The 57,671-nt window shown below is 35.2% G+C and carries 56 protein-coding genes, 1 riboswitch and 1 other annotated feature (2 of these 58 cut by a window edge); of the genes, 17 read left to right on the top strand and 39 right to left on the bottom strand.

The window, feature by feature from the left end:
* Positions 1–688, top strand: partial view of a glutaminase A gene (gene glsA / locus ABH957_RS20245; RefSeq protein WP_002151698.1) — the 3' portion only. Its footprint begins 242 nt before the window's first position; 688 of the gene's 930 nt are visible here — the last part of the coding sequence; its start codon lies beyond the left edge, outside the window; the stop codon is at positions 686–688.
* 172 nt (positions 689–860) lie between these two features.
* Positions 861–1,205, top strand: coding sequence for a DUF3969 family protein (locus ABH957_RS20240; RefSeq protein ID WP_002091149.1), 345 nt, complete (start codon positions 861–863; stop codon positions 1,203–1,205).
* Between the two features lie 163 nt (positions 1,206–1,368).
* Here the strand turns inward: ABH957_RS20240 and ytaF are convergent, their stop codons facing one another.
* On the bottom strand, positions 1,369–1,980 hold the full coding sequence (gene ytaF / locus ABH957_RS20235) for a sporulation membrane protein YtaF (protein WP_002091150.1): 612 nt from the start codon (positions 1,978–1,980) through the stop codon (positions 1,369–1,371).
* Positions 1,981–2,117: 137 nt separating this feature from the next.
* On the opposite strand from ytaF, the gene ABH957_RS20230 reads away from it, so the two are divergent.
* Positions 2,118–2,771 (top strand): helix-turn-helix domain-containing protein, encoded by a 654-nt coding sequence (locus ABH957_RS20230; RefSeq protein WP_002091151.1) that lies wholly within the window; start codon positions 2,118–2,120, stop codon positions 2,769–2,771.
* Positions 2,772–2,868: 97 nt separating this feature from the next.
* On the opposite strand, the gene ABH957_RS20225 is transcribed toward ABH957_RS20230, so the two are convergent.
* The 3 genes from ABH957_RS20225 to ABH957_RS20215 form a co-directional block, all read right to left on the bottom strand.
* A complete protein-coding gene (locus ABH957_RS20225) occupies positions 2,869–4,143 on the bottom strand; it encodes an acetylornithine deacetylase (RefSeq protein ID WP_404449280.1) in 1,275 nt (424 codons plus the stop codon).
* Between the two features lie 113 nt (positions 4,144–4,256).
* A complete protein-coding gene (locus tag ABH957_RS20220) occupies positions 4,257–5,678 on the bottom strand; it encodes an amino acid permease (RefSeq protein WP_404457931.1) in 1,422 nt (473 codons plus the stop codon).
* 105 nt (positions 5,679–5,783) lie between these two features.
* A complete protein-coding gene (locus tag ABH957_RS20215; protein ID WP_002010281.1) occupies positions 5,784–6,038 on the bottom strand; it encodes a biotin/lipoyl attachment domain-containing protein in 255 nt (84 codons plus the stop codon).
* A 301-nt stretch (positions 6,039–6,339) separates the two neighbouring features.
* On the opposite strand from ABH957_RS20215, the gene ABH957_RS20210 reads away from it, so the two are divergent.
* The 3 genes from ABH957_RS20210 (at position 6,340) to ABH957_RS20200 (ending at position 8,702) form a co-directional block, all read left to right on the top strand.
* A complete protein-coding gene (locus ABH957_RS20210; RefSeq protein WP_404512104.1) occupies positions 6,340–7,743 on the top strand; it encodes a sigma-54 interaction domain-containing protein in 1,404 nt (467 codons plus the stop codon).
* 84 nt (positions 7,744–7,827) lie between these two features.
* On the top strand, positions 7,828–8,031 hold the full coding sequence (locus tag ABH957_RS20205; protein ID WP_002091158.1) for a hypothetical protein: 204 nt from the start codon (positions 7,828–7,830) through the stop codon (positions 8,029–8,031).
* Positions 8,032–8,357: 326 nt separating this feature from the next.
* Complete coding sequence (locus tag ABH957_RS20200) at positions 8,358–8,702, top strand: DUF4064 domain-containing protein (protein ID WP_002091161.1); 345 nt, start codon at positions 8,358–8,360, stop codon at positions 8,700–8,702.
* A 46-nt stretch (positions 8,703–8,748) separates the two neighbouring features.
* Here the strand turns inward: ABH957_RS20200 and truA are convergent, their stop codons facing one another.
* From truA to ABH957_RS20170, 6 genes are all read right to left on the bottom strand, one after another.
* Positions 8,749–9,486 (bottom strand): tRNA pseudouridine(38-40) synthase TruA, encoded by a 738-nt coding sequence (truA, locus tag ABH957_RS20195; protein WP_404449287.1) that lies wholly within the window; start codon positions 9,484–9,486, stop codon positions 8,749–8,751.
* A gap of 83 nt (positions 9,487–9,569) precedes the next feature.
* Positions 9,570–10,949, bottom strand: a complete 1,380-nt coding sequence (rlmD, locus tag ABH957_RS20190) for a 23S rRNA (uracil(1939)-C(5))-methyltransferase RlmD (protein WP_219300347.1) — start codon at positions 10,947–10,949, stop codon at positions 9,570–9,572.
* A 10-nt stretch (positions 10,950–10,959) separates the two neighbouring features.
* Entirely contained in the window at positions 10,960–11,823 is an 864-nt protein-coding gene (locus ABH957_RS20185) for a DNA-3-methyladenine glycosylase family protein (RefSeq protein WP_404512102.1), read from the bottom strand.
* A gap of 59 nt (positions 11,824–11,882) precedes the next feature.
* Positions 11,883–12,665, bottom strand: a complete 783-nt coding sequence (gene pdaA / locus ABH957_RS20180; RefSeq protein WP_002091167.1) for a delta-lactam-biosynthetic de-N-acetylase — start codon at positions 12,663–12,665, stop codon at positions 11,883–11,885.
* 126 nt (positions 12,666–12,791) lie between these two features.
* A complete protein-coding gene (gene fumA, locus ABH957_RS20175) occupies positions 12,792–14,315 on the bottom strand; it encodes a class I fumarate hydratase (RefSeq protein ID WP_404512100.1) in 1,524 nt (507 codons plus the stop codon).
* Positions 14,316–14,669: 354 nt separating this feature from the next.
* Entirely contained in the window at positions 14,670–14,852 is a 183-nt protein-coding gene (locus ABH957_RS20170; RefSeq protein ID WP_002010264.1) for an SE1561 family protein, read from the bottom strand.
* Between the two features lie 213 nt (positions 14,853–15,065).
* Here ABH957_RS20170 and yfkAB point away from each other — a divergent pair, with 213 nt between their 5' ends.
* Complete coding sequence (gene yfkAB, locus ABH957_RS20165; RefSeq protein WP_002125019.1) at positions 15,066–16,193, top strand: radical SAM/CxCxxxxC motif protein YfkAB; 1,128 nt, start codon at positions 15,066–15,068, stop codon at positions 16,191–16,193.
* 37 nt (positions 16,194–16,230) lie between these two features.
* Here yfkAB and ABH957_RS20160 read toward each other — a convergent pair whose 3' ends face one another.
* Positions 16,231–17,028, bottom strand: a complete 798-nt coding sequence (locus tag ABH957_RS20160) for a YfkD famly protein (RefSeq protein WP_002091172.1) — start codon at positions 17,026–17,028, stop codon at positions 16,231–16,233.
* A gap of 81 nt (positions 17,029–17,109) precedes the next feature.
* Positions 17,110–18,165 (bottom strand): calcium/proton exchanger, encoded by a 1,056-nt coding sequence (cax, locus tag ABH957_RS20155; protein ID WP_113937971.1) that lies wholly within the window; start codon positions 18,163–18,165, stop codon positions 17,110–17,112.
* A 177-nt stretch (positions 18,166–18,342) separates the two neighbouring features.
* Between cax and ABH957_RS20150 the strand changes: the two genes are divergently transcribed.
* The 3 genes from ABH957_RS20150 to ABH957_RS20140 all read left to right on the top strand — a co-directional run bounded on the left by ABH957_RS20150 (position 18,343) and on the right by ABH957_RS20140 (position 19,598).
* The gene (locus ABH957_RS20150; RefSeq protein WP_012260266.1) at positions 18,343–18,759 is read left to right on the top strand and encodes a pyridoxamine 5'-phosphate oxidase family protein; all 417 of its coding nucleotides are present in this window, start codon (positions 18,343–18,345) and stop codon (positions 18,757–18,759) included.
* A gap of 155 nt (positions 18,760–18,914) precedes the next feature.
* The gene (locus ABH957_RS20145; protein WP_000817786.1) at positions 18,915–19,061 is read left to right on the top strand and encodes a BH0509 family protein; all 147 of its coding nucleotides are present in this window, start codon (positions 18,915–18,917) and stop codon (positions 19,059–19,061) included.
* A gap of 108 nt (positions 19,062–19,169) precedes the next feature.
* Positions 19,170–19,598, top strand: coding sequence for an EamA family transporter (locus tag ABH957_RS20140; protein ID WP_002091176.1), 429 nt, complete (start codon positions 19,170–19,172; stop codon positions 19,596–19,598).
* 13 nt (positions 19,599–19,611) lie between these two features.
* On the opposite strand, the gene ABH957_RS20135 is transcribed toward ABH957_RS20140, so the two are convergent.
* On the bottom strand, positions 19,612–20,205 hold the full coding sequence (locus tag ABH957_RS20135; protein ID WP_002091181.1) for a DedA family protein: 594 nt from the start codon (positions 20,203–20,205) through the stop codon (positions 19,612–19,614).
* 478 nt (positions 20,206–20,683) lie between these two features.
* Here ABH957_RS20135 and ABH957_RS20130 point away from each other — a divergent pair, with 478 nt between their 5' ends.
* Positions 20,684–23,467 (top strand): tetratricopeptide repeat protein, encoded by a 2,784-nt coding sequence (locus ABH957_RS20130; protein ID WP_404512098.1) that lies wholly within the window; start codon positions 20,684–20,686, stop codon positions 23,465–23,467.
* A 43-nt stretch (positions 23,468–23,510) separates the two neighbouring features.
* On the opposite strand, the gene lepB is transcribed toward ABH957_RS20130, so the two are convergent.
* The 3 genes from lepB to ABH957_RS20115 form a co-directional block, all read right to left on the bottom strand.
* Complete coding sequence (gene lepB / locus ABH957_RS20125) at positions 23,511–24,047, bottom strand: signal peptidase I (protein WP_002010249.1); 537 nt, start codon at positions 24,045–24,047, stop codon at positions 23,511–23,513.
* 287 nt (positions 24,048–24,334) lie between these two features.
* Entirely contained in the window at positions 24,335–25,015 is a 681-nt protein-coding gene (locus ABH957_RS20120) for a lysoplasmalogenase (RefSeq protein WP_404512096.1), read from the bottom strand.
* 124 nt (positions 25,016–25,139) lie between these two features.
* A complete protein-coding gene (locus ABH957_RS20115; RefSeq protein ID WP_061676181.1) occupies positions 25,140–26,090 on the bottom strand; it encodes a DMT family transporter in 951 nt (316 codons plus the stop codon).
* A 426-nt stretch (positions 26,091–26,516) separates the two neighbouring features.
* On the opposite strand from ABH957_RS20115, the gene ABH957_RS20110 reads away from it, so the two are divergent.
* Positions 26,517–28,442 (top strand): heavy metal translocating P-type ATPase, encoded by a 1,926-nt coding sequence (locus ABH957_RS20110; protein WP_404449297.1) that lies wholly within the window; start codon positions 26,517–26,519, stop codon positions 28,440–28,442.
* 183 nt (positions 28,443–28,625) lie between these two features.
* Here the strand turns inward: ABH957_RS20110 and ABH957_RS20105 are convergent, their stop codons facing one another.
* Genes ABH957_RS20105 through ABH957_RS20095 form a run of 3 tightly spaced genes read right to left on the bottom strand, consistent with a single transcriptional unit; the run spans position 28,626 to position 30,534 of the window.
* Entirely contained in the window at positions 28,626–29,495 is an 870-nt protein-coding gene (locus ABH957_RS20105; RefSeq protein ID WP_002063656.1) for a YihY/virulence factor BrkB family protein, read from the bottom strand.
* A gap of 5 nt (positions 29,496–29,500) precedes the next feature.
* A complete protein-coding gene (locus ABH957_RS20100; protein ID WP_002063654.1) occupies positions 29,501–30,016 on the bottom strand; it encodes a DUF4075 domain-containing protein in 516 nt (171 codons plus the stop codon).
* 53 nt (positions 30,017–30,069) lie between these two features.
* Complete coding sequence (locus tag ABH957_RS20095) at positions 30,070–30,534, bottom strand: low molecular weight protein-tyrosine-phosphatase (RefSeq protein WP_002139513.1); 465 nt, start codon at positions 30,532–30,534, stop codon at positions 30,070–30,072.
* Positions 30,535–30,709: 175 nt separating this feature from the next.
* Here ABH957_RS20095 and ABH957_RS20090 point away from each other — a divergent pair, with 175 nt between their 5' ends.
* Both ABH957_RS20090 and ABH957_RS20085 read left to right on the top strand, forming a co-directional pair.
* A complete protein-coding gene (locus ABH957_RS20090) occupies positions 30,710–30,934 on the top strand; it encodes a DUF1128 domain-containing protein (RefSeq protein ID WP_113937976.1) in 225 nt (74 codons plus the stop codon).
* 192 nt (positions 30,935–31,126) lie between these two features.
* Positions 31,127–33,793 (top strand): cation-translocating P-type ATPase, encoded by a 2,667-nt coding sequence (locus ABH957_RS20085; protein ID WP_404512094.1) that lies wholly within the window; start codon positions 31,127–31,129, stop codon positions 33,791–33,793.
* 34 nt (positions 33,794–33,827) lie between these two features.
* On the opposite strand, the gene ABH957_RS20080 is transcribed toward ABH957_RS20085, so the two are convergent.
* The 7 genes from ABH957_RS20080 to ABH957_RS20050 all read right to left on the bottom strand — a co-directional run bounded on the left by ABH957_RS20080 (position 33,828) and on the right by ABH957_RS20050 (position 40,409).
* Positions 33,828–34,910 (bottom strand): toxic anion resistance protein, encoded by a 1,083-nt coding sequence (locus tag ABH957_RS20080; protein ID WP_002029585.1) that lies wholly within the window; start codon positions 34,908–34,910, stop codon positions 33,828–33,830.
* Positions 34,911–34,928: 18 nt separating this feature from the next.
* Positions 34,929–36,560 (bottom strand): YceG family protein, encoded by a 1,632-nt coding sequence (locus tag ABH957_RS20075; RefSeq protein ID WP_016093408.1) that lies wholly within the window; start codon positions 36,558–36,560, stop codon positions 34,929–34,931.
* A gap of 110 nt (positions 36,561–36,670) precedes the next feature.
* Entirely contained in the window at positions 36,671–37,462 is a 792-nt protein-coding gene (locus tag ABH957_RS20070; protein ID WP_002139507.1) for a TerC family protein, read from the bottom strand.
* Positions 37,463–37,535: 73 nt separating this feature from the next.
* Positions 37,536–38,114, bottom strand: coding sequence for a TerD family protein (locus ABH957_RS20065; RefSeq protein ID WP_002010227.1), 579 nt, complete (start codon positions 38,112–38,114; stop codon positions 37,536–37,538).
* Between the two features lie 80 nt (positions 38,115–38,194).
* Entirely contained in the window at positions 38,195–38,779 is a 585-nt protein-coding gene (locus ABH957_RS20060) for a TerD family protein (RefSeq protein WP_002010225.1), read from the bottom strand.
* Between the two features lie 26 nt (positions 38,780–38,805).
* A complete protein-coding gene (locus ABH957_RS20055) occupies positions 38,806–39,402 on the bottom strand; it encodes a TerD family protein (protein WP_113937980.1) in 597 nt (198 codons plus the stop codon).
* 128 nt (positions 39,403–39,530) lie between these two features.
* Positions 39,531–40,409: an ROK family protein gene (locus ABH957_RS20050; protein ID WP_404512092.1), complete on the bottom strand. Its 879-nt coding sequence runs from the start codon at positions 40,407–40,409 to the stop codon at positions 39,531–39,533.
* 207 nt (positions 40,410–40,616) lie between these two features.
* Here ABH957_RS20050 and ABH957_RS20045 point away from each other — a divergent pair, with 207 nt between their 5' ends.
* Positions 40,617–41,771, top strand: a complete 1,155-nt coding sequence (locus tag ABH957_RS20045) for a cell wall anchor protein (protein WP_404512090.1) — start codon at positions 40,617–40,619, stop codon at positions 41,769–41,771.
* A 269-nt stretch (positions 41,772–42,040) separates the two neighbouring features.
* Here ABH957_RS20045 and proS read toward each other — a convergent pair whose 3' ends face one another.
* On the bottom strand, positions 42,041–43,471 hold the full coding sequence (gene proS / locus ABH957_RS20040; RefSeq protein WP_404512088.1) for a proline--tRNA ligase: 1,431 nt from the start codon (positions 43,469–43,471) through the stop codon (positions 42,041–42,043).
* Between the two features lie 45 nt (positions 43,472–43,516).
* Positions 43,517–43,724: a binding site (T-box leader), on the bottom strand.
* 93 nt (positions 43,725–43,817) lie between these two features.
* On the bottom strand, positions 43,818–44,111 hold the full coding sequence (locus tag ABH957_RS20035) for a YesK-like family protein (protein WP_002124993.1): 294 nt from the start codon (positions 44,109–44,111) through the stop codon (positions 43,818–43,820).
* A gap of 154 nt (positions 44,112–44,265) precedes the next feature.
* Here ABH957_RS20035 and ABH957_RS20030 point away from each other — a divergent pair, with 154 nt between their 5' ends.
* Together ABH957_RS20030 and ABH957_RS20025 are read left to right on the top strand one after the other, a co-directional pair.
* A complete protein-coding gene (locus ABH957_RS20030; protein WP_404457657.1) occupies positions 44,266–45,579 on the top strand; it encodes an alkaline phosphatase family protein in 1,314 nt (437 codons plus the stop codon).
* Between the two features lie 108 nt (positions 45,580–45,687).
* Complete coding sequence (locus ABH957_RS20025; protein ID WP_404512086.1) at positions 45,688–46,971, top strand: MFS transporter; 1,284 nt, start codon at positions 45,688–45,690, stop codon at positions 46,969–46,971.
* Positions 46,972–47,046: 75 nt separating this feature from the next.
* On the opposite strand, the gene ABH957_RS20020 is transcribed toward ABH957_RS20025, so the two are convergent.
* The 11 genes from ABH957_RS20020 to ABH957_RS19970 form a co-directional block, all read right to left on the bottom strand.
* A complete protein-coding gene (locus ABH957_RS20020; protein WP_002010192.1) occupies positions 47,047–47,298 on the bottom strand; it encodes a helix-turn-helix transcriptional regulator in 252 nt (83 codons plus the stop codon).
* Positions 47,299–47,410: 112 nt separating this feature from the next.
* Complete coding sequence (locus ABH957_RS20015) at positions 47,411–47,557, bottom strand: histidine kinase (protein WP_404457651.1); 147 nt, start codon at positions 47,555–47,557, stop codon at positions 47,411–47,413.
* Between the two features lie 112 nt (positions 47,558–47,669).
* Entirely contained in the window at positions 47,670–47,924 is a 255-nt protein-coding gene (locus ABH957_RS20010) for a hypothetical protein (RefSeq protein ID WP_404512084.1), read from the bottom strand.
* A 13-nt stretch (positions 47,925–47,937) separates the two neighbouring features.
* On the bottom strand, positions 47,938–48,252 hold the full coding sequence (locus ABH957_RS20005) for a thioredoxin family protein (RefSeq protein ID WP_404457646.1): 315 nt from the start codon (positions 48,250–48,252) through the stop codon (positions 47,938–47,940).
* An 11-nt stretch (positions 48,253–48,263) separates the two neighbouring features.
* Positions 48,264–48,635, bottom strand: coding sequence for a DnaJ family domain-containing protein (locus ABH957_RS20000; protein WP_404491627.1), 372 nt, complete (start codon positions 48,633–48,635; stop codon positions 48,264–48,266).
* Between the two features lie 617 nt (positions 48,636–49,252).
* The gene (locus ABH957_RS19995) at positions 49,253–50,785 is read right to left on the bottom strand and encodes an ABC-F family ATP-binding cassette domain-containing protein (protein WP_404457640.1); all 1,533 of its coding nucleotides are present in this window, start codon (positions 50,783–50,785) and stop codon (positions 49,253–49,255) included.
* 443 nt (positions 50,786–51,228) lie between these two features.
* A complete protein-coding gene (locus ABH957_RS19990; protein ID WP_404491628.1) occupies positions 51,229–51,978 on the bottom strand; it encodes an ABC transporter ATP-binding protein in 750 nt (249 codons plus the stop codon).
* Positions 51,975–52,973 (bottom strand): ABC transporter substrate-binding protein, encoded by a 999-nt coding sequence (locus tag ABH957_RS19985; protein ID WP_404512082.1) that lies wholly within the window; start codon positions 52,971–52,973, stop codon positions 51,975–51,977. Before ABH957_RS19985 ends, ABH957_RS19990 begins: the two co-directional genes overlap by 4 nt.
* On the bottom strand, positions 52,970–53,743 hold the full coding sequence (locus tag ABH957_RS19980) for an ABC transporter permease (protein ID WP_002091231.1): 774 nt from the start codon (positions 53,741–53,743) through the stop codon (positions 52,970–52,972). Before ABH957_RS19980 ends, ABH957_RS19985 begins: the two co-directional genes overlap by 4 nt.
* Positions 53,715–54,035: an MTH1187 family thiamine-binding protein gene (locus ABH957_RS19975; RefSeq protein ID WP_404512080.1), complete on the bottom strand. Its 321-nt coding sequence runs from the start codon at positions 54,033–54,035 to the stop codon at positions 53,715–53,717. The genes ABH957_RS19980 and ABH957_RS19975 overlap by 29 nt, the downstream gene beginning before the upstream one ends.
* 101 nt (positions 54,036–54,136) lie before the next feature.
* A riboswitch (TPP riboswitch) is annotated at positions 54,137–54,238 on the bottom strand.
* Between the two features lie 51 nt (positions 54,239–54,289).
* On the bottom strand, positions 54,290–57,671 hold the 3' portion of the coding sequence (locus ABH957_RS19970) for a non-ribosomal peptide synthetase family protein (RefSeq protein WP_404512078.1). The gene runs 191 nt beyond the window's last position; only the last 3,382 of its 3,573 coding nucleotides appear in the window; the start codon falls outside the window, past its right edge; its stop codon occupies positions 54,290–54,292.

Below are 57,671 nucleotides of genomic sequence, written 5' to 3'. Positions count from 1 at the left end.
AGAATATGTATTTTCTAAAGTTGGAATGGAACCAACTGGTGACCCATTTAATTCTATTATTAAGCTTGAAACGACAAGTTCTTCCAAGCCTCTTAATCCAATGATTAATGCAGGTGCATTAGCTATTACAAGTATGCTAGCTGGTAATGATAACGAGGAGAAGATGGAACGCATTCTTCAATTTGTGCGTGATATAACAGACAATCCTACTATTAGTTATTCTTCTAAAGTTGCCACTTCTGAATTAGAAACAGCTTACTTAAACCGTTCACTTTGTTACTATATGAAACAAAATGGCATCATCGATAACGATATTGAAGAACTTATGGATTTATATACGCGTCAATGTGCAATTGAGGTTAACTGTATCGATCTAGCACGTATTGGTTTAATCTTTGCAATGGATGGGTATGATCCTTATAAAAAGAAACAGATCATCCCTAAACATATTACGAAAATTTGTAAAACATTTATGGTTACTTGCGGGATGTATAATGAATCTGGTGAATTTGCAATTCGTGTTGGAATCCCTGCAAAAAGTGGTGTAGCGGGCGGAATTTTCGGCTGCGTAAAAGGCGAAATGGGAATCGGTATTTTCGGACCAGCTTTAGATGCAAACGGAAATAGTATCGCTGGTTTTAAAATTCTTGAATTACTTTCTGCCCAAGAAGGTTGGAGTATGTTTTAATTTAGAAGTTATCCTGCTATATTGGCAGGATTTTTTATTTCACAAAAATCCGTTCTACTAGGCATCAACACACTTCAAAAAACAGTAATAAAAGTTCTCTTTATTATGCATATTTGCTCCCCCCTCCTGAATAATATAGTACAACCTAGCGCTGTATGTGGAGGTGTAAAAGATGAAACTCATATTTCAAATGGAGAAACAACCTGTTCTCGAAAAAACAATTCTTCTTTTCATATTGAGTATTGTAGAAAGTTTGAAACTAAAAGTTGTTTCACTCGATGAAGCTCACCGATACATATTCAATTTAGAAGTGCTTGAACTATTAATGGATCGGAACATCGATGATCAAGTACTAGAACTTATTCATTTCGGAATGGGACTTGAAGACATTTACCATGTACTTCCCGAAGAACTTGAGCATAGTATCGAAGAACTGAAATGGCTTTGTATTCAAGTTTTAAGTGAGTACAGTATGCATGATGATGAATGTGCACAACTAATTGAAGATATACGCTAAAAAGCACCTATGCAGGTGCTTTTACTTTTTTAAACCTTTTTACACACAAAGATTTGTATAATACTTACAATCTTTCATTACCGTGAAAAGATTTCACGTCGATATATGCAATTTCTTAGTGTATTTCCAAGGAAATACTCGAATACTGTTTTCCCTATCATTCTTACAACAATTGATCAATTCCAATAAGAATTAATAACACACCTGCAATTATAGTTGCCCATTTCCCTAAGTATTCAGCTAAAAATCTTTTACCAACATACGTAAAACCACTAATACAAATAAAACTAAAAACTCCAGAAATACATGCCGTAAGCCAAAGATTTAAATTTGTTACTCCAGCATCAAATCCACCTGCAATATTGTTTATGGACAATGCAACTCCTAAAACAATTGCTTCAGAAAAACTAATTGTTTTAGAACCATCAAAATCTGCTTTTTCTGGATCACGTAAAACCCCCATAAGTACACTACTATCTTTAGATTCTACGGTATCTTTTTGACTCAAGAAAGGCTGACATAAAATAAACACCCCGATTATTCCTAAAACTATTGCTCCAATAATGTTTGCTGTGAACTCTGAAATAAATAATGCGATCCAATTCCCAAAAAATCCAGCTAGTAAAGTAAATAAAAATCCAAAAAATGCGATGATAAAATTATTAAGCCACGAAATTCTAATTTTACGAATGCCATATGCAATCCCAACACCTGCATTATCTAAATTAGACGCAATCCCGATTAAAAAAATTGAAAATAAACCTGCCGTACTCATCGTACAGTCACCCCTTTTCTCACTTTTCATTGCATATTATGAAAATGTTGAGCAACTGTGCCTGTCTGTTTCATATACTTGTAATAAATGCTCAACATTTTTTCAACGATAGACAATAGAAAAGGAGTGCCTACATTATGCCCAATGAAAATCCAAATGAGCGGCTCGGTAAATTAATAAAGAAACTGTTAAAGGAGCGGGCTCTATCTATGCGCCAACTAGGAACACTTACAAATATTGATCCTGCAACAATTTCAAGAATAATTAATGGCAAACAACAACCGAAGCAAAACCATTTACAAAAATTCGCAAACTGTCTACAAGTTCCACCGCAATTATTACTTGATGAAATGTACCCTGACTCTCCACACATAAATAAGGAAAAAGCAGATATGTACACATCTCTCGATACAATTCAACAAACATTACAATCCTCTAACCTATTCGACTTCGAATACACAACAACTCGTGTAAAACAAGAACTTGAAAATTACGAGCGCTATGCTCAAACTACTGAAGGCGAAAAACGTATTCACGAGAGTTTCAAAAGTAAAATAGAACAAATTGATAGTGCTGGTCCTTTCATTGAGCAATTAACAAATATGTACCAACAATTTTGTACAGAAACCATTTCAACCGAAGAGCGTGCAATTATTGGGGGTGCCTTACTATATTTCATTTTATCAACAGACATTATCCCCGATTATCTTTTTCCAATCGGCTATTTAGATGATGCGATTGCCGTTGAATTAGCTAAAGAGAAATTAATTGAAATAAAACGAAAAACATAGAAAAATAAAGAACTATTTCAGTTGTTTATGTTCAACTCTGAAATAGTTCACTAAAAAAGCGTACAAGTACATACCTGTACAATTTCAATATACTAATCTATTTTTTTGTATGACACCATTCATATATGAACGCTGTTATTACTTTTGTAAATTCAATTAACTGCTCAACTTCAACTTTCTCATTTATTGAATGAGCTTCTTCTAATGTACCTGGTCCGTAAATAACAGCTGGAATGTTAAACTCACTAAACCATCCGCCATCAGTTACCGTTGCTGACATATTTAAAATTGCATTTTTAGATAAAATAGATTCATGTACTGAACTTAGCGTTTTTACAGCAACATGTTCGCTATCTACTTCTAAAGAAGGAAAAATTTCGCCACGATCCACAATCATTGATTCTCCGCCCCACTTAAATTGTGGTGGGTTCTCGCTTAACCATGGATCTGCTGCTGCCACTTTTCCTAAATACTCTTCTATTTCTTCTATTATTTGTTCATGCGTTTCATTTGGATAAAAATGTACGGTTATCCACAATCGGCACTCATCCGCAATAAATGCCGCATGACGTCCTCCTTCAATAACAGCTGGATTAATTGTTGTTGTTCCAGATGGATAGCCTTCATATGTTTTCATGACTGCCCAATGACGCTCTAATTCTTGTAAGCTTTGGACAATCTTCATCATTTTCTCAATCGCACTCGCTCCAAATAGACGTCCTCCAGCATGGATCATTTGTCTACGTGTTGCATCATGAAACGTTTGCGGGCTTTTCACTGTAATCCATCCAGTAATTACGCCGCCCTGCCCTTGCATATGTAAATTACTTGTATCAACTACTACTGCAAAATCAGCATCATAACCACGCTTACAACATTGAAGTGTCCCTGCTTCTCCTACTTCTTCGCCAATTACCGATTGAAAAATTAAATCTCCAGGTAATTCAATCCCCACTTCTTCTAAAAGCTGAATAGCAAATAAGGCTCCAGCTAGTCCACCTTTCATATCTGCCGCGCCTCTCCCAACTAACCAACCATCTTTTATAAACGGCTCAAACGGCTTTGTTTCCCACGGTTCGTCCTTTGATACTTCTGCAACATCTATATGTCCATTAATAATGAGACTTTTATGTGACTCACTTGCTGTCCCTTTTTTCACTCCAACAACATTCGGATCATTCGGATATACATCCCACTTATCAATACTAAAATTTCGTTTTTTTAGAAACTCTGCCACAAATTCTTGCGCCTCATTTGTATTTCTTGCTGGTGGTGCTGGTGTTTCAAAGCGAATTAAAGCTTTTGTAAGTTCTAGTAGCTCGTCTTTTCGTAAATCAATCTGTTTTAATAGCTGTGAAACTTCTTGATTCATTGCTAATTCCCCTTTGCATACGTAGTATGTTTCCAGCTTTATTTTTACAAAAAAAGAGACTGTTTACAATTCTACAGTCTCTAAATTCCTTGTTATTATAAATTCAATTTCAACTATAAACTTTCTAATTCTGTTGTATTCATCTTTTCGATATGTTCTATTTTACTTTTCTTACTTCTTGTAGCACGGTAAAACAGTAAACAAACGATCATAAATGGAATACCACAATATAATGCCATTCTTTGTTCTGGAATAAAAGCCATAGCTACAATTACTGTTAAATTTAATACTAAAGCAAGAATTGGAACAAATGGATACAGTGGTGTTTTAAATTTCAAATCCTTAATATCTCCCCCTTGCTTCACGTATGTCCTTCTAGCTAATAGGTTAGATAAAGCAATAGATGCCCAAACTAATATCGCTCCAAACCCAGCAATAGAAAGAAGCCATAAATAAACTGTATCTTCCGCATAAATACCTGATAGTAATGAGAGACACCCTACAAACGTACTTACAATCAATGCATAAATAGGAACACCGTTTTTAGATAACTTACCAAAAATCGGGCTAATCATTCCTTGATTAGACATAGACCATAGCATACGGGAAGTTGCATATAATCCTGAATTCGCAACTGATAGTACAGCTGTAATAATAACAAAATTTATAATATCAGCCGCATAAGGAATACCAATTTTATCAAATACAACTACGAATGGACTTTCTATCACTCCTGCTTGCTGCCAAGGAAATAGTCCCGCAAGAATAAAAATAGATAGTACAAAGAAAATAAGTATGCGCCAAACTGTATTATTAATTGCCTTCGGGATAGTTTTCTCTGGATTTTCACTCTCACCAGCTGCAATACCAACTAGTTCTGTTCCTTGGAAGGAAAAATTAACTGCAATCATCGTAATTAAAATGGCTGATAACCCATTTGGGAACAATCCACCATAATCAGTAAAGCTAGAAAACATCGGCGCTGGTTCATTTCCTTTCATATCTAGAAAACCAAACATTGCTGCCCCGCCCAAAATGATAAATGCAATAATTGTAATTACTTTAATACTTGCAAACCAGAATTCAACCTCCGCAAAACTTCTTGAAGATAACGCATTAATAACAAAGAGCAATACGGCAAACACTACGCACCAAATCCATGATGGTACATCTGGAAACCAACGTTTCATTAATATACTAACTGCAATTAATTCAATGCCTATCGTAGCCGTCCAGTTTAGCCACGACATCCATCCCACTACATAACCCGCTGCAGGTGAAATATGTTTTGTAGCATATGTTTGATACGATCCTGCATCAGGCATCGCAACCGCTAACTCTCCAAGACAGAGCATCGTTAAATACATAACAAATCCACCGACAAGATACGCTACAATCGCTCCTCCAGGTCCAGCTTCATGAATTGTATAACTGGATCCTAAAAAAAGCCCAGTACCAATAACCCCTCCGAGTGCAATCATAAATATGTGCCGACTTTTCAATTCTCTTTTTAATCCCTGGTTTTGATCCATCATATAAATCCCCCCTTTTCACTTTGCAAACCCATTTAATGTAAGCGTTTTTAAAATTCTTCATAGTAAAAATAATTATTTAAAAGAGCAAAATACATATTACTACTATTAATCACTACCTGTTATTAAAAGGTCATCCCTCACTGTTATTAATAGTTTTTGATCAGCGATAGCTTGTCCTTCTACCACTTCTAATGATTCGATATAACCACTGATTCCCACTTTAATTTCCACCTGCTGCTTATCTATTGTTTCAATTAACGCTAATTTTTCCCACTCATATACGTAAGAACTTTCAGTAACAAATAATTTCTCTACTTTCCCGTAACAAGGACTATATACGCCTTCTATAACCGTCTTCACTTTATAAATTCCTCCCTCTTATTAATTGAAACTGAAACGTTGCATACACTATAAAGATTCATAATCCCCCTACTCATTAAATTTAGAGATCTTAACTACTATTCATGCAAAATACGTACCAACCTTAATACCTATGTAAAATTAGGATTTCTTACGAAAAAAATCTGCATAACCGCAAAATTTTTCTATCATTTGAAAATTTTTAAGAGAAAATAGCAAAAAAATTTTGCGATTTTATAAGAATTTTAATAAAATTATAAAAAGTCAGTCTTCATAGGGTATAACGAGGAGAAGATAATACATGCATACAGAAGAAATCAATTTTAAAAAGATTATTGAAATGAATGTGCTATACGAAACTTTACTCAATGAACTAGATATTGGGATCCATATTATTAATGAGGAAAGTAAAACGATTATCTATAACCGTAAAATGATGGAAATTGAATCAATGGATCGCTTAGATGTGCTAGATAAAAATCCTTTAGAAGTATTTGCATTTGAAGAAAATAAAAATAGTACTCTTATAGAGGCTTTAAAACTTGGAAAAACAAACAAAAATATAAAACAAACGTATTTTAACAATAAAGGACAAGAGATTACGACGATTAACGATACTTTTCCTATAATAGAAAATGGAAAAATTAAAGGCGCTATTGAAATTTCAAAAGAGATTAGTCATTTAAAGCAAACAATGAAAACGAACCTTTCTCGAAAACAAAATACTAAGTTTACCTTTGATCACATAATTGGTGATTCTAGAGCTATTCAATCGGTCATTACAGAAGCAAAGAGAGTAATACGTACGCCATCCTCCATACTTATCATCGGGGAAACAGGGACCGGTAAAGAGCTATTTGCGCAAAGCATCCATAATGAAAGCCAGCGTTCAACAAAACCATTTATTTCGCAAAACTGTGCCGCTATACCAGAAACCTTAATGGAAAGTTTACTATTTGGTACAAATCGAGGTGCTTTTACAGGAGCAATAGATAAACCTGGTTTATTTGAAGAGGCAAATGGGGGAACTTTATTATTAGATGAAATCAACTCATTAAGCTCAGCACTTCAAGCTAAATTATTGCGTGCTATACAAGAAAAAACAATACGAAGAATTGGGGGCGCGCAAGAAAAAGAAATTGATGTTCGTATTATAGCAACTATTAATGAAGACCCTCTTGAAGCCATAGCGTACAATCGATTAAGGCAAGACTTATATTACCGATTAAGCGTTGTTACTTTATGTCTTCCACCTTTACGGGAACGAAAAGAAGATATTGCATATCTTGTTCAACACTTTATTGAAAAATACAATATCCAATTTGATCTTAGCGTAAAAGATGTAGATTTAAACGTAAATAACTTCTTCTATCAATACGATTGGCCTGGTAATGTGAGAGAACTAGAACATATAATTGAAGGATCCATGAACTTAATAGAAGATGAAGATATCATTACAGTGTTCCATATGCCAACGCACTTTCGCGAACTAGCAAAAAAGGAACTCAATATGCAGACTCCACTAACTAGTCACAATACTGATACGCCACAAAATTTAAAACGTATAATCGAAGAAATGGAAAAAAAATATATCCATCAAATTCTTAAAGAAAATAAAGGTAATATCTCACAAGCCGCAAAGTTTTTAGGATTGAGCAGACAAAACTTACAATATCGAATTAAAAAATTGCACTTACACATATGAAATGAATATTTCTCCAAGTACAAGTAACTATTTGGAAAAATACGTTATAATTTACATGTGACATGATAGAAAGGGGCGATATATATGAGTAATGATAAAAAATTAAAGTTATTACAATACTTATACCTTCTTCCTGCCGTTCTATGTATGATGTTATTCATTAATATTGATATGAACAGCTTTCCTTATGCAAAGCTATTAGCCACAATTAGCGGCTCCTTTGCAGCTATTATGCTTGCTGCTTTTTGGAATTTGAAGCTACGTATGAAAAGAGAAAAATCTTCTTAAACGAACAAAGTTAATTATCATAAAAAACACGAGACGGTTACCGCTCTCGTGTTTTTTCATTCTACTCTCTTTATCTCAATGATTTGAAATTTAACTCAAAATTAGTTATATACTGAAAAAATGTACTTTAGTAAAATCGACAAATTTCGACATTTTGTTTTTATTATATTTGTTATCATGTAAGTTCTAAATCTGACATTTCAACATCTTTGAAGATTGTTTATATAAACTTCACTTATGTTAATAACATGTAGTTCATTTTGTTGAACTAACAAATTGTGAGTTGGATGAAAAAGCTAATAAATATTTTCTAAAAGGTGGTTACTATGAAAAGAACAGCAGAATTTGTATTAGGATTAATTGGTGGTATATTCGGGATTTTATGTGCATTCATTGCTTTATTTATCGGAGGCATAGGAGCAGCAGTTGAAGCTGACGGAGCTAATCAAATTATTGGATTAGGCTGGGCTGCTGTAGCTCTTTCAATATTGGGGATTGTTGGATGTGTTATGGTTAAGAGCAAAGCTAAAGTAGGTGGCATTATGATGACTATCGCTGCCATTGGTGGATTTATTTGTATTTCTATTGTTTACTTATTACCAGGTGTTTTATTATTAATCGGCGGATTAATGGGGATTTTCCGAAAAGATAAGACTACTGCATCAGCATAAAAGAAGAAGCACTCAAATGAGTGCTTTTTTCTTATTCATATCTTTTCTAAAACTCAATCTTCTCCAAGTACAATCCACTCGCCTCAGCAAGACAATTAATTTGATTACGTTGTTTTTCCTCTAAAATGTTTGGAATTGCGTCCGCCTCTAATTGTCCTAATCCAACTTCAATTAATGCTCCAACAATTTTCCGCACCATGTTATGAAGGAATCCGTTACCACTTACTCTAATTTGTACAAATCCTGATTCTTCGGAAACATCAAGTGTATACACTTCTCGAACCATAGATTTTTTCTTAGACTTTGCATTTGAAAAAGCAGTGAAGTCATGTGAACCAATTAAATGTTTCGCAGCTTCTTTCATGCTTTTCACATTTAATTGTTTATTCACGTGCATGCTGTATTTACGCATAAATGGGTTCGTATGCTCTTCATTCCAAATTTTATAAAGATATGTTTTTGCTTTAGAATTGTAACGAGCATGGAAACGATCTGGTACTTCTTCTACACTCGTAATACTAATATCATTTGGTAAATATTGATTTAAATACTTTTTCACTTTATTTTCTACTAACTTCTCATCACTTTGAAAGTTAGCTACTTGGTTCAAAGCGTGTACACCAGCATCCGTTCTACTACAGCCGATAATTTCAGTTTCTTTTCCGACCATTTCAGATATTATACTTTCGATTTTCCCTTGAATCGTATTGTCATTATTCCCAAGACGTTGCCACCCTTTATAACGCGCACCGTCATATTGAATCGTCAATTTATAATTGTTCATCGTATTCTCCTTACTTCCATTCGCTAAATAAAATATACCCTCACATAGCTCCTGCTTTGTGAGGGACATATCCTTATTGAATGTTACTTTCTAACAAGTTTCACTACATTTTCTACATGAGCGGTATGCGGGAACATATCAACTGGTTGCACATACTCCACTTCATAACTCTTCATTAATGTTTGCACATCACGTGCTAATGAGGATGGATTACAAGACACGTAAACAACTTGTTTCGGTTTCACTTTTAAAATCGTTTCAAGTAATTTATCATCGCAACCTGTACGCGGTGGATCGACAACAATGACATCTGGACTCCAGCCTTCTTTCACCCATTTTGGTAACCATTGTTCCGCTTTACCAGCTTCATACTTTGCATTTGTGAATCCGTGGCGTTTTGCATTTTTCTTTGCATCTTCAATCGCTTCTGGAATTACATCCATACCACGTACTTCCGCTGCATCATTCGCAAGCCAAAGTCCAATTGTACCGACACCGCAATACGCATCCACAATCTTCTCGTTTCCTGTTAAAGCAGCTGCTTTTTTCGCTTCATCGTATAAAACAACAGTTTGTTCTGGATTTAATTGGAAGAATGCGCGTGCTGATAATTCAAATGATAAATCACCTAGTGTTTCTTGAATTACTTCTTTTCCAGCTAATTTAAATGTTTTATCACCGAAAATAACAGATGTTTTACGCCAGTTTACGTTTTGCATAATTGATTTAACACTTGGCATTTGTTTTTGTACTTCTGCGATAAATTGATCTTTATTTGGTAATTCTTCTTTTGTTGTAATAAGTGTGACTTGCACTTCCCCTGTTTGAACTGCAGTACGTGTCACAATTGTGCGTACTAAACCTTTTTGTTTTTTCTCATTGTAAATAGAAACATTTAATTTTTCTAATATACGTCTTACAACTTTTGTCGCTTCATTCGTTGCTTTATGTTGAATCATGCAATGAGAAATATCAATTAACTGATGTGAGTTTTGCTTATATAACCCTGTAATAACCTTTTCGTCTTTACGCCCCACTTGCAATTGACTTTTATTACGATAATGCCATGGATTTTCCATACCAAGCGTCGGGCGAATTTTCTCTTCTAGACTGTCATTCATATACTTCTCGAATGCTTGTACAACGATATCACGCTTTTGATTTAATTGTTCTTTATAATCTAGATGCTGCAATTGACAGCCACCACACTCCTCATATACTGAACATGGTGCTTTCACACGATGTGGTGATGATTTACGAACTTTTTTCACTTTCGCTTCAGCGAAGCCACGCTGAATTTTCGTTGCTTCAGCAACAACTTCTTCTCCTGGCAATGCCCCTGGAATGAAAACAACTTGTCTCTTAAAATAACCAACGCCTTCTCCGTTAATCCCAAGACGTTTAATTGTCACAGGAAACGTTTGACCAACTTCCAACTTACTCTCTTGTTGCTTTTGTATCATTATTACACCTCTACTCTATACTTTTCCATAAATATAACGCTGCATAACTGCAATATGGTTCACACTCTTGTTTCACTTTTTCTAAAAATGCATCATCAGGCTTATCATCTAATTGAAATACACCTTGCACTGCGCGCCGAATTCCAATGTCTGCTTTTGGAAACATATTTTTCCGACCAAGCCCAAACATTAAAAAGTTTTGCACTGTCCATGCTCCAATACCCCTTATTGGTAACAATTGTGCCGATACTTCTTCTTCTGTTTCGTTTTCTATCCTTGCTAAATCTAATGTACCGCCTACAATATGTTTTGCTAATCCTACTATATATTCGGCTTTTCGCTGACTAAACTTCTGCTCTCTCAATTCTTCTATTGAAATGTTTGCTACTCTTTCTGGTGTTGGGAAAAAGAAAACGCCGTTCTTCTCTGTCCCATATCGTTTTACAAATTGATCTGTTAGCACAGTAGCAAATTTCAAATTTATTTGTTGATGAATAATACAGCGAAGAAGACAAGCGAAATAATCGAATTCTAAAATAATTGGAGTATAAGCATATGTTTCAAATAGTGGACGTAATGATGTGTTTAAAAAATGATTTTGTATATTTTGAAACGGTTCATTCCAGTGAAAAATAGACCTCATTCGTTTCATTACTTTCTCTTGATCTCCTGCCTGACTAGAGATCCAAAACTGTGGATTTTGAACAGTACCAATCCCTTGCAAACGAACAACAATCTGTTCTTCGTCTATAAAAAGCGGGACATAAATTACTTTCTCGTCTAATTGAATGACGTTTAACGGGTCGAAAGATAAACGCTTTAGTACTTCCTCAAAATGGTACGGATATTCTAACGTAACATGTTCGCTCCACATACGTTTCCCCATCCTTTTTACACATCATTATAGCATGAGAAAACCGCAAGCATACATGCTTACGGTTGATTGCTTTTTACTAAATCATCTAGGCTTTTAAAATGATACCCTTTCTCGCGCAAATCATCAATGATTTTCGCAAGTGCTTCTGCATTATCTTTTGATATTGCATGAAGTAACAAAACAGATCCTGGATGAATCATAGTCATTACATTATTATGAGCGTATTGCCATCCTCTTTGCTGATCTACTTTCCAATCAAGAAATGCAAGCGACCAAAACACGTTATGATATCCCATTTCTTTCGTAAGAGCTAACGTTCTTTCGCTAAATACACCTCGCGGAGGGCGTACATATTTCACTTCTTTTTGCCCTGTTACTTTTTTAATCTCTTCCGTTACGCTCGTTAATTCTTCACGAAGTTTTGCATCATTTACTGTTGTAAAATCTGGATGACTCCAAGAATGATTACCAATAATATGTCCTTCATTTTTCATTCTTAATAATAAATCTTTTTGTGTTTTTATATAATGCCCCGTCACAAAGAAAGTTGCTGGTACTTTTTTCTCCTTTAATACATCTAAAATCTTTCCTGTATATCCATTTTCGTATCCATTATCAAATGTTAAATAAATATCTTTTTTCTTCGTATCTCCTAAATAAAACCCACCATTTTTTTGTAGTAATTCTGTATATAGTTTCCCTGCATCTGGCACCGTTTCATTTTTAGGACGTGGGATTCCCCAGCTATGTGATGTATTCGTATAAGCAAATGTTGAAACTGGAACAAGTGCCATCATAATTGAAAAAATGAGACCTATATATAACCATTTATATTTCATAAATAGTCTCCTTTCCATATATAATCGTACCTGTAGTTTCTGTTTCCCTGCTTTCTTTCATGCTGAACATGTTTTTCTATATATACCAAAAAAATACACCTCGAATGATTCGAGGTGTATTTCTCTTTACTTAAATACAGGTTCTTTAAAGCTCGCCAATTTTTCAAGTGATGTTTTATCAACATCAGCATGTAGGCTTTTCCCATGAGAATCCATCGTTACAACTGCTTTAAAACCATCGATACGTAAATGCCACATTGCTTCTGGGATACCGAATTGTAAGAAATCAACATCTTTCACTTCTTTAATACATTCAGCATAATATTGTGCTGCACCACCAATTGCATTTAAGTACACACCACCGTGTTCTTCTAAAGCTGCTAATGTTTTAGCACCCATACCACCTTTACCAATTACAGCACGAATACCGAACTTTTTCATAATATCGCCTTGATATGGCTCTTCACGAATACTTGTCGTTGGACCTGCCGCTTTAATTTGCCAATTATCATTTTCATCTTTCACTACAACTGGACCACAATGATAAATAATTTGTCCATTTAAATCTACTGGACAATCGTTATCCATTAAATGTTTATGAATCGCATCACGTCCTGTATACATCATGCCGTTAATTGTAACAACATCACCAACACGAAGTTCACGAATTTGCTCTTCTGTAATTGGAGCTTGTAATACGATTTCACGCTGCTCTGTTTGTTCTTGCGCAACGTCTTGTTGAAGTGTATCTTCACCTTCTTGGTATAACCAATCCATAATTTCACCTGTTTCAGGATGAATTGTTACGCCAAGACGACGATATGCCCAACAATTATACGCAACAGATACGTAGAAGCTCGCTGGCAAACGATTATATACTCCAATTTTGCAACCTAATAAAGTTGTTTCTCCGCCAAATCCCATCGTACCAATGCCAAGCTTATTCGCATTCTCTAATACATACTCTTCAAGCTTGTGTAATTCTGGAACTGGATTTACATCATCTAATGTACGGAATAATTGATTTTTTGCTAATTCGTAACCTGATGTGCGGTCTCCCCCGATACCGACGCCGATTACTCCTGCGCTACACCCTTGACCTTGCGCTTGATATACTGCATGAAGAAGGCATTTACGAATTCCTTCTAAATCACGCCCAGCTCGTCCAAGTCCTTCTATTTCACAAGGCAAGCTATATTGAATATTTTTATTCTCACAACCGCCGCCCTTTAAAATTAAACGTGCATCAATGTAATCTTTTTCCCATTGTTCAAACTTAATAACAGGTGTACCTGGTCCTAAATTGTTTCCGCTATTGTCTCCAAAAAGAGAATCAACAGAGTTTGGACGAAGTTTACCATCTTTTGTCGCCCGCTCAAGCGCACTATAGATAGCTTCCTTCAGTTTTAATTGATTCACACCAACTGGTGTATAAATTTTAAACGTTGGCATCCCTGTATCTTGGCAAATTGGCGAGATATTATCATCTGCCATTTTAATGTTATTCGTAATTGTGCCAAGTGCCATCGCTGAACGAGTCCCTGCATTTTCTCGTTCTTTCGCTTGTTGAATTGCGCGACGAACATCTTTCGGTAAGTTCGTTGACGTTTCAACAATTAGTTGATACATGCTTTCTTGAAGCTTTTCCATTGTTACTTCCCCCTCAATTGTGAACGCTACCAAAACGTTATGAAATGAAAATTCCATTGTTATACTCTTCAGCTGTTTATTTATCCCGCATTAACGGGCAGTAAGACTCCCACCTCAAAATTCAGGTGGAGCAAAGAAGTTAGGTTGGAGATCAACTGCCCGTAAACGCCCGATTGGTTCAACTAATACTCAGTGGGGAATGAACTCCCCACTGAGTAAAGTTTCACTTTATTTCACGCTATTAAAGTATAAATGAAATTTTTCACAACTTGATTATACCTTTTTTTCTATATTCCTTCTATTATCCGTACAGAAAAAGGCTGCCAATTTTGTAGTGGCAGCCTTTTTAATATATTATTCGTCTTTTTTAAATTGCTCACATTTCAGTTCTAATTCATCTAACATTGCAAGAAGACGATCTACATCTTCTAATTCTACCTCTTCTGGTTCAATCGTATCAATTACTTCAATGAACATATTTAAACGTTCTTTCAAATATACTAGTTGTGAATCTTTACCTTGAATTGCTTTTCCCATGAAGGCACTCTCCTTTTAATTCGAGTTGCTTTTATTATACCGCAAAAATGATTGCTATGGGCATGTAATTTCATCAATTTTGTCGCAGTAATTCATTATAATGTAAGCCCTCTCTCTTTCTTTACAAAAAAGTTTCACTTTATAAAAAGCACATATTCTTCTATTATAGAGAATGGACAAATTGTTATTTCAATAGTCAAAGGAGTATTTCATATGACGATATCACAAATAATGAAGCCGATTACTCCTTCTTACGATCCATGGGAAGCGTATATGGACCTTGAAGAGTACGGCAAACTACTATTAACAAACGTTGAGTTTACAACGACGACGTTATGCAATATGCGTTGCGAGCATTGCGCTGTTGGTTACACATTACAGCCGAAAGATCCAAACCCGCTTCCGATGGAGCTTTTATTAAAACGATTAGATGAGATTCCTCATTTACGTTCTTTAAGTATTACAGGCGGAGAACCTATGCTTTCAAAAAAATCCGTCGACAACTATGTAACACCACTCTTAAAATACGCCCATGAACGAGGCGTTCGCACTCAAATCAACTCAAACTTAACTATAGATTTAGCACGTTACGAACAAATTATTCCCTACTTAGATGTATTGCACATTTCACATAATTGGGGAACAATCGATGACTTCGTTGAAGGCGGATTTGCAATGATGGAGCGTAAGCCTACTTATGAACAGCGCGCTAAATTATTTGAAAGAATGATTACAAATAGTAAAGCTCTATCAGAGGCAGGTGTACTCGTATCAGCCGAAACTATGTTAAACAAACGAACTCTACCACATATTGAACATATTCACCGTCAAATCGTTGAAGAAATGGGCTGTAAACGTCATGAAGTGCACCCGATGTATCCGAGTGACTTCGCTAGCACACTTGAAATTTTAACAAAAGAAGAAATTCGAAATGCAGTTGAACATTTATTAGAGATCCGTGATGAAAATGTGTGGATGTTATTCGGAACATTACCTTTCTATGCATGTAGTGATAATGAACACGATTTAGCTACACTAAAGAAATTACATGAAAGTAAAAATGTAACTGTCCGCAATGATCCAGATGGTCGTTCTCGTTTGAACGTAAATATTTTCGATGGAAATATTATCGTGACCGACTTCGGTGATGTCCCGCTTCTAGGTAATGTACAAACAAATACACTACAAGAAGCTTACGACAAATGGTGTGACTCAAAAACAGCAAAATCATTAAGTTGCCATTGTCCTGCTGTGAAATGCCTTGGACCGAATGTTCTTGTAAAAAATAGCTACTATCCAAAAGAAGATTTCTTATCAAAAACATCAAACATTATGTTATAAATAAAAAACGTCAGCTTATAGGCTGACGTTTTTTATTTCATTGTGCATGCGATGAAGAAACAAATTTAAAAAATAAATGATCATGAATTGGAATAGCAGCTCCGATTCCTTGAGATGTAATATTTTTCACGACAAGCTTTTTTTGATTCCCTTTTAACACAAGGTAGACTTCTCCAAATGTTACTTTTCCTTTTTCATTTACTGCTGGTGTATACGCATATAAATATCCAAGTTGACTTGGACTAATATTATAAACACGCTCATGTCCGGTACCATAACCAATGGTTGTTTTAAATGAAAGTGGCAATTGTACTTTTTCAAGCGCTTTTAGAAGCATCATTTTTTTCACATCTGTAGTATCTTTCATATCTGCTGTTAAATCACCTTCGATTGTCTTTTGGGTTTCTTGCTTATAGCGAAGTGGGTATAAGCGATCCCCTCCGCGATTATCATATACATTTCGATTTACTTGCTTATATTCCCAATTAATCGATGTGTCTATTGACTCATAATTTAATGCCCATTGCCCTAAATAAATTTTCGCTCGGTACCCTACTGCAAGCGGTGCATTCGAAATTGTCGTTTCATTAAACATTCGAATTAAATCTGGGTTTTCAATTTTAATATTTGTTGTTTTCAATAATTCTTGAGCAAACTTACTCGGCTGTAAACGTGGTAAATCTTGTGCATCATTTGGAAATGTATTATCTTTTGAAATATTTAAAACAGATGAAGGCATTTTTACTTCTACTGTCGTCTTTGCAAAACTACTGTTAGGAAATAATAAAATAAACGAGACCATAGTTGAAAGACATATGCTGTACACTCGTTTCACCTGTCAGGCTCCTTCCTACGTAAAGGTATATAAATTACTGTATTTATTGTTTTCCCTCAAACACATTGTTATCCCTATTTTTCATAATAAATAAAAACCAATTCCCATAATGACATACGCAGCTAATAAAGTGCCTCCTTCAAACCAGTTTGTATCCCCATCATTTGAAATAGCAATAGTTAAGAAAACAGCTGTAATCATGGAAACAAGCTCTGGTATTGTAAATACTAACGGCATCTTTTGTGCAAAAAACATCGAAAGAAGTACTAACACAGGAGCAACAAACATGGCGATTTGTAATGTAGAACCTACTGCAATTTCAACGGCGATATTCACTTTATTTTTATACGCCATAATAATTGCAGATGCATGTTCTGCTGCATTACCAACAATCGCAACGATGATAACCCCTATAAATAACTCTGACCAGCCAAATGACTTTGCAACCGTTTCAAAAGTATGTACGAGTGCCTCTGAAACATAAGCTACCGCAATTGTTGCTATCGCTAAAACGAGTAGCGCTTTACCTTTCGACCACTCAGGCTCCTCCTCATGTACTTCTTCATCGCTCTTATGTTGATATACACCGCGGTGTGTAACTAACTTAAATAGCAATGCAGCAAGGTACATAATGATCATAATAATAGAAACACCAATACTTAATTGATACGTCTTTCCAGCATCCATTTTCATTGAAAAAATCTCTGGAATAACAAAAGCTACGACAACAGCAAATATTAATAAAGCTGAATTATGCCTTGCATCGTAAACATTAAAGCTTTGTCTTTTATATTTAAGGCCTCCTATAAAGAAGGATAGCCCTCCTACTAATAGTAAGTTTCCAAGTACAGAACCAGTTAAAGATGCTAGCACTACTTCAATTAATCCTGCTTGAAGTGCGAAAATTGAAATGATAAGTTCAACCGCATTACCAAAAGTAGCATTTAATAATCCACCTATCCGAGGTCCAGAAACAATTGCTAAACTTTCTGTTGCTCTCCCCATAAACCCCGCTAATGCGATAATCGTAATGCAATATACAGCAAACATAATTGTTTGAGGCCAATGCAATGTTTTTCCGAGTACAGAAAGTGGTACACCTATAAGCGCTACTATAAGAAATATTTTATTAAACATGCTTTCCATCCTTCCATCTTCTGTATTTCTCCTCAATATTATTATTATTCTTCTCCTAACTTGTCCGATTTCATCACAATTACGTTTAAAAAATCGAATTGAAGAAAACAGTATGAAAGATATTTAAATTGTCTTGTTTAGACAGAAAGAATTAAAAATTGAAAAGAGGTTAAAAGCATGCACTTAAAAGAAAAAATCGCAACTATTATTCAAGGTCAACGAACAGGTATATTATCTACTGTACGTAACGATAAGCCACATGGTGCCTTTATGATGTTTTTCCACGAAGATTTTGTACTATATGTTGCAACAGATCGAAATTCAAAAAAGATAACAGATATCGAGAAGAATCCAAATGTGCACGTACTACTTGGACGAGAGGGAAAGAAATTAGATGAAGATTACATTGAAGTTGAAGGTATCGCTTCCATCGAAGAAGATCAAACATTAAAAAACAAATTTTGGACTAATAGCTTAAAACGCTGGTTACTCGGTTCGGAAGATCCTAATTACGTACTAATAAAAATCAATCCTGATACAATTTATTACATCGATAGTGCTGGTGCGACCGATCCCGAGTTTTTACGACTATAAAATAAAAACAAGCCCCCCTTAGGTGGGCTTGTTTTGTCGAAAGGTTCTTCTGAAAAAACAATAAAATAGGTGGAACTTTCTAAAGATTCTGTTATATAATAGCAGTAACTTAAATAAACTGTATTAAAACAGATTGAGGGGAGAAATAAAAATTGATGAAAAGAGAAGAACGAAAAAACATGATTGAGTTTATTGAAAAGAAAAAAGGGATTGAACGTGACGAATTATTATTTATGACAGACGATGAAGTAGAGCATATTTATAATGTAACGTACTTTTTATATGAAGAAATAGCAGAGTAGTATAATAAACCCCCACCTTATTAAAAATATAGGGCGGGGGTTTATTTCGTTTTTTATACATGAGAATGATTTTCATGTATAATAATGTAAGATTGGAGGAATTTCACTATGAGTTCATGGCTATTATTCGCACTATTATCAGCAATTGCTGCTGCCCTCGTATCTATTTTTGGAAAGATTGGCTTAGATGGAATCGATGCCAACGTTGCAACAACGATTCGCTCTATTATTATGGCATTATTTATGGTAGGAGTTATTATTATACAAGGTAAATTTCAAAATATCGGTGATGTCCTCCTAAATAAAAAAGCACTGCTATTTATCACATTAAGTGGAATCGCTGGTGCTTCGTCATGGCTATTTTATTTTCTTGCATTAAAAACAGGAAAAGTTTCACAAGTAGCACCTATCGATAAATTAAGCGTAGTATTTTCCATTATTCTCGCGATGATTATATTAGGTGAAAAGTTAAACTTTATGACTGGTATTGGTGTAGTCTTTATTACAGCTGGTGTATTATTTGTTGCTTTCAGCTAAAAAACCGCTATTATTAGCGGTTTTTTCTTTTCCTTATGTAAATCCACACAATAAATGTTACAATTGCCGAAACTAATAAAATCCATATTCCATAATGATGGAAACTATATTCAACAAAGCGCCACTTCTCTCCCAGTTTCCAACCTAAGCCAATAAAAACACTTATCCAAATTAGTGCACCACCGTAAGCATACAAACAAAACCGCCACAATGTTAAATTTGAAACTCCAGCAAAATATGCTGTTAAATGACGTACTCCCGGTATAAAGTAGCCAATCATTAAAAGAAATGGACCGTATTTTTCAAATAAAATATGTGTTTTTTCAATATGATGTTCCTTAATTCTAACTTTCGGACCATATTTTTTTAAAACAGGGAGCCCAAGTTTTAAACCTAATATGTAACTTAATGTAATGCCAAGCATTGCACCTGCCATTCCACTTAAAAAAGCAGCTGTTCCTGACATAACTCCTTTTGAAATGTTATATCCGATAAAAGTCAATAAAAACTCATCCGGTATAGGTAATCCAACAATCCCGCCAGCTAAAGCTATAATAATTCCAAAATATCCATAATGTGCGATTAACTCGCCAATATGTTGTTCCATTCGGAAGACACATCCTATACACGATCGTTATTCCATATTGTGCCCATTCTATCTTTAAGACAAACATGGTATACATATTCACTATACATTGTTTTTATAATGAACTCTACTTCTATTCCATTCCTTAAACAGAGATTTAATCAGTGGGGTTTTTTATCCATCCCAACTGATTATTAGCCTGAACCAATCGGGATTTTACGGGCAGCAGGGCTCCTACTTAGCTTCCCTGCATTCGCTAAATTTTGGTGTAGGAGTCTTACTGCCTATAAATAGCGAGATAAAAAAATAAAAATTCATAGGCTTATTTTTTTGTTACAATAAAGGGAAGTTACTTTTTGCAACGGTTTAACTCTCAAGAAAAATGATATATCTAGCAAAAACATAGTTTGGTCTATATAATGCAACTTCTACCTATTAGAGTAACATGCACCCTTTTACATACAACATCATTTTTCTAAATTATACAGGGGGAACGAACATGACCATTGAAAAACAATTTATCCAAAAGATTTACTATAAAACATTTTTAACAGAAGACTCTTCCATTCCGGTAGCGGAAGTACTCGGTGAAGCATATATAAATGAATCAAAAAATGAATTCTCCAACATATCTAATATTCGCTTTGCACAAGGTGAAGTTTATTTCCAAAATAACGACTTTGAAGCCGCTATATTCAAATGGGAGAAAGTAAATAATGAACTTGCTCTCTGGGCTATGAAGAATATTGCAGATGCTTATTTCGAATTAGATTTCTTACCAAAAGCAGAAGAAATTTATAAATCTACCCAAACAGAAGATACAACTCTTACGATGGAAGTTTCCCTACAACTTCTTTCTCTTTATATCGAGCAAAATCGTTTAGGTCTAGCATTTAAGACGATTAGTGACGCTGTTGCGTTTCAACCGGACTATCCAAATATTACTGCAATCGCTCGATCGTTCTATGAAAAACAAGAAGATTGGAATAATGCTATTGAACTAGCGGTTCAAGAAGGAATTCGAACTAAATCTTTACACTGGTTTGATACTTTAATCAATTATGTAAACAGAGGCTTTACTAACAAGATAAAACCTGAGTATTTCTATGAATCTTTAAAAGCCTTATATGCTATTGATCAAGTTCAGTTTAAAGAACTTGTTATTTCACTTTGGAACAGCTATGAAAATGAATCATTCCATCTACCTTGGATTCAAACAATAAATCACCTATTCTTACATATTGAAGTAGATGCTAATGATGATTGGAATGAAATTTCTACTCGCTATCAAGAGACGTACTTCGAATTGATTACTGGACAACATTTCATGCACGAATTACAAGGACTTGTACCAGATTTATTAACAAATTGGTTTAGTTTAACGAAAGCGGAAGATTCTTTACTTGTCTCCGCAGCAGTATTAGCATGGAATGAAGTTTCACCGACAACTCTAGAATCATTACTCGTAAAAAGCGCATTTGCCTTACTTTCAAATGCATCAGCTCATGCAAATGTTGATATGGCAGACGTATCAGCATTATTTGAAACGATTGCTGTATGGGCTGAGAAGAATGATGTAGATTTAGGTCATCAATTCACACTACTTGTTCGTGAGTTATACGATTTAACTGTTACACAACTTCTAGTAGCAGGAGCTAGCGATTATGATAAATCAGCCTTTATTAACTCTATACTAGGAGAAAATATATTAAATGAGGCTATAACAACTTCAATTACATTTAAAGATGATAGTCAAACTGAAATAACTGAGCTTACAGAACTAGATATACGAAATATACCAAACTTTGACGAACTTCATAACATACTAGCGGTACCTTCTCAGTCAAAACTAGAAAGAAAATGTATTGAAGTTAAATTACCAAGTAGATTTTTACGAAAAAATAAGTTTTCATTCCTTGTCACACCTACTGTGCATGGACAACTTGACAAAAACAGCTCTCACTTTGAATACTTACAGGCAGCAGATAGTCTCATCTATGTACTAAATTCAGCTTCACCATTACATGATGAAGAGCTCGATACATTATTATATATTCGTGAGCAAGTACCAAATTTACAAATTAAATTCGTCTTACAAACAATTGATACGAATACTAGTGAAAATATCACGAACAGCATTAAAAAGAAAATACTCGTACATTTCCCAGAAGCACACTTTTTCCCTTACTCTCCTTCACAAGAGAGTAGTGAACAGCTAGGTAACGTAACAGACTCTATTCTTTCTAACCTTACTCAGCGTAACGTGGAAAAAGAACGCATTGAAAAATTATTATGGTTTATCCAAAAAACAATTGCATACCTTGTAAATGAACGTGTGGAATTAGAAAATACGTTAGTGAAATCCGTTCGCTGGAATAAACATATTTTAGTAAAACTTGATGGTTTTATTAATAATCTTACTGCCATTCAAAAAGATAAAATTCGTTCTATTACAGAATCTTATCTCTTAACGAAAGAAGAGATTACGCAGGATATACATTCTCAAATTCCTGAATTGTTGCAGAGTTGCTCTGACCTCGTTCAAGAAGATAGTGATTTCAAACTGGTCCATGAAGAACTAAATGTAGCAATGAATGAAAGAATTCAAAAACATGTACAGCAAGTGCTCCTTCCTAAGTTTACTGGGTCTATTCAAGAATGGATTGAAACTGCTCATAATGAATTCATTCAAGCTCAGGCTTATTTAGATGAAATGAGCGATACCTTTAATAAGCTCTATGAGGAAGAGCGTATTAAACTTCCTTGTGATTTCAAATTACTAGATGACTGGGATAGAGATGTTGCAAGAATGACGAATAGAATTACAGTAGCTAACATCAATATTTTATTACGCTTTACACCGACACAATTTTTCTTAAAAAGTGCAGGAAAGTTATTCGGTAATATGCAAAAAAATCAATCTATGCTATCAAATAAATATAAACAATATATTGAAACAGAAGATTATACAGAAGTTGCTCAGATGATTTCAAAACAATTCTTCCTACAATTTGAAGTGTTTGAAGGTGCGCTAGAACGGGATATCATGATGTTCTTTAAAGACCCTCTTAGCATATTGAAACAAACCGTAGAAGCGGCCCAACTTGAAATACAAGAAGATGAGCAAACATTAACAAAGCTAAGAACGAACCCAGAAACTTATCATGATCCTTTAACACTCTTTAAATTGCAATTGTTACAACGAAAATTCATGTTAAATATCGACCAAAATAATGAACATATTGCTTCACAAGAAACAATAAATAAAACACCAACTGTTTAAATAAAAAAAACCAAGCAACTAACTCGCTTGGTTTTTCTTATTTTTAATCTACAATTTTCACATGTTCAAATGGATAATATATCGCCATGAACTTTCCTAATACTTCTGTTCTATCAATGAGCCCTAAGCCGTTCCTACTATCCCTACTAACTAAACGATTATCTCCCATCACAAAAATTTTATTTTTAGGAATTGTAATCGGTCCAAAATCTTCAGTTAAATTGATAAGTAATTTTTCTGCCTGTTTTTTATTATTCTTTAAATACTCTTCATTTTTCACTTGATGATTAACATATAATTGATCATTCTTCATCTCAATTACATCTCCTGGCAATCCAATAACTCTCTTCACGTAGAAATTATCTGTCTTCACGACAATAATATCCTCTCTCTCATAACTTTCAAATCTCTTTGCAAGTTTATTAATAATTACTTTATCTCCATCTTGTAACGTCGGCCTCATCGATGCTCCTTTTACAGTCGTAGGGAAAAACAAAAAGATTTTTGCCAAAAACACTAATAAACATGCAATTGCAATTATTTCAAAGAATTCACGCAAACGTTTTTTCTTTTGCATCATTCCACCATCTCATCATCTTTTTATTTTTATTATAAGTACTCCGACTAGTTAATTTCCACAAAATTCTGAATTATAACATTAGAATATTACAAATATAAAAATAATATTCCCTATAAATTCACTATTTTTATATACTATGTTTTCCATCTATCAAACAGGACTTTTCCTATGAAATTTATGCTTAGAAAGTATAAATTACTGCACAAATTAAACAAACAAATATAATAGCATAGCAATAAAAAAGATACTCTCAAAATAGTCTATCAACTATTTTTGAGAGTATCTTTTTATAATCCTACATATACAATACACATCTGCGCTGCGACATATGTAAACCAAATCCAAAGCGGTTCATACTTCAGTTTGCGCCCTCCGATATCTGTCACGCCGATAATAAAATCAGAAATCACAAACAGTAAACCACCAAGTGCTGGTATCCACCATATTCCTATATTCTCGTAATATAAGGCGAATGCAAAACATGCCATTCCTCCAACCCACAAACCGTAAATTAGAGCGCCTATTGTAAAAAGTTTGTCTTGTTTTTCATTTCGAATAAAGAAAAACCACCCTAGAATTAGAAAGAGTCCGTATACGAGTAAACCGATCCAAAAACCATTCCATGAAATACCTGTTTGTAAAAATGCTTTCACATAGAAACAATGTGCAAGAGCGAAAGTAACCATTCCTCCAATTAATCGATGACCAATTGGAATTAATCCTGCCATAAATAAATCCCCTACAGTTGATAAAGTCATACCGAGTGCAACCCACGTACTGTACTCAGCCGATGGATCTTGTAACCATATCCAAATTGCACTTCCTGTTAAAGAAAAACTAAGAATAAGACGAACGGCTAAAGGTAACGGCATATTATTTCTCGTTCTCTTCGTCTGTCCTATTGCATAAATTGCTCCCATTAAAAAAAGAATAATTTGCCCGACTAACACAATGTAAAGTACATTCATAATATGTTCTCCTCAATAAATGCTTTATTCTATCTTTTTTTCGTTACATATATCACATTCTCCTTTTTCTATGTAAAAAAAGAAGAACAATACTGTTCTTCCATTTTAATCGTTTTTCTGTTCTCTATGCTACTTGTTTTTCTTGCTCAACTTTCTTTTTAACCGGGTTACGATTTACTACAATAATTCCCGCTGCGACACACGCTAAACCAAATAGTACAAAGGAATGGATTGCTTCCCCTAAAATTAGACTTGATAGTAGTACACCAAAAACTGGTATAAAGAACATATACATTGAGACTTTCCCTACTTTGTTATACTTCATAATTGTATTCCATATACAGAATCCGGCTGCTGATAAGAACGATAAATATATGAGCATAAGTATTGCATGTAGATTAAATATGAATGGCATCATTCCAACTTGAAATGCACCTATACATAGCAACCCCATTGATCCGAAAATCATCTGATATGCTGTCATATACCCAATATCTAATGTTTTACTACCTTCTTTCGCTAATATGTTTCCATACGAATACATCATGGCTGCCCCAAGAAGTAATAAGCTACCTATTCCAAAATGAAATGATAAACTTCCATCACTCGGTACATTCACTAAAATCACACCGCAAAAACCGATAGCTACTCCAATTACTTTTCGCCTATTTAGAGCATCATCTTTATATAAAAAGTGTGCGAGTAAAATTTGAAAGAATGATGATGTTCCTGAAATAATCGCTCCTTCAATTCCTGAGCTGTAACTCATTCCAATATAAAAACATATATATTGAAGAAAAGTTTGAAACAAGCCAATTTGAACTAACTGCTTTCCTGTTCCTTTTTTGAACTTCATATCTTTTCCTAACGCTTTAAAAAATAATAAGAGCATTACACCAGATAAGAAAAAGCGATAGCCAGCAAATAATATTTGTTCCCCGACTTCTTGTGGCTGAATTCCAAGTTCAGCATAGCTTAATTTAATAAAGGGAAATGCGCTTCCCCATAAAAATGTTGCTACTATTGCAGCAATAAACACGCCAATCGGATGGGTAAAAAATTTCTCTGTCTTCAACTTGATGTCTTCCTTTCCGACCTTTTTATGAACAATATTCATATATACCAAAGGAAATGCGAAAACACAAGTTTTCAGTTTATCCCGCTATTCGCCGGGCAGTAAAACTCCCACCTCCAAATTCGGCTGGGGCAAAGAAGTTAAGTGGGAGCCCTGCTGCCCGTAAAAGCCCGATTGACGAGGGCTAATAATCAGCGTGGGATGAACAAAACCCCCACTAATTAAAGTTTCACTTTATACTAAAACAAAAACATATCATCTAAGAAAAACATATGCTATACTATAGAATAATTACAATATAATAACTATTAAAACCAGATTCAACAGAAATGCTGCTATCCATTATGGATGGCAGCTTTCGTCGTTTTATAGGGGTTTCGATTTTGATTCTTTTTCTCAATAAGAATTCGGAAGGAGCGAGTATTAATGAACGTAGAAGTAAAAACATTACAAGCACAAAAAGATATTTCTCATCCCTCTTTATGGGATACATTAAAGAAACATTATGAACTTATATTTGCAATCGCATCTGGTATTTTTATTTTAGCTGGTTGGTTATTCACAAAAAATGATGCAATAAGTGCAGGTATTACTTTATATATCCTTGCTTATGTAGTTGGAGGATTTGCAAAAGCAAAAGAAGGTATTGAAGACACAATTGAAGAGAAAGAGCTAAATGTTGAAATGCTCATGATTTTTGCAGCTATCGGCGCCGCAGTTATCGGTTACTGGGCAGAAGGTGCTATTTTAATCTTCATCTTTGCATTAAGCGGAGCAATGGAATCTTATACATTAAGTAAAAGCCAAAAAGAAATTTCCGCGCTTCTTGATCTACAACCTGAAGAAGCATTACGTATTTCAAACGGAATTGAGGAACGTGTTCCAGTTGAACAATTACAAATTAACGATATTATTTTAATTAAGCCAGGTGAGCGTGTTCCTGCTGATGGCACAATTCATACTGGTGAAACAAATATTGATGAAGCTGCTATTACAGGAGAACCCATTCCGAATGAGAAAAAATTCGGCGATGAAGTATTTGCCGGCACTGTAAATTTACGTGGTGCTATTGAAGTTAAAATTACGAAGCCGAGCGATCAAACATTATTCCAAAAGATTATTCGTCTCGTTCAAAGTGCACAAAGCGAAAAATCCCCATCACAACTATTCATCGAAAAATTTGAAGGAACATACGTAAAAGGTGTACTACTTGTTGTTGCGCTTATGATGTTTGTTCCTCATTTCTTACTTGATTGGAGTTGGAATGAAACGTTTTATCGCGCGATGATCTTACTTGTAGTCGCTTCTCCTTGTGCGCTAGTTGCAGCCATTACACCGGCAACTTTATCAGCAATTTCAAACGGAGCGAGAAACGGTATTCTCTTTAAAGGTGGTATTCATTTAGAACGTCTAGCTTCAGTAAAGGCGATTGCCTTTGATAAAACAGGAACATTAACACAAGGAAAACCTACTGTAACAGATGTATATGTTCGAGAAGGCATAGCAGAAAGTGAAGTACTTTCTATTACAGCAGCGATTGAAAGTCACTCTACACATCCTTTAGCAGAAGCGATTGTTAAATATGCAAAACATGCTTACGACATTACGATAAAAAAACCAGAAAACGTTGAAGATGTAACTGGTTTTGGATTAAAAGGAATATTAGAAAACAAATCTTATAAAATTGGTAAAGCTGATTTTATTGGAGAAGAAACAAAGACATTTCATAATGGCATTTCTGCTTCACTTGAAAAAGAGGGGAAAACTGTCGTTTATATTAGTGATGAGGATGGTATTCTTGGACTGATCGCTTTAAAAGATACCCTTCGCCAAGAAACGATAGCGGCTATTCGTGATTTGCAAAGCATTGGTGTCGAAGCAATCATGATTACTGGTGATAATGAAGAAACAGCAAAAGCAATTGCCAATGAAAGTAATATAAAAGAATATTACGCATCATGTTTACCGGAAACAAAAGTTGAAACGATAAAGCAGTTAAAAGAAAAGTACGGCATAGTCGCCATGGTTGGAGATGGTATAAACGATGCACCTGCACTCGCTACTTCTAGTATTGGTGTTGCAATGGGTGAAGGAACAGACGTAGCATTAGAGACTGCAGACGTTGTTCTTATGAAAAACGAATTATCTCGTCTCTCTCAAGCAATCCGTTTATCAAAACGAATGAACCGTATTGTGAGGCAAAACGTTATCTTCTCTTTAGCTGTCATTGCAATGCTGATTTGTTCTAATTTCTTGCAGTTTTTAGCTCTTCCATTCGGTGTTATTGGACATGAAGGAAGTACCATTCTTGTAATCTTGAATGGCTTACGATTATTAAAAGGAAATAAGTAACGGGTCCCTGATAAAGGACCCGTTTTTTTTTAATGGTAGCTATTGTGACCGTTCGCACTACTGCTCGTTTTATGCTTTGGATGCGAACTGCTCTTTTGTTTATTATTACTTTTATTATTGTGGTTCTTTTTATTATTACTCATGAAATATCCCCCCTGTTCCCTTTTATTATGGAACAAGAGCTCATTTTTCATTACGGGAATTATTGTCACCCGTTCTATAATGATGGAGTAAACCATTAATTTCACCGCCAAGTAAAATTACCCACGCAGTTAAGTAAAACCATAACATTAAAATAATGATACCACCGAGACCACCATATGTATTAGCGTAATTTGCAAATTTATCTACATAATAGGCAAATGAGTACGATACCACAATCCATCCTACAGTAGCAAATATTGCTCCCGATATGACTTCTCTTCGCTTTAATTTCCGATCAGGCGCAAATGTATATAAAAAGCTAAACAAAGCGATTAAGACAAAGAAACTTGCTACTAAACGCGTAATACTCCAAACATAAGAAAAACTATCCGATAAACCAATTGCTTTAAACACGGCTGCCCCAATCACTTGTCCAAATACTGGGACGATTAGTGCAAACACAATCATAAAAATTATCGCTAACGTGAACACGATAGATAAAGCTCTTGTTTTAATAAAAGAACGGGTTTCTGTTACATCATAAGCACGGTTAAAAGCGTTCATAACCGCATTCACCCCGTTTGAAGCAAACCATAACATCGATAGTAAACCGAATGATAATAAACCACCATTTTGTTCGTTTACAACTTTATCTACGTTTACTTCAATTAAATTCATCGCATCTTCTGGTACGTACGGTTCTAATAAATTGAGCACACTTTCTGTTTGAAGGTCAATAAAGCCAAGAAGCGTAATTAAGAAAACAAGCCCAGGGAAAATCGCAAGCAAGAAGAAATAAGCGAGCTGTGCTGCTAAGCCCGCTACATCATCGCGCATCGTCCGGTCATATAAATCTTTCCCAAACGAAAAAGTGCGATTTCTTTTTGCTTTTTCTAGAAATTTCCTCATATTTTTTAGACGCTTTTCTTCTCTTCTTTATTTTGCTTTAGCTCAATGTATGCTTCAGTTTTTTTTTCCTCTGCATTTGAGTCTTTCATAAATAATTCACGCGCTTCTTTCATACCACCATCTTCAGCTACCACTGGCTCTTCTTCTGCTTTAAGCTCATCTACCTTTGGAGATACAGCTTGAATTTCAATCGTTTCCGGCTTTTCTACTGGCACGATTTTTTTCTTACTAAAAATTTCTTTCGTTTCTTTTAACGTTTCTACAACAGACGGCGTCAATTTTTTGATTTCTGCTACTTTCGCTTTCACTACATTAAAATCAGCAAGTTCGCGTCCTTTATCTGTAACAGTTTGCACTTTTTCTTTTATCTTCGAATTTTCACCAATTTCAATCATCTTTGTTTTTGCTTTTTCTGCCGTGTTTTTTACTTTTTCACGGTTTTCTTTCTTTAACATAGATACAGCTACACCTGCAGCTACACCAATCGCAATGTTTCGAGCAATATTATTTTTCTTTGCCATATTCCTTCACCCTTTCATTTCTTATATTAGAAAGTATTACTTTCTAAGCTTCCTCATATTCCTTGTTCATTTCGAATGAAAGCTACTAGCTTTGCACACCCTTCTGTTACAAGGTCATACACTTCTTGGAAGTTCCCTGTAAAGTAAGGGTCAGGAACGTCTGTCCAGCCACCGTCTGGAACAAAATCGGACAGTCTACCAATATAGCCTCCAGTTTTACCAAAACTTTTTAAATCCGCTATATTCTTGTTGTCCATGGCAATAATATAATCAAACTTTGTTAAGTCTTCTTTTTCTACTTGCCGTGCTTTAATTCCTTCAAAAGAGACTTCATTTTCTTTTAAAATTTTTTTTGTTCCTTTATGTGGTGGATGACCAATATGCCAATCTCCAGTTCCTGCAGAATCAATGACAATTTTCTCTTCGAGTCCCTCTTTTACGACAAAATCTCGAAAAATTGCTTCTGCCATTGGAGAACGACAAATATTCCCAAGACAAACAAACAATACTCGGACCATATTTTTGTCTCTTCCCTTCTTGGTGCATTTCTTAATATATATCTATAGTATAAACAACCAATTATTAATTATAAAGGAAATCCCTACTAATTTAATAGGATTGAAAAGTTTCATTAACGAAAATGATAAAAAAATGTTAAGATAGCCTTATGTTATTTTAAAGGGGGACACTTCGGTGGATTTATCCGTAAAATCAGAAGTAAACGTTGAATATATGGTAGAAGCTATTAAAGAAAAATTACGCATGGTTAATGCTGGAGCAATGAGAGCTGCTAGTTTTAACGAAGAAATGTACGAGGACTTACGTGACATTTATGAGCACGTTATGAAACGTGAAACATTCAGTATTAGTGAAATGCAAGCTATTACTGAGGAATTAGGTACATTAATTAAAAAATGACAAAGAGCCTCACGTATTCGAGGCTCTTTTAATTTCAACAAATTCATGACAACTCTTCTCTTTTCCTCCTCACATTCTAAATTACTGTACAATGAAAGTAGAACCTCACCTTAGATTTTTTCTCCATACATACTACTCTAAAAAAATTGCCACACTACCATTGCTAACTGTTTTTACTGGAGGTGCTTACTTATGAGCAATTGGTACAGTAAGACGAAAAATCAAACATTAATCGACCTAGAAACAAATGAACAACACGGTTTAACAGATAAAATCGTAAATGAACGTTTAAAGCAATATGGTTCTAATGAATTAGCTACCAAGCAAAAACGTACTTTATGGCAGCGCGTTTTCGCCCAAATTAATGACGTCCTCGTATATGTCCTTATTATCGCTTCCCTTATTTCCGCCTTTGTAGGTGAATGGGCCGATGCAAGTATTATCGCGCTCGTTGTAGTTTTAAATGCTGTTATTGGTGTAATCCAAGAATCGAAAGCGGAACAGGCTTTAGAAGCATTGAAAAAGATGGCAACACCTAAAGCTATCCTAAAGCGAGATGGTGAACTAAAAGAGATTCCATCTGAGCACGTCGTTCCAGGTGATATCGTTATGCTTGATGCCGGACGATATATACCATGTGATTTACGGCTTATCGAAACTGCTAATTTAAAGGTTGAAGAATCTGCTCTAACTGGTGAATCTGTCCCCGTTGATAAAGATGCAGTCTACCATCCTTCCATGCAAAGTGATGAACAAATACCGTTAGGCGATCAAAAAAACATGGCTTTTATGTCGACGCTAGTAACATACGGACGTGGCGTCGGCGTTGCTGTTGAAACTGGGATGAACTCACAAATTGGCAAGATCGCTACCCTTTTACATGAAGCAGACGATGATATGACACCACTTCAAAAAAGCTTAGCACAAGTAGGAAAATATTTAGGATTTGTCGCTGTAGCTATTTGCACTACTATGTTTCTCATCGGTTTTTTACAGGGCCGGGATACGTTAGAAATGTTTATGACCGCAATTAGTTTAGCTGTTGCAGCCATTCCAGAAGGCTTACCAGCTATCGTTTCCATCGTTCTTGCAATTGGTGTTCAGCGTATGATTAAACAAAACGTTATCATTCGTAAACTACCAGCTGTTGAAGCTCTCGGTTCTGTCACAATTATTTGTTCAGATAAAACAGGTACATTAACTCAAAATAAAATGACCGTTACTCACTTTTATAGTGATCGCACATACGACCAGCTAGAAAATTTGAATGTAAATAATGATGCACACCGTCTATTATTAGAAAATATGGTTTTATGCAACGATGCCTCTTACGGTGCCGACTCACAAACAGGGGATCCTACAGAAATTGCCCTTCTTGTTGCCGGAAGCTCTTTTAACATTCAAAAAGATCATTTAGAAAATAAACATGAACGTGTTAACGAATTGCCTTTCGATTCTGATCGTAAAATGATGTCAACTGTACATACATACGATGAAGGCTACTATAGCATGACGAAGGGTGCTATTGATAAACTTTTATCTCACTGTACCCATATCTTTATAAATAATAAACTTGAGGTCCTAAAAGATTCTGATAAAAATCAAATATTAGAAGCTGCCGGGTCAATGTCGCAAGAAGCCTTAAGAGTACTTTCATTCGCATATAAACGATACGATTTAAACGATATGGATATAAATCATCTCGAAGAAAATCTCATCTTTATCGGTCTTGTCGGTATGATTGATCCACCACGTACAGAAGTAAAAGATTCAATTACAGAATGTAAAAAGGCTGGTATTCGCACAGTTATGATTACGGGTGATCATAAGGATACCGCCTTTGCAATTGCCAAAGAACTTGGCATTGCTGAAGAAATATCTGAAATCATGATTGGAACTGAATTAGATACCATTCCAGATACAGAACTAGCAAGTAAAATTAATCACTTAAATGTATTCGCTAGGGTCTCTCCAGAACATAAAGTGAAGATTATAAAAGCATTACGTGCTAAAGGAAATATCGTTTCCATGACTGGTGACGGTGTAAATGATGCTCCATCTTTAAAACAAGCAGACGTTGGAGTAGCAATGGGAATTACAGGAACAGATGTCGCAAAAGGCGCAGCAGATGTAGTTTTAACAGACGATAACTTCTCATCTATTGTGAAAGCTGTTGAAGAAGGAAGAAATATTTATCGTAATATTAAAAAGTCTATTCTCTTCCTACTCTCTTGTAACTTCGGCGAAATTATAGCTCTCTTTTTAGCTATTTTACTCGGCTGGGCAACACCACTACGCCCTATTCACATTTTGTGGGTAAATTTAATTACAGATACACTGCCTGCATTATCACTCGGTGTTGATCCTGAAGATCCAGATGTGATGAAGGAAAAACCACGACATGCGAAAGAAAGCTTATTTAGCGGCAGCGTTCCTTTTCTTATTTTCAATGGGGTTGTAATTGGACTTCTTACTTTAACAGCCTTTATCGTTGGGGCAAAGCTCTATACAGGAGATACAAATTTATTTCCTCTCTTCCCAGATCAAATTGATGAAGACGCTCTATTACACGCCCAAACGATGGCATTTGTCGTTCTTAGTTTTTCTCAACTCGTTCATTCATTTAACTTACGTTCAAGAACGAAATCAATTTTTTCAATTGGGATATTTACAAATAAATATTTAGTCTTCTCACTTCTAATCGGTGTTCTTATGCAAGTGTGTATCATCTCCATCCCACCTCTTGCCAATATATTTGGTGTGCATGCATTAACAATGCGAGATTGGGGATTTGTTCTCTTGTTAAGTATCATTCCGCTTGTTGTGAATGAAATCATTAAATTAGTTAAGAGAAACTAAAAGGCAATGAGGACTGTTCCTCATTGCCTTTTCTTTATCCTTGTAATTCTTTTTTGATGTTCTCTGTTAATGTAGCCATGCGCTTGCGGCTTTCTTCACGCTCACGTTTATTTTGCTCTTCAATTTGTTGTGTTTCTTGCATACCTCTTGAAATAATGTTCCAAGTTTCCTCAAGTGTTTCCATCTTAATACTAGAAGAACCTGATAATCTCGCTACTTCCACACTTTGAGTTGCGATATTTTGTGCATTTTTCTTAAGTAATTCATTTGTACGGCGATCAAGTTCAGCCATAGAGTCCGCAACAAGCTTTTGACGTTTCGCATTTACCGCTTGAATGATACCATTTTTAAAGATAGGAATCGTTGTAATAAATGCCGTATTGATTTTACCGATTAATTTATTGTTACCGCGTTGAATCATACGAATTTGTGGTGCTGTTAATAGAGCAACCATACGAGCTTTTTCTAAATCATCAATACGTTGTTCTAAAATTTCAACAGAGTTTTTAAGCGATTCTAATTCAATACCCGCCAACTGATCATTATTACGTATGCGCTCTTCGTACATCGGAACTAACTCTGTATTTAAACGCTCTAATAACATTTCCCCAGCTACTACGTATTTTTCTAAGTCTAAATAATACTTTAAGTTTTGCTCATATAAACCATCTAACGTACCAATTGATTTTTTCATTTCATCTTGATACTTCGTAATTTCTACGTATACTTTATCCATCTCGCGACCCATCGTCTGATACTTACTAAAGATTTGTTCAATCATTTTATCTGCTTTTTTGAACATACGTGAGAAGAAACCACTTTTCTCTTCCGCAAAGTCTTTACTATCAAATCTGTCCATAATTTTACCGAGCTGCTTTAATAATTCACCTGAGTCTTCTACTTTCGATAAAGACATTGTATGTAAAATTTGATCAGCGAAACGTGAAATTTCCATAGAAGGTTCTTTTCCGAGTTCAATTAATTCTAATTGATCTTTAATATCTACTGCGTTATAAATACGTTGCACTTCTGCATCTTGTCTAAGTTGCAAGCGAACATCTTGTGCGGTTTGCTCATTCAATTCTGTTTTCGAATCTAGTACGACTGGGTTATTCATATGGTATTCTCCCTTTCCTTATAAAAATGGACGAAATAGTCCTTTTATTGTTTGTGATAAATTTTTATAGGCTGATGAACCATGAAATTCAAGATCGAAATTAACTTCTTCAAGCCAATGTGAATCAAATGCTCCTGATTGAATATACGGTTCAATATCGTTTCTCCCCGTTGGATTAAAGTGGAATACATCTACTCCAATTTGATTTAAAAATAGTAATAACACAGCATCAGAACGACTTAATTCTCCGCTCTTCTCATTATTAAATATAACAATTTTCGGTACTTCTTGCGAATAATCAAATTTCTCAAGCTGCTCTAAAATGTTCGGTGGTATTTGAGAGAGTTGTGCGAAAACATACAGTGCTACATCTTGTTTCGTCTCTTTCGCAATTGGTTTACACATTTCACTTTCGCACGTATGGATCATTGCTTCTGCAATACCATGTTGTAATCCTTCTGGTAAACGCTTATGTGGCCACCAATGGCTGTTCATAATTAAATCCGGATGTAACTTCCCTGCGCGGTCCAATGCATCTCGATAATGATATTGGAAATTCGCTTTTTGTTCTTTCGTAAACGGGAATGTATTAATCAAGAAACTGTTATCAAATGATGTAACAGCCTTTAATCGCTGAAAATATTCTTTATCATTCTTTGAAACACCTGATATTTTTGCAAATAAAGAAGGAATATAAATATGCTTATTTTCAACAAAGAATGTTGGACGTACAAATGCCTTTTCTTTCGTAATTAAAAAGAGTTCATCGTACGTCGTTTTGAGCGTACGGGCTACAGGTGTATACGAACGGAATTGCCATGGTTTATATAATAATGAATTATCGTGGTGAAGTACTTGCTCGATTTCTTTTGAAGCTTGATAAGCTACCGTTGCGACGCGTTCACGACGCCGATCAGGAAATGGTTCCAATGAAATACGGCCTGAATGAGATACGACAAAGGTCTTTCCTTCCTCATCTACACTCTCAAATCCATCTTTTCCTTCTGGGTGATAATAAAGCACATCGCAACCGAGCATAATAAGAAAGTATAAGAAATATATACGGCTCTCCGTCGCATCACCGTACCAAACGACACGCGGCATTTGTTTCTTATAATTAATCGTAGAGAACCACTTCGCTACGTAATTTTCACTTAATTTAATCATATCGATTAAGAAACGCCGGAATCCTTCTGTTTTTAAAGATTGATTATGTTGTTTCTCATACAATTTCAATACAGAAATAAACGTCGTATGTATATAATGCTGTAAATCAGGATTGTCTACTTGCGGTAATAGTTGTTTTCCAGACAAATGTGCTACAAGCCTATTTACTGTAAGTCCATTCGGCGCTTCTTGATGTAATGCAAAAACTTCTTGAATATGGCGCAGTTTTTCGGGATCAATCACCTTATTTAAATTTTGTTCATGCAAAACCTCGATCCCTTTTGCTTCATTATAATCAAATAGTTCATTGAAATATTCATCTACATCATTCGGAACACCAAGAATGCGACTTGCTATGTAACTAAATTTCATCTCATTCTCTGTCAGTTCATATTGTGGGCGTTTTTCTAAAAGCGCTTCAAATTGCTTTAAATCTGATTCATCTTTTAATGCACATGGTTGAAGTGTAAAACGTGAAAACACAACAGTTCACCTCCAAAAACATTTACGTTTTTTATAAAGTCTCTCTTCTATTATAAACTATTTTTAGTTATAAAAAATGGGCGCTCGCATAACGAGCAAACCCATTTCAATTATTTATGTTCATTTTTAGTAGCTGCAACTTCTTCTTTAGCTTGTCCAGAATTCTTCATGTAGTGAAGTATAAATGTTGCTCCAAACGCTATAACTAAAATAATAAAGAACAGCATATGACTTACTTCAATATGAACGACAGACAGTAGCATTTTTGCTGCAATAATTAAGATTAAAATATATGCTGTCGTTTCAAGTTCTGGAATACGCTCTAACAATTTTAAGAATACGCCAGCGATACCGCGCATCATTAAAATACCGAGCATTCCACCTAATAGTAAAATCCAAACTTCATTCGATACACCAAATGCAGCAAGTACACTATCTACAGAGAACGCAATATCCATTAACTCAACCATCGCAACCGTTCCCCAGAAGACACCAAACATTCTGAAGAGAATACTATTTTGGTTCATACCATGAGCTTCCTCTTCTTCTGCATTACCTTTTCGTTTATCAATGAAGTATTTAATTGATAGCCAAGCTAAGTAAAGTGCACCTAACACTTTTACCCATGCCAATTTAATTAAGAACATTCCGATTCCAATTGCAATAAAACGAAATACATAAGCTCCAATAAGTCCATAGAATAATGCTTTTTTTCGTTTTTCTTCTGGAAGATGTTTTACCATTACCGCTAACACAAGTGCATTGTCAGCAGATAATAACCCTTCAAGTACAACAAGTGTACCTATTAACCCCCAAGATACTGGATCTTGTAACACTTTAATCCACATGTCCAAGTCGAAAAACTGAGCATACGTATCAAGGATTCCTTGCAAAATACTCATCTTACCTTTATCCCCTATTCTTTGCTAGATTTATAGAAAGGTCAAAAAAAGGAAACGAATGCCGTTTCCCTTCTTACGCATCCAAGCCATACGCTCTTACAAGTGCACCTAATCCACCTTGGAATCCACTTCCTACTGCACTAAACTTCCACTGTCCATTATGACGATATAATTCACAAAAGACAACTGCTGTTTCAATGGAGAAATCTTCCCCTAAATCAAAACGAAGAACTTCTTCGTTTGTTTCTTCATTTGCTAAACGAACGAATGCATTTGCAACCTGTCCAAAGTTTTGATTACGGCCTTCACCATCATAAATTGTAACTGTAATAGCAATTTTATGAACATCTGCTGGAACCTTTTTCAAATCGACAACAAGTTGCTCATCATCACCGTCACCTGCACCTGTACGGTTATCTCCTGTATGTAAAACTGATTCACAAGGAGACTGTAAATTATTATAGAAAATAAAATCAGTTTCCTTCGTACATTTCCCGTTCGCATCTAATAAAAAGGCAGATGCATCTAAATCAAAATCAGATCCACCATCATAAGATTTAATATCCCATCCAAGACCAATTACTGCTCTTGATAAACCTGGGCTTGTTTTAGCTAAATCTATTTTCTGTCCTTTTTGCAATTGAATAACCATATATATTCACCTCTATATTTTAATTTTTAAAAATATATCCATCAGTAAATACGCGTTTCACTGATGGATATATAAATCTATTACTCTACATCTAAACCAAAGTTATTACATAGAGAACCTAATCCACCTTGGAATCCACTTCCGATTGCATTGAATTTCCATTCACCTGCGTGACGGTATAATTCGCTTACTACTACAGCTGTTTCAATAGAGAAATCTTCTCCTAAATCGTAACGAATTAATTCTGCATTCTTTTCTTCATCCATAATACGTACGAAAGAATTAGAAACTTGTCCGAAGTTTTGACTGCGGCCTTCTCCATCATAAATTGTAATTGTGAAACAAATACGCTCAATGTTAGCAGGAACATTTTTTAAGTCTATTTTAATTGTTTCATCGTCGCCTTCACCTTCGCCTGTACGGTTATCTCCTAAATGCTCTACAGCACCATTCGCACCTTTTGGATTATTATAGAAGACGAAATCCTCTGCTCCTGAAACTTTACCGTTAGCACCTACTAAGAAGATACTAACATCTAAATCGAAATCGTTTTGTCCATCATAACGATTCGTATCCCAACCAAGTCCTACAAGAACTTTCGAAAGACCTGGATTTGTTTTTGTTAAGTCTACCTTTTGTCCTTTTTTCAATGAAATAGATGCCATATTATACTATTCCTCCTTGGTTTATTTTATTGGTAACGTGATACAATCTCACTTAAGTTTTTATCTTGTGTTCCTTCTCCCACTGCTGAAAACTTCCATTCGTTTCCATGTCGGTACATTTCACCTGCAATTAAAGTCATTTTGCCAGCATAATTATCTGACAAGTTATAACGCGCTAATTCTTCACCTGTTTGTGGGTTTTGAATACGAATATATGCATTGCGAATCATCCCAAAATCTTGACGACGATTTACACAGTCATAAATATTTACAACGAATACTAGACGATTAATACGGCTCGGAACTTTATGTAATTCTACGAAAATTGTTTCGTCGTCACCAGCGCCTTCACCTGTTAAATTATCTCCTGAATGAATGATACTACCACAAGTAGAAAGTTTGTTGCCGAAGTAAACTAAATCATTTTTGTTTAAAAAACGATCCCCTTCTAACATAACAACTGATGCATCACAATCTACATTTGGTTTACTTCCAAATAATGAAGACAGAAATCCACCTGATTGCCCAATTGGATCCCAGCCTAAGCCAACCTGCATTTTCGCTACTCTAGGTTGTCCTTTCGTTAAATCAATCTTTTGTCCTTTTTCTAAAATAATAGGCATGAAGTTTCTTCCTTTCTACAAAGCATTTTCCAACTCGGAAAACATTGTATTCTTCTCTTATATTGTAGCATTATTTATCTAATGAGAAAAAGGATAAATTCTCAATTATATGAAAACAGATACTATATTTATTTATACTGATGTAATAAGTGGTAAATAGAGCCAATCATTCCTGCACAATTACCGCTTTGCGCAAGTTTAATCTCACAATTACTATAAATCTCTTGATTTAAGTATGTTCCTATCTCTTCCTTCACTTCATTTAAGAAATCATCGCCTCTTTCAGTAATTCCCCCACCAATAATAATCATTTTCGGATTAAAAATATAAGCAAGATTGCTAATACCAATCGCCAAATGTTTAAAGAAAATCTTCACGGCTTGAGTAACACCGCTATCACCCTTATCATATAATTCGAAAATTGTTTTACCATCCCACTCCTTTTTACCTTTATATCTTCGTACAAGACGAATTAATCCCGAAATTGAGGCAACCTCCTCAAAAGTTTTCCCTTCTATTAACATGTTCCCCCATTCCCCAGCGCCAAACGAATGTCCACGGTATAACTCTCCATTTATAACAATTGCTCCACCAATGCCCGTTCCAAGCGTAAGCATAATAAAATCGCTTTCTCCCCTCCCTGTACCTTTCCATTTCTCTCCTAAGGCTGCACAATTAACATCATTTTCAATAGATACAGGAACTTTTAATACTTCTTGTAATCTCTCAACAATAGAAATATTAGCATAACGTGGAATATGATCCACACCTCCCGTTATAACTCCTTTATTAATATCAACAATTCCCGCTGTACTAATACCAATTCCGGAAATAGTATATTCAGTCATTAACTTTTTTGATAAATATATAAGCTTTTGAACAATTTGTTCCCCGCCCAAGTGAATTTCTGTCGGGACCTTTTTATGTATTAGTACTACACCTATTTCTGAAACAATTCCATATTTAATTTGCGTACCACCAATATCAAATGCAATATATTCTTTCATCCGTTGCCACTTCCTCTACTGTTATGAGTGTAAATTCTCCATCACTCTACTGTCTGCAAGGAATTTACATTAACTCTTTTCTCCCTTTAGAAATACACCACCTTCTTCTATATATAGTTTTTTTTGCATAAAACTCTTTTTCCTATGAAATATTACAAAGGGGTGTATTTTAGATGGAACAATAATTTTTTCTTCAGGAGGAAAACAATGACAAAAATATTCATTTTAGCATCAACACTTTCTTTATCCTTTTTTAGTGGCTTAAATATTGGTAATGCTGCAACTGAAAACTTCAATCCAATAACAAACGCTATTGTACAACATAACGATAATTTAGCAGAAGGTAATTCAAAAGATAATAATAAACCTCCAGGAAACAATGGCTCTCAGGACGATAGTGGTTCTGGTGGCAACGGTTCTGACGGCAGTGGCTCTGGTGGCAGTGGTTCTGGTGACAATGGTTCTGGTGACAATGGTTCTGGTGACAATGGCTCTGGTGGCAATGGCTCTGGTGGCAATGGCTCTGGTGGCAATGGCTCCGGTGGCAACGGTTCTGGTGGCAGTGGTTCTGGCGGCAGTGGTTCTGACGGCAATGGCTCTGGTGGCAGTGGTTCTGGCGGCAGTGGTTCTGGCGATAATGGCTCCGGTGGCAACGGTTCTGGCGGCAACGGTTCTGGTGGTAGTGGTTCTGGCGGCAGTGGTTCTGACGGCAATGGCTCTGGTGGCAGTGGTTCTGGCGGTAACGGCTCTGGCGGTAACGGCTCTGGTGGCAACGGCTCTGGCGGTAGTGGTTCTGGCGGTAATGGCTCTGGTGACAGTGGTTCTGGCGGCAGTGGTTCTGGTGGCAATGGTTCTGGTGACAGTGGTTCTGGCGGCAGTGGTTCTGGTGGCAATGGTTCTGGTGGCAACGGTTCTGGTGGCAATGGTTCTGGTGGCAATGGTTCTGGTGGCAATGGTTCTGGTGGCAACGGCTCTGGTGGCAACGGCTCTGGTGGCAACGGTTCTGGTGGCAATGGTTCTGGTGGCAATGGTTCTGGTGGCAATGGTTCTGGTGGCAATGGTTCTGGTGGCAACGGCTCTGGTGGCAACGGCTCTGGTGGCAATGGTTCTGGTAGCAGTGGCTCTCAGGGAGGTAACCGCGTTAAAGGCGACAGCAGTTCTCAAGGTGGTAATGGCTCTCAGGGCGGCAACCGTGTTAAAGGCGATAGCGGCTCTCAAAGCGGTAACGCAAAAGATAATGCAACAAAACAAGGCAATAAGTTGCCTAATACTGCAACACATTATCCTGCATCTATTTTAATGGGACTTTCAACATTCCTAATTGGTGTGTTACTATTTATTCGTCGTAAAAACGCAAAATAAAAAAAATCATCCTTCCATCTAAAAATACATGAAACAGATTATAAAGTGAAACTTTAATCAGTGGGGATTTTGTTCATCCCCCACTGATTATTAGCCTTCACCAATCGGGCTTTTACGGGCAGCAGGGCTCCCACCTAACTTCTTTGCTCCAGCCGAATTTTGAAGTGGGAGTTTTACTACCTGGAAAATAACGGGATAAAACTAAAAAGGACTTTGATTGCATTTTATTATGCAATCAAAGTCCTTTTTGTCATCTAGTAGCAAGAGTATTAATACGCTTTTCCCCAATACACCATCTGCTTCGCTTTGTTACTACAGCAAATACATTCGTCAGCTAAACTTTCTTGTTCGAACGGAATACAACGTGAAGATACTCCAATTTCTTCTTTTAGTTTTTCTTCACAAGCTAGTTCTCCGCACCACATCGCTTTAATAAACCCTTGTTTTTCATCAACTATTTTTTTGATCTCTCCGAAATTCGTCACACTATAAGTACTCTCATCTCTAAATACTTTTGCTTTACTAAATAAAGAATGATGAATCTCCTCAAGTAATGATGGGATGCGCTCTTCTAATTGATCCATTGCTATAAACTCTTTTTCTTTCGTATCTCGCCTTACAAGTACAACTTGATTCTTTTCAATATCCTTTGGACCAACTTCTAATCTAATTGGAACACCCTTCATTTCATACTCATTAAATTTCCAGCCAGGTGTTTTATTGCTAGCATCTATTTTTACACGTGCAACCTTCTGAATACGTCCTTGCAACTCTGTTGCTTTGTCTAACACACCTTCTTTGTGCTGAGCAATAGGAACGATAACAACTTGTACTGGAGCGACTTTCGGTGGCATTACAAGTCCGTTATTATCGCTATGAACCATAATAAGTCCACCTATCATTCTTGTTGATACACCCCAAGATGTTTGATGTACGTATTGCCATTTACCGTTACGATCTAAAAACTTAATATCAAATGCTTCAGAGAAATTCGTTCCAAAGTTATGAGATGTTCCTGTTTGAAGTGCTTTTCCATCATGCATTAAACTTTCAATCGTATAAGTTGCCTTCGCTCCTGCAAACTTTTCTTTTTCTGTTTTTTGCCCTTTAATAACCGGAATCGCTAAATACTCTTCACAAAAAGCAGCATATAGATTTAAAATATTTAATGTTTCAATTTGAGATTCTTCTGCCGTTTCATGAATCGTATGACCTTCTTGCCATAAAAATTCAGTTGTACGAAGGAATGGTCTCGTCGTCTTCTCCCAACGAACTACTGAACACCACTGGTTATATAACTTTGGTAAATCATTATATGATTGAACAATTTTTGAAAAATGCTCACAGAATAGAGTTTCAGATGTAGGGCGTATACAAAGTCTTTCCGCCAATTTCTCATCTCCGCCATGAGTAACCCACGCTACTTCAGGAGCAAATCCTTCAACATGATCTTTCTCTTTTTGTAATAAACTCTCTGGAATGAACATTGGCATGTACACATTTTCATGACCAGATTCTTTTAATTTTTCATCCATCACTTTCTGCATATTTTCCCATAATGCATAACCGTATGGACGTAAAATCATACAACCTTTCACACTTGAATAATCAACAAGCTCCGCTTTTTTTACAATATCGGTATACCACTGAGCAAAGTCTTCTTCCATTTTCGTAATGGCTTGTACTTGTTCTTTTACCATAGTTATTCTTCCTCCTTTAGAAAATAGAAAAAGCCCGCGTCCCCAAATAGGGACCGAGCTTTGTCGGCGTTACCACCCTGATTCATACACAAAAAAATTGAGTATGCTCTCTTTTTGATAACGGGAATTTCCCGCTGCATATGCAGAACTCAAAGGTAGGTTCCATATCGCCTCTTTAAGAATCTTCCAGCCAAAAGGATTCTCTCTCTGCAAAAAGGTAAGACATGTACTATTCCTTTTTCATCGTTATAACAAAATAAATTTGTTGAATATCATAATATAAATTTTATTTCAAAACAAGAGCCAATTTTCTTATTTTTATACATTTTTTTCAATTATCACTGTTTTATACGTAACTTTTCCGAACTATTTTTACAAGTTGATGAGCAACCATACCAATTAGTGTACCAATTAAAACGAAGAAACAAATAAATCCGTATCCCATTCCTTCCCAACCACCAATAGCGATCATTGTTACAGGAAAGAAAGCTAAACAAAGAAGTACTAAACTAAGTGCAAATATAATATCAAACTGTTTGTCTGGAAAACGTTTCTTTAGTAAATATGACATAAAAAATACAAGGAGAACGGTGACTCCACCAATGATGTAAAAGATACCAAATCCATCTAGCCAATCCATAGTATTCCCTCCTTCCATTCATTCCCTTATACTTATTATATGTTTAATTTTTCTGAAAATAAATAACAAAATTTTATTCAAAAATATATTTTTATTACCAGGTATTAATAGTAATATATAAAAATAGGTTTTATATAATCAGGAGGGAAACTTTATGGATAAAGCATTAACAAATCGCGTCATTATTTTATCTTTCGACTGCTTATCAGCTTTAGATTTTCCTATATTACAAAAACTACCTAATTTCCAAACTTTAATAAAAAGGGGCGCGATTGCGAAAAAAGTGGAGCCAATTTATCCTTCTGTAACATATCCAAGCCACTCAACAATCGTAACCGGTAATTATCCTAATAAGCATGGCGTTGTCAGCAATACATTACTTCAACCAGGACGTGATTCACCAGATTGGCATTGGTATCGAAAGTCCATTAAAGGAACAACTTTATATGATGAAGCACGCAAAGCAAATTTAACGACAGCAGCCCTTCTATGGCCTGTTACTGGAAGAGCAAATATCGATTACAATTTACCAGAAATTTTTCCAAATAGAGCGTGGCAAAATCAAATTTTAGTTTCATTATTTAGCGGTAGCCCGCTATATCAATTAGATTTAAATCGTCGTTTCGGCCATATACGAAATGGATTGTCACAGCCTGAGCTTGATGATTTCGTCCTTGCTTCTGCCGTACATACAATCCGGACGAAAAAGCCTAATGTTATGTTTGTACATTTTACTGATTTAGATACGCAAAGACATTACCATGGCTTCGAGTCCGAGGAAACAGTAGCTGCAATCCATAGACACGACGAACGCCTTGGAAAAATTATTCATGCATTAAAAGAAAGCGGGATATACGAAGAAAGTACAATTATTGCACTTGGCGATCATAGCGCTTTAAGTGAAAACAAAGCAATCCAATTAAATGTCCTATTCGGTCAAAAAGGACTTATATCCGTAAATAAAAGTGGAAAAATACACGATTGGAAAGCTTATTGCCAAAGCTGTGATGGATCTGCCTACGTACATGTAAAGGATAAAAATGATACTGAAACGATTAAAGAGATTCAACTTCTTCTTGAAGAGCTTCTTCAGGATAAACAAAATGGAATTGAATTTATTCTGCACGATGAAGATGCAAAAGAACGTGGTGCTGATGGTAATTGCTTATTTATGCTAGAAGCCATGGAAGGTTATTACTTCATTGAAAATTATACAGGTGATTTCATAAAAGAAATTACTAAAAAAGATGTTACTTCTAGTAAGAAATATACATTTGGAACACATGGATATTCCCCAACAAAACCTAACTATGAAACAATTTTTATGGCTGCTGGGAAAGGCATTCAAAGTGGCGTTACAATCCCGTATATGAGACTGATTGATGAAGGTCCCACTATTGCTAGGTTACTCGGTTTGCACTTAGGTGAAACAGACGGAGCAATTGTAGAGGATTTACTTCAATTGTAAAGAACTGTGTATATATGTAAAAGTTATGTAAAAATCATCACTGTTTCTCTTTTTACAATTTTTATTTTTGTACACTGTTAGTAGAACAAATTTAAGGGGGAACATTATATGGAAAAAATGTCCAGACAAGAAAAAAGCTGGATATTATATGATTGGGCGAACTCGGTATATTCGCTCGTCATTACAACTGCATTATTTCCAATTTACTTTAAAGCAGCTGCAAAAGAAGCTGGACTATCTGGTGCAACTTCAACAGCCTATTGGGGATATGCAAACTCGTTCGCTACACTTTTAATTTCTATACTCGCTCCTATTCTCGGCACGGTTGCTGATTATAAGGGATTTAAAAAACGATTTTTCACATTCTTCTTTGGACTCGGTATCGTATTTACAAGTATGCTAGCAGTTGTTCCAACATCTCAGTGGTACTTATTACTAGGATGCTATATGCTCGCATTAGTTGGCTTTGCTGGAGCAAATATTTTTTATGATGCATTTCTAGTAGATGTTACCTCTGGAGATAGAATGGACCGAATTTCTACGCGAGGTTTTGCATTAGGTTACATTGGGAGCACAATTCCTTTTATCGGTTGTATTGCTCTTATTATTCTTGCTCAAAAAGGAACTATCCCCTTATCAGTCGGAATTGCTAGTCAAATTTCCTTTGCAATAACAGCTCTTTGGTGGGGACTATTTACGATACCAATGCTAAAAAATGTAGAGCAAACACACTATATTGAACGTCATCCAAGACCAATTGCAATGAGCTTCAAGCGCCTTGCTAATACGTTTAAAAATATTAAAGAATATAAAACTGTATTTATGTTCCTAATAGCTTACTTTTTCTACATTGATGGGGTAGATACAATTATCACTATGTCTACTGCTTACGGAACAGATCTCGGTATTAGTGCAACCAATCTATTAATCATCTTATTTGTAACACAAATTGTCGCTTGTCCATTTGCTTTATTATATGGAAAACTATCGGAAACATTTACCGGTAAAAAAATGCTATATGTCGGCATTATCATTTATATCGTTATTTGCACATATGCTTATTTCTTAAAAACGACGTTTGATTTCTGGATTTTAGCAATGTTAGTTGCTACTTCTCAGGGCGGGATTCAAGCACTTAGCCGTTCTTATTTCGCAAAACTAGTACCGAAAGAATCTGCAAATGAATTCTTCGGATTTTATAATATCTTTGGTAAATTCGCGGCAATTATGGGTCCGGTATTAGTTGGTGTCACAACACAATTAACAGGAAAAACAAACGCTGGTGTCCTTAGTATTATTGTCTTATTTATTATCGGTGGATTCTTATTAACTAGAGTACCCGAAAATGATACGTCCGTTACACCACCTAATCCGAAAACTAAAACAATATAAGAGAAAGATCCCCTTCACACAAGAAGGGGATCTTTTTCTTATATTTTTAACGATAACGCCCCACAATTAAAAACTCTAAAGCTTGTACAAAAATAGTTTATCGACAGTTGTTCCTAATACTTCTGCTAACCGGAATGCTAGCGCTAAGCTTGGATCATATTTATTATTCTCAATTGCATTTATCGTCTGTCTTGATACGTTACACTTATCCGCTAATGCACCTTGTGAAATATTATTTGCAGTGCGCAATTCATAGATTTGATTTTTCACACCGTTTCTCCTAACCTGTAAAATCGTTTTTACATCATCAGTATATAGTTGGTACATTTCATTGTCAAAAGATTGCCATAGAAAAAGGGAACAAACATGCTCCCTCACGATACTTATTTCGAAATTAAAGAATTGGTTAACTCCTTTTGATTTGCGTCCTCTTCTTTATTTAAGAAAATGTATTTTCAAACCAAACTCGACTGAAATGTATCGTTCCAAATTTAAGCCCGAGTTTAACAAAAAATACACCTCCAGCAACTAATAAGATTAATGCTACTTTCCCTTTGTTTTTTACTTTCGGTTCACTTCCCCACATTACGTTTATAAAATTTAATCAAACGTTTGTTTAACTGTTTTTATGCATATGTAAGCCAACTAATTAAACGTTTGTTTAAAAAGAAATACGCCCCCTATAGGGCGTATTCTCATCAATCACCGCCGCCTCCACCACAGCTACCTCCACTATCTCCGCCAAAAGCCCCTCCGCAATCATGTGAATGCCCGCCATCATGTGAACTATTACTATCAGATCCAGCAAAGAAAAATGATGGTGAGGAGGTGTTAGACGTACTATGTGTATTACTCTTTTTAGTAAGGTTTACTCTTCGATTATTTGATTTAACTGATGCTGCAATCATCCAAATTAAAGCACAAAATAGTAATGCCGCTATAACAAACCCCATATAAAAACCTCCCTTATTTTTTTACCAACTGAAGTACTCTCTCAATATTTTCAAGCGAAATAAAGCGCGATTCACGAAGGATCTCTTTTCCATTATGAAATAATAAAATTGTCGGCCCTGTAAATACCGCATATCGCCCTGCAATCTCTTGCATGTCTTGAAGTAATATCTCTACTTTCTCTACGTAATCATAATTCTCTAATACATAATTTACTTTCCGTAACATAACATCACAAACACCACAATTTTCCGTTTTAATAAACAGAAGTACTAATTGTTGTTCTTCAATATATGTCGCTAATTCTTCTATCGTTTCAAATGTATTCATCTTATTCCCTCTTAGCGTAATTTACGAAATACTTTATCTTGATACATACGAAATACTGAACTATCTTTAATCTTTCTCTTTTCCATTAACTGCTGAAAGCGCAGCGTTTTTACCGTTAACTCTTCTTGTAATTTTTTTCTCTCTGCCTCATCATAACAATAAGCGATTAAATCCTCTATTTTCAATATATCTTTTTGCATTTCCATTTCTGGTGGAATCATTCCTGCATTTTTCAAGATTTTATAACTCATTCTTAATTCTGGAGGTACCATTGAAAGATCTTCTAATTGTAGTGGTTTTCCTTTTCCCGGAATATTATCAAGATCACCATTCCGTATTGCTTGACGAATTTTTTCCTCAGCAATGTTCAAAAACACATCCACACTATCCCCTCCTTTACATATTTTCACTATTGTTTTACATGAAATTTCATCATCCTGCTACGTCATTCAAGATTGACTTCGTAAAATTTTCCCAGGTTTATCCTGCTATTTGCCGGGCAGTAAAACTCCCGATTGGTGAGGGCTGATAATCAGTGGAGGATGAACAAAACCCCCACTGATTAAAGTTTCACTTTATTTAAACGATAATCGAACACAAATTTTACGAAAAATCGAGAATGGATATTATAATAACCTATTATAATTATATTTAGTTTCTAATATGAAGTTTATGTGAAGTTCATCTGAATTTCACATGAATTCCCTTTAAGTTCTATTGTCTTCCCATACTAATCACATTATCCTTTACATATAGGAATCATTTCCATTCCGTTTCAAACTATCTATATATAGATACAAAGATAGTAGCCTATTAGGGAAAGGCATCTAGTATTATTATAAATATAACCAAAGAAAAAGAACTCTTATGGTGCGCTTATAAGCGCACCATAAGAGTTCTTTTTCATACAATTCTCATTTGAGAGTTCTCGAAAATCATGTTAATCACAAAGAAAAGGCATTAGCTCATAAAAGCTAATGCCTTTTCTTTGTGATTATTTTTAAACGTTCCATTCTTCAATATTCCATACTTTTGTTATCCACGCTTCATAGAAAGAAGGCTCATGTGAGACAAGTAAAACTGTTCCTGTATATTGTTGTAACGCTTCCTGCAAAGACTTCTTTGTTTCTATATCCAAATGATTAGTCGGTTCATCTAAAATTAAAACATTGCTTTTCGTTACGATAAGTTCACATAAACGCACTTTCGTTTGTTCTCCGCCGCTTAATAAACGAATAGGTTTTAATACGTGCTCTTCTTTCAAGCCACACTTTGCTAATGCTTGGCGTACTTCTTTCCTTGTCATATCTGGTCGTTCTGCCCAAACTTTCTCTAATGGTGTTGTTTCTGAAGCAAACTCTTCCTGTGCAAAATAGGCAGGATTTACTCGCTCACCAACAGAAATTGAACCACTTATCGGCTTTATTTGTCCTAATAACGTTTTTAACATTGTTGTTTTTCCAATCCCATTATGACCAATAATCGCAATCTTTTCCCCTTTTTTCACTTGAAAATCCAATTCCGGAAATAACGGTTCACCATAACCAATTTTCAGTTTCTCTACCTGTAATATACGACTCACTGGCTCAGTATAAACATTAAAATCAAAACGGGCGCGAGGTACATCGTTAACCTTTTCAACCTTTTTCATTTTCTCTAATACTTTTTCACGACTTTTCGCTTGTTTCGCTTTACGAATTTTATTTTTTTGAATAAAACCCTCTAAATGTGCAATTTCTTTTTGTTGTTTCGCATACGCCGCTTGTAATTGTTTCCTTTGTAATTGATAACTTTGCAAAAAGGTTTCATAATCTCCTACATAGCGCTTAACCTTTCGTTCTTCTAGATGATAAATAACATTCGTAATATTGTTCAAAAATATTTCATCATGCGAAATGATAATATAAGCTTTTTCATACATTTGTAAATAAGATTGCAACCATTCTATATGAGCTGTATCTAAATAGTTAGTTGGCTCATCTAATAATAAAACATCCGCTTTTTCTAAAAGGAGTTTCCCAAGTAACAACTTTGTCCGCTGACCACCACTTAACTTTGAAACATCCTTTTCCAATCCTATTTCAAACAAGCCTAAGCCGGTTGCTACTTCCTCAATTTCTGTATGAATTTGATAAAAATTAGAATTCTCCAATATAGTTTGTAACTCTCCATACCTTACTAACAATTTTCCTACTTCTCCTGCTCCAGCCATCTCTTCTGTAAGTTTTAACATGTCACGTTCCAACTCATACAGGTTAGAAAACGCACTTTGCAAGTATTCTTCAATTGTTATGCCTTCTTGTAAATCTATATGCTGTTGTAAAAAGCCAATCTTCACATGTGGAAACCATTCAATGTTTCCATCATCATGTATAAGTTCTCCTGTTAACAAGCGTAATAATGTGGATTTTCCAATTCCATTTTTCCCTACTAGCCCAACATGTTCGCCCTTTAATAATCGAAAGCACGCTTTATATAAAATGGTTTTCTCACCATATGAATGACTTACATTTTCTACTGTTAATATACTCATTTTTTCTCTCCTTTTCTTATGATCCATAAGCTAAATAGAGAGAACAACAGTATAAAGCCTTATTTAATTGTGCATATAAAAAATGGGTAAGGTGAATACACCTTACCCATTACATATTATCGTAAAAAAGGATTAAGGTTCTTTACCTGCTGTCTTCAATTTAGCTTAATCGTTAAAAATGGGCAGACTTCTCCCGTATCAAGCTAAAACCATTTGAAGAACAGTTGATAAAGTCATTTTATCCTTTCACTCCTTTAACATTTGTTATATTAAGAGTATAAACTACTCTGTTATATTCTATTCTCTATTTTTTCTTTTGTTCCTTCTTCCAATTTATCCGATGTTAATGAATCCACTATTTCCCCTATAGATTTCATCTTTCTCCTTCAATAGAAAAAAGCCTCTTAACAGCAATTATACTAAAAACTGTTAAAAGGCTTTTTCTATTTTTTCATATAAGGAGCTAATACTCTTAAAATTTCTTCCTTATCCTTCTTTAACTCAAGAGATGTTAACATATCCATCGTTCGCGGCCTAGGTAATTCCACTTGTACCTCGCCAACTATTGATGCTGGTCTTTGAGATAAAATAAATACGCGATCAGAAAGTAAAATTGCCTCATCTAAGTCATGTGTAACCATAACAATTGTTTGCTTTTCTTGATGCCAAGAATTTAAGAGCCAACTATGTACTTCCATTTTTGTAAATGCATCTAATTTTCCAAAAGGCTCATCAAGTAGCATAATTGGCTTTTCACATAAATATGTGCGAAGGAAACTAATTCTTTGACGCATTCCACCTGATAACTCATCTGGATAATGGTCCGCATATTCATCTAGCTCAAACTGCTTTAATGCTTCCATTCCTTCTGTCAGCCTTTGTTTTTTAGGCTTTCCTTCAATTTCCAATGAAAGAACGATATTTTGCAAAGCCGATCGCCACGGTAGTAATAAATCTTGTTGCGGCATATAACTAACAACATCTTGTTTTTTTACATACTCTTCGTTATAAAATACTTCTCCGCTCGTTGGCTCTTCAACACTTGCAATCATATTTAATAATGTACTTTTTCCACAACCACTCGGACCTACAAAAGAGACAAACTCTCCCTCTTGTATAGAAGCACTAATATTTGCTAATACATTCTTTCCATCGAAAGCTTTTACAATATCTTTTATTTGTAATCCACTCATTTTTCACTTGGAAGGAATTCATTTGTAAAGGCATCTTTTACATCGATTTTCTTTTTAATAACTTTGTTGTCATATAAGAAATTCATGTAATTTGTCCAAATCTCTTCCTTCTGTACTCCCCACGCTTTTGCATCATCTTGATACTTTGTACTTAACCACTTTTGGCTTTCTTGTACTAATTCTTTATTCACATCTGGAACAGCTTTAATTAAAATATCAGCAGCTTCTTTCGGTTCTTTAATTGCAAAATCATAACCTTCTGTCGTTGCCGTCATAAATTTTTTCACAAAATCTTTATCTTGCTTCGTATGTTTTTCACTTGTAATAATAACAGGACTATAGAAATCAAGCGCTGAATCTAAGTCTTTTACCATAATTGTATTTAACTCTTTTCCTTGACGCTTCGCTTCAATTCCATCCCATCCATAATAAATCCATTCAAAGTCTGCATCACGACCGATTGATTTAAAGAAATCTGTTTGTCCAAGAATAATTTTTTCAACTTTATTAAAATCAGCTTGATGTTTCTCCATAATCATCTTTAACGTCGCTTCTTCTGCTGGTCCCCCCCAGCCGCCGTAACGTTTACCTTCAAAATCTTTTGGTGACGTCATATTATCTTTTTTTAGAGATGCAAAAGCAGAGGTATTATGCTGAATAATTGCACCAACAGAAACAACTGGGATTCCTTCAACACGAGCTAATGTTACATTTTCTTGTGCGCTTATCGCAAAGTCTGCTTTCCCAGAAGCAATCATCTGCTCTGCCGTTACATTATCACCAGGCTGGATAATTTCTACATCAAGCCCTTGCTTTTTGTAATAATCTTTCGTTTGCGCTACATATAAGCCAGTATGATTCGTATTTGGAAACCAATCTAAAACGACTTTTACTTTTTTATCTTTACTTGAACTTTCTTCTTTCTTCGCCGGATTACATCCGGCAACAGTTACTGCTAATAATGCAGCTAACATAATTTTTAAACCTTTTTTCATTTTCTGCCGCCCTTTCTGTATATCCATGGTGCTGTTATTCTTGCCATAAATTCAACAATAAAGTACAGACATAATGTCACCATGACGATAATCGCTGCAACGCCAAATACTCGAGCCGTTAAAAAGGATTTTGTTGCTCTTGTAAGCATAACTCCTAATCCTTCACTGGCACCAAGCCATTCCCCAATAATCGCCCCCATCACACTATATGTAACAGCAATTTTTAAACCTGAGAAAAAGTATGGGAGTACTGCTGGAAACTTTACTTTCTGGTAAACTTGCCATTTCGTTGCCTTCATTGTTTGTAACAGTTTCAGCATATTTTTATCTACCGTTTGGAAACCTTCTAAAATGCTAAGCGCAATTGGGAAGAAACAAACAAGAATAACAACCATTACTTTTGGCAACATTCCGTATCCAAACCAAATAATAAATAATGGTGCGAGCACAACGATTGGAATTGTTTGCGAAATAACGAGCAACGGATTCATTAAAATCCGAAATAAAGGGATGACATCCATAATGATAGCAATACTCGTCCCAAGTAAAATTGCAAAAAACAACCCAATTATTACTTCCTGTAACGTTTGCACTGTATTCGGTAATAGTAAATCTTTCATTCCAATTAACTCTTGCACAATTGCAGAAGGCTTCGGTAAAATCCACGGCTCAATTTTAAATAATGAAACAGATCCTTCCCATATAGCAATGAGAAGGATAAGCCAAATTGTTGTGATTATTTTAGATCGCTTCTGGTTTTGCATATTCATCACGGTACTTCCAAACTTTTTCGTCAATCGTTACGCCCGTACTTGGACGATAGTGAATTTTAATAGAAGTGATTACTTCTTCTGCTCCAGCATCGACGCAAGCTTGTTGTGCGCGTTTAATGACTTCAAGAAGTACATCTAATTCTCCTTCCAACGTTGTTTCCATTGCCCCTACTTCATAACGAACTCCCGACTGTTGTACAACTTCAATTGCTTTATCAACAACGGAATACACATCTTTGTTCTTCGCTTGTGGTACTACTGAAAATGAAATTGTAACTTGTTGTGACATAATCAAATCCCCCTTACAAAATATGGTTCCCAAAAAAGAAAAGGCTTTCCTACCATGTAGGAAAGCCTTGTATACAAGTTATTCTATAATAACTTATGCTACATCACTTTAAAGTAACTCCCTACGCTGGCATTATCCAGATCAGGTTGAGGGTCGATGTATACTTACATCCTCTCAGCCAATTGGCTCCCCGGTTCTTAATTCGTTTTCATTGTAGCATGATTTATTTTATTGAACAAACAAAAGCGTACATATCATTTCATTATTTTTGGAAAATATCCAACTTCTTCACCATGAGCTAATAATTGCTGAATAAATTCTTTATTAATCGCTGGCACTACCAGTTCTTTTTTCTTAATCCATTCATTCGTTCTACGAGTACCCATTACAATTTCAGATTGCTGTGCTCCATCTCCTGCAACTTGAGAAGCAATTAGCTCTGCTATTACTTCATCTTCCTTCGCTAATATAAGCCCCATATTTATATATTGCGAGAGTGGAACCATTTCAAGATTGTATCCACATTCCTCAATTAGCTTTATAAAATGTTCAAATTCAATTTGATATGGGTGACAGATGTGTAACATTTCTCCAGCTATTTGTGAATCTTGTACATATGCTACAATCGATTTACTAGCAAAATCAATTGGTGTAAAATCAATTTTCCACTTTACATTCGGAGCTTGTCCAATAAGTAACATCGCTTTAATCAGACGATAAAATGCATTTCCTTCAATATTTTGTTGGAACCTTCCTGTTTTTGAATGACAAGCTAAGTTACCCGCACGATAAATATTTCCTCGTACACCATCTTTTATCGCTTCACGAACAAGGTTTTCTGCCTGTAGTTTACTATTAGAATACACATTCTCCAACACCACATCGTAGTTAAAATCACCTGTTTTTTCATATATATCCCATTGATTCATCGCTAATTCTATCGGAATACCAATTGTTGAAACAAAGTGGAATGTCGCTCCTTCTTCAGTTAACGCTAGCATACGACCCGTTCCTTGCACATTCACATTTTCAAACTGAGCCACATCTCCAAAATGTCTTACATCTGCACCACAATGAATTACAGTATCAACCTCGGAACGAATGACTTTAAATTCTTCCTCACTCATACCAAGATTCTCTGCCCCAAGATCACCAGGTACTGCTGTTATACGTTGTAGCCATTCTTTTTTTATATTTTCAAAGTAATTTGTTAATGTATTAACAATTCTTTGTTGTATATCTTGCGTTGGTCTTACTAAGCAATAAATATGTGCTGTTGTATCTTTTAGTAATTCATACAATATGTGAGAACCTAAATAACCAGTAGCTCCTGTTAAAAAGATATTTGAAACTTTACCGCTTTTCACTTCTTTTATATGTGAAATTGTTGCTGGCTCATGAATTACTTTATATTCACGGAATACGTCTTCTTCCTCTACTTTTAATTCCCTTTGAATTTGCGATAACCCATATATTGTGCGTTCCTGGAAAAAGTCTTGAATTGTTAAATGCGGGAAATCCTCTTTAAGCAAAGTTAAAACTCGTAATACCTTTAATGAATGCCCACCAACTGTAAAGAAGTCGTCATGGACACTAACTTTTGAGACACCTAATACATCAATCCAAGCTTTTGCTATTTTTTCTTCCGCTTCAGTAGATGGTGCGATATATTCTTGTGAACGAACTGGCTCATACTCTTCTTCCAGTTGTGCTAATCGCTTCACATCAACCTTTTTATTTGGTGTAAGTGGCAGTTCATTAATATAAATTAACTTAGATGGCACCATATAATCTGGTAATTGTTCTCTTAAATCGTGTATTAAGGTTTCCATAGCAACTTCATTAACAGTTGTATAGAAAGCAACTAAATAATGACTACCTTCTTCACTTTTCTTCGTAAATACAACGGCATCTTTTATCATTTCATATTTTGCAATTGTATTTTGGATTTCACCTAGTTCAATTCGGTACCCTCTAATTTTCACTTGATTGTCTTTACGGTGTAGAAATTCAATATTTCCATCTTCCAATATTTTAACAACATCACCTGTTTTATATATCCTACTATCGTAATTTAAGGGGTGTGGAATAAACACTTCTTCTGTTTTCTCTGGCTTATTAAAGTAACCTTTCGCGATACCTACTGATTCTATATATAATTCTCCTGGAATACCAATTGGACAAACTTTCATATTGTCATTTAATATCCAAACTTTATAATTATCCGCTGGCTTCCCAATTGGAATACTAGCAAATTTATCATTTAACTCCGCTGGAATTGGATAAGTAGTTGTTGTAATTGTACATTCTGTCGGACCATATGCATTATTCAATTGAACATGAGTACCAATTCTCTGTCGCCATAATTTCACTACTTCAGCAGTAAGCATTTCTCCACCAACTGCAATTCTCTTTAATGAATCCAACTTATATTTACTTTCATCTGGAAGGTATGTTGCTACTTGTTGTAAGAAAATTGTAGCTAATCCTAAAATAGATGTTGCCTTTTCTTTATAAATTGCATTTGCAAAAGCATCGACTGAAAGTCTTTGCTCATCTAATAAAACATATACATTTCCACCACAGAATAATGAAGCAAATAACTCCCAAATAGACGCATCGAAACTAAATGATGGAAACTGTGCAAAAACATCTTCTTCAGTTAATCCATAATGTCTTTGCATCCATGTACATAAATTAACTACCCCGCGGTGCGCAAGCATTGTTCCTTTCGGGTTTCCTGTAGAACCTGATGTGTAGATCATATATGCAATATCATCAAGATGAATTAACAATTTCACATCTGCATCTGAAAACTTTTCAATATTATAAAGAGACAACTCTCGAATGCCTTCATATGGAATTTTTGTTTCTTTTGTTAGCACTAATTTCGATTGGCTATCCTCAATAATATACTGCACCCGATTGGCAGGATAATCTGGATCGATTGGAATATACGCAGCGCCTGCTTTTAAAACCGCTAATAAACTTACTACTGTATCAATACTTCGTTTCATGAAGATACCAACATAATCACCTTGCTTCACTCCATTATGTAATAACATATGAGCGATTTGATTACTCCTTTTATTTAGTTGTTCATATGTTAATGTTCCTTCTACTGAAGACAAGGCTATACGATTTGAAAACTTTGTTACTGTTTCATAAAACATATCGGAAATACTCTTATTCGGATATGGTACTTCTGTATGATTTATCTCTTTATATATTGCTAACTCTTCTTCTGGAATAATATCCATAGATACAATACATTGCTTCTCGTTTGTAATTCCTTGCTGTAATACATACTCAATTTGCTCTATATAACGAGTCGCTGTTTTTTCTTCCAATTGCATTTTATTATAAGAAACCTCAAAGTAATTATTCTTTAACTCAATAAAGTTCAACTGACTATTTCTATTCTCTTTTCCTACTGTAACTGCAGGTTTCCCCCATTTCCCCTCATCATATTGTAATAATACCTTTTGTACTTCTTCCATGTTTTCTAACTGCACAATTTGATCATTAATTTCTACTTTTAGCTCTTCATAAGAAAGTTCCTCTGAAATCGTAATACATAACGGATAACTACTCTGTTCCATATAATGAGGAATCACTATACATTTTTCATTACTA

The organism is Bacillus sp. RC242, assembly GCF_044908245.1.
In the GTDB taxonomy this organism is placed as follows: Bacteria; Bacillota; Bacilli; order Bacillales; family Bacillaceae_G; genus Bacillus_A; species Bacillus_A mycoides.
This window is presented reverse-complemented; position numbering and strand designations above follow the sequence as displayed.

Excerpts from the sequence above, each read along its gene's own strand:
- ABH957_RS20240 (WP_002091149.1), top strand. The coding sequence starts at position 861 with ATGAAACTCATATTTCAAATGGAGAAACAACCTGTTCTCGAAAAAACA.
- ytaF (WP_002091150.1), bottom strand. The coding sequence starts at position 1,980 with ATGAGTACGGCAGGTTTATTTTCAATTTTTTTAATCGGGATTGCGTCT.
- ABH957_RS20230 (WP_002091151.1), top strand. The coding sequence starts at position 2,118 with ATGCCCAATGAAAATCCAAATGAGCGGCTCGGTAAATTAATAAAGAAA.
- ABH957_RS20225 (WP_404449280.1), bottom strand. The coding sequence starts at position 4,143 with ATGAATCAAGAAGTTTCACAGCTATTAAAACAGATTGATTTACGAAAA.
- ABH957_RS20220 (WP_404457931.1), bottom strand. The coding sequence starts at position 5,678 with ATGATGGATCAAAACCAGGGATTAAAAAGAGAATTGAAAAGTCGGCAC.
- ABH957_RS20210 (WP_404512104.1), top strand. The coding sequence starts at position 6,340 with ATGCATACAGAAGAAATCAATTTTAAAAAGATTATTGAAATGAATGTG.
- ABH957_RS20205 (WP_002091158.1), top strand. The coding sequence starts at position 7,828 with ATGAGTAATGATAAAAAATTAAAGTTATTACAATACTTATACCTTCTT.
- ABH957_RS20200 (WP_002091161.1), top strand. The coding sequence starts at position 8,358 with ATGAAAAGAACAGCAGAATTTGTATTAGGATTAATTGGTGGTATATTC.
- truA (WP_404449287.1), bottom strand. The coding sequence starts at position 9,486 with ATGAACAATTATAAATTGACGATTCAATATGACGGTGCGCGTTATAAA.
- rlmD (WP_219300347.1), bottom strand. The coding sequence starts at position 10,949 with ATGATACAAAAGCAACAAGAGAGTAAGTTGGAAGTTGGTCAAACGTTT.
- ABH957_RS20185 (WP_404512102.1), bottom strand. The coding sequence starts at position 11,823 with ATGTGGAGCGAACATGTTACGTTAGAATATCCGTACCATTTTGAGGAA.
- pdaA (WP_002091167.1), bottom strand. The coding sequence starts at position 12,665 with ATGAAATATAAATGGTTATATATAGGTCTCATTTTTTCAATTATGATG.
- fumA (WP_404512100.1), bottom strand. The coding sequence starts at position 14,315 with ATGGAAAAGCTTCAAGAAAGCATGTATCAACTAATTGTTGAAACGTCA.
- ABH957_RS20170 (WP_002010264.1), bottom strand. The coding sequence starts at position 14,852 with ATGGGAAAAGCAATTCAAGGTAAAGATTCACAACTAGTATATTTGAAA.
- yfkAB (WP_002125019.1), top strand. The coding sequence starts at position 15,066 with ATGACGATATCACAAATAATGAAGCCGATTACTCCTTCTTACGATCCA.
- cax (WP_113937971.1), bottom strand. The coding sequence starts at position 18,165 with ATGTTTAATAAAATATTTCTTATAGTAGCGCTTATAGGTGTACCACTT.
- ABH957_RS20150 (WP_012260266.1), top strand. The coding sequence starts at position 18,343 with ATGCACTTAAAAGAAAAAATCGCAACTATTATTCAAGGTCAACGAACA.
- ABH957_RS20145 (WP_000817786.1), top strand. The coding sequence starts at position 18,915 with ATGAAAAGAGAAGAACGAAAAAACATGATTGAGTTTATTGAAAAGAAA.
- ABH957_RS20140 (WP_002091176.1), top strand. The coding sequence starts at position 19,170 with ATGAGTTCATGGCTATTATTCGCACTATTATCAGCAATTGCTGCTGCC.
- ABH957_RS20135 (WP_002091181.1), bottom strand. The coding sequence starts at position 20,205 with ATGGAACAACATATTGGCGAGTTAATCGCACATTATGGATATTTTGGA.
- ABH957_RS20130 (WP_404512098.1), top strand. The coding sequence starts at position 20,684 with ATGACCATTGAAAAACAATTTATCCAAAAGATTTACTATAAAACATTT.
- lepB (WP_002010249.1), bottom strand. The coding sequence starts at position 24,047 with ATGATGCAAAAGAAAAAACGTTTGCGTGAATTCTTTGAAATAATTGCA.
- ABH957_RS20120 (WP_404512096.1), bottom strand. The coding sequence starts at position 25,015 with ATGAATGTACTTTACATTGTGTTAGTCGGGCAAATTATTCTTTTTTTA.
- ABH957_RS20110 (WP_404449297.1), top strand. The coding sequence starts at position 26,517 with ATGAACGTAGAAGTAAAAACATTACAAGCACAAAAAGATATTTCTCAT.
- ABH957_RS20105 (WP_002063656.1), bottom strand. The coding sequence starts at position 29,495 with ATGAGGAAATTTCTAGAAAAAGCAAAAAGAAATCGCACTTTTTCGTTT.
- ABH957_RS20100 (WP_002063654.1), bottom strand. The coding sequence starts at position 30,016 with ATGGCAAAGAAAAATAATATTGCTCGAAACATTGCGATTGGTGTAGCT.
- ABH957_RS20095 (WP_002139513.1), bottom strand. The coding sequence starts at position 30,534 with ATGGTCCGAGTATTGTTTGTTTGTCTTGGGAATATTTGTCGTTCTCCA.
- ABH957_RS20085 (WP_404512094.1), top strand. The coding sequence starts at position 31,127 with ATGAGCAATTGGTACAGTAAGACGAAAAATCAAACATTAATCGACCTA.
- ABH957_RS20080 (WP_002029585.1), bottom strand. The coding sequence starts at position 34,910 with ATGAATAACCCAGTCGTACTAGATTCGAAAACAGAATTGAATGAGCAA.
- ABH957_RS20070 (WP_002139507.1), bottom strand. The coding sequence starts at position 37,462 with ATGAGTATTTTGCAAGGAATCCTTGATACGTATGCTCAGTTTTTCGAC.
- ABH957_RS20065 (WP_002010227.1), bottom strand. The coding sequence starts at position 38,114 with ATGGTTATTCAATTGCAAAAAGGACAGAAAATAGATTTAGCTAAAACA.
- ABH957_RS20060 (WP_002010225.1), bottom strand. The coding sequence starts at position 38,779 with ATGGCATCTATTTCATTGAAAAAAGGACAAAAGGTAGACTTAACAAAA.
- ABH957_RS20055 (WP_113937980.1), bottom strand. The coding sequence starts at position 39,402 with ATGCCTATTATTTTAGAAAAAGGACAAAAGATTGATTTAACGAAAGGA.
- ABH957_RS20050 (WP_404512092.1), bottom strand. The coding sequence starts at position 40,409 with ATGAAAGAATATATTGCATTTGATATTGGTGGTACGCAAATTAAATAT.
- ABH957_RS20045 (WP_404512090.1), top strand. The coding sequence starts at position 40,617 with ATGACAAAAATATTCATTTTAGCATCAACACTTTCTTTATCCTTTTTT.
- proS (WP_404512088.1), bottom strand. The coding sequence starts at position 43,471 with ATGGTAAAAGAACAAGTACAAGCCATTACGAAAATGGAAGAAGACTTT.
- ABH957_RS20035 (WP_002124993.1), bottom strand. The coding sequence starts at position 44,111 with ATGGATTGGCTAGATGGATTTGGTATCTTTTACATCATTGGTGGAGTC.
- ABH957_RS20030 (WP_404457657.1), top strand. The coding sequence starts at position 44,266 with ATGGATAAAGCATTAACAAATCGCGTCATTATTTTATCTTTCGACTGC.
- ABH957_RS20025 (WP_404512086.1), top strand. The coding sequence starts at position 45,688 with ATGGAAAAAATGTCCAGACAAGAAAAAAGCTGGATATTATATGATTGG.
- ABH957_RS20020 (WP_002010192.1), bottom strand. The coding sequence starts at position 47,298 with ATGTACCAACTATATACTGATGATGTAAAAACGATTTTACAGGTTAGG.
- ABH957_RS20015 (WP_404457651.1), bottom strand. The coding sequence starts at position 47,557 with ATGTGGGGAAGTGAACCGAAAGTAAAAAACAAAGGGAAAGTAGCATTA.
- ABH957_RS20010 (WP_404512084.1), bottom strand. The coding sequence starts at position 47,924 with ATGGGGTTTGTTATAGCGGCATTACTATTTTGTGCTTTAATTTGGATG.
- ABH957_RS20005 (WP_404457646.1), bottom strand. The coding sequence starts at position 48,252 with ATGAATACATTTGAAACGATAGAAGAATTAGCGACATATATTGAAGAA.
- ABH957_RS19995 (WP_404457640.1), bottom strand. The coding sequence starts at position 50,785 with ATGAGTATATTAACAGTAGAAAATGTAAGTCATTCATATGGTGAGAAA.
- ABH957_RS19990 (WP_404491628.1), bottom strand. The coding sequence starts at position 51,978 with ATGAGTGGATTACAAATAAAAGATATTGTAAAAGCTTTCGATGGAAAG.
- ABH957_RS19985 (WP_404512082.1), bottom strand. The coding sequence starts at position 52,973 with ATGAAAAAAGGTTTAAAAATTATGTTAGCTGCATTATTAGCAGTAACT.
- ABH957_RS19980 (WP_002091231.1), bottom strand. The coding sequence starts at position 53,743 with ATGAATATGCAAAACCAGAAGCGATCTAAAATAATCACAACAATTTGG.
- ABH957_RS19975 (WP_404512080.1), bottom strand. The coding sequence starts at position 54,035 with ATGTCACAACAAGTTACAATTTCATTTTCAGTAGTACCACAAGCGAAG.